Origin of the sequence: Micromonospora sp. NPDC005553 (genome assembly GCF_042871765.1) — a bacterium.
In the GTDB taxonomy this organism is placed as follows: Bacteria; Actinomycetota; Actinomycetes; order Mycobacteriales; family Micromonosporaceae; genus Micromonospora.
Map to the genome: position 1 here is coordinate 1,156,492 of NZ_JBIAJD010000001.1, position 57,671 is coordinate 1,214,162.

A 57,671-nucleotide genomic window follows, 5' to 3' on the forward strand; every position below is an offset into this window, starting at 1 on the left:
GCGTGTGGCTCGCCGCCCCACGCGTCGGGTTTGTCTTTGTCTGGGGGGGGTTGTGTGGGGGGTTTTTTGGTGGGGGCCGGGGGTGGGGGGGGGCCCCCCCCCCCCCCCTCGGCCGCGGTCAACCAGTCAGGAGATGCAGAACGGCGCCGGCTCGGTGAGGCCGAGGTCCTTGCAGTCATAGCCGCTGCCCTCGCCGTAGTACTTCCAGCCCGTGCCGGTCACGAAGTGGAACAGGTAGACGCCGTCGCCGGCCTTCGGGCCCTGCGGATCAGCTCCCGCCCAGTCCTTGACGCACTCGACACCGCCGAACGTCCAGCCCTTCGGAAGCTCGACAAGGGCCTCCAGGGTCTTCGCCGAAGGGCATGCGGCAGTCGTGGCCGCGCTGTTCGCCGGCTTCCTCGTCGTCGTCACCGGCTCCGAGATGCAGAACGGCGCAGGCTCGCTGAGGCCGAGATCCTTGCAGTCATAGCCGCTGCCCTGGTCGTAGTACTTCCAGCCCGTGCCGCTCGCGTAGCGGAACAGATAGACGCCGTCACCGGCGGTCGGACCCTGCGGGTCGGCCGCCGCCCAGTCCTTGACGCACTTCACCGTCGTGAGAGACGAGCCCTTCGGCAGCTCGACCAGCGTCTGGAGGGTCGCAGCCGAGGGACAGTCGGCGGCCGTGGTAGCCACGGCGGGCGATGCACTGGGGGTGCCAGCGGCGACAGCAGCCGACGTCGACGCAGAGGCGGTCGGGCCAGGACCAGACGCCGGCGTGGAGCCACAGGCGGTCTGTGCAAGTAGGACAGCGGCAACGGGCAGCAGCAGGAGAGGACGTGCAGACATTTCCAGGCCCCTATGGATCGTGGCGATCGTCGCTTACATCCGGGTACATGCGATCCACCGCCCGCAGGTTGCCGTCACCCAGGAAGATTCTCAGAATCTTTGGGCGACTCCGCGCCCAACGCCGCCTTTACGCTTGGCGGGCCGGTGATTCCGGCAGATTACTGTCCGTAACGTCGATGTGGTGCTCAGTGATGAGTGCGAGAAACCAGCTGACCCAACGGGCTCGACGACAGATCATCTGCTACGGTAACCACGTTGCAGTTTTGATTTCCGTAGACGTTTTTCAGCGCCTGATGGGTCATCTGAACCCGCCCAGGCGCTTTTTCGTTTTTCGTGTCGTTTCGACGCGGGTGATCAACGCGGCGGCGTAAGGGTCCGCACAGTGCGGTCTCTAACAGCCTGCGAGGAGCAGACATGACTACAGGTACCGTGAAGTGGTTCAACGCCGACAAGGGCTTCGGCTTCATCAGCCCGGACGACGGTGGCGCTGACGTCTTCGCCCACTTCTCCGCGATCTCGGCGAGCGGCTTCCGCAGCCTCGACGAGAACCAGAAGGTGGAGTTCGACATCACCCAGGGCCAGAAGGGCCCGCAGGCGGAGAACATCCGCCCGCTCTGATCCACACTCTGCGAACGGCGGCCCGACTGATTCAGCGGGCCGCCGTTTGGCGTTTCATGCGTCCACCACGGCGTCTCACCATGGCCCGAGGGACGGCAAGGTACGTCTGCGCGATCCGCCAGGAGTCAGCATCACGTCACCGGAGGACATCATCTTCACCGTCAACGCCCTCGCCGCGCCGTCCGCCACCGAACCGCTCGTGCGCACCACGATCGAACGGCGGGACCTGGGCCCGCACGATGTTCTCATCGAAATCCGCTACGCCGGCATCTGCCACTCTGACATCCACACAGTGCGCGGCGACTGGGGCAGCGTTCCCTACCCACTCACCGTCGGCCACGAAATCGTCGGCCGAATCACCGAGGTCGGCGCCGACGTCACCCGTCACGCGGTCGGCGACCGCGCCGGTGTCGGCTGCATGGTCAACTCGTGTCGCGAGTGCGAGAACTGCCGCACCGGTAACGAGCAGTACTGCCTCAAGGGCAACACCCAGACGTACGCGAGCGTCGACCGCGACGGCACCGTCACCCAGGGCGGTTATTCGACCCATGTGGTCGTGAACGAGGACTTCGTGCTGCGGGTGCCGGAGAGCATCCCGTACGAGGCGGCCTCGCCGATGCTGTGCGCGGGCATCACCACGTACTCTCCGCTGGCGCACTGGAATGCCGGTCCCGGCAGGAAGGTCGCCGTGGTGGGCCTGGGCGGTCTGGGCCACATGGCTGTCAAGATCGCCGCAGCGATGGGCGCCGAGGTGACAGTGCTGTCCCAGACGCTGGGCAAGAAGGACGACGGCCTGCGCTTCGGAGCCGAGCACTACTACGCCACCAAGGATCCGGCGACGTTCGAGGTGCTCAAGAACAGCTTCGACCTGATCATCAACACGGTCAGCGCACCGATCGACATGGCCAGCTACCTCGGTCTGCTGCGTCTGGACGGCACTCTTGTCAGCGTGGGTGCCCCGCCGGAGCCGCTTCCGGTGCCCGTCTTCGCGTTGTTCGGCAGTCGACGGTCGTTCGCCGGCTCCAGCATCGGCAGCATCGCCGAGACGCAGGAGATGCTGGACTTCTGCGCCGAGCGCGGCATCGCTCCCGAGGTCGAGGTCATCGGCGCCGAGGCGGTCAACGACGCGTACGAGCGGGTGCTCGCCTCGGACGTGCGGTACCGGTTCGTCATCGACATCGACACCCTGCGCTGAGCGTCTCCGCGATTGCCAGGGTCCGCTAATCGGTGGGCTCTGGCGCGCGGCCGGGCCGGAGTGCGCGGTGGCCGGCGGTGAGCCGTTGGGCCGCCGAGGCGCAGGGCGCGCGTCGGCGGCCCACCGTCTCAGCCGTTGTCGATCAGACTGGCGATCTCGTTGTAGATGAGGTGCGCCTTCGCGCCCTGGTTCGACGGACAACCACCGAGGTGGTGCAGGGCGATCACCTGGTGGCTGGCGTTCAGCACGGGTGAACCCGAGTTGCCGCCGGAGGTGTCACAGCTGTAGCTGATGTTCCAGGTGTTGTAGTTCGCGTTCCGGACGGCGCAGGTCGCGCCGTTCTGGGTGTCCTCGAAGATCGACAGCCGCTTCGCAGTGCCGTCGCCGTGGCCGGGGACGTAGATCCGGGTGCCGTTGCTGGTGGCGGTAGTTGCCAGGTACAGCGTGCCGAATCCCTGGATGGTGGCGAAGTTGTTGACCGAGAACAGGGCGTAGTCCAGCTGGCTGGAGCCGCCGCTGCTCACCCGGTAGAGGGTGGCACCGCTGACCTTGGTGCCGGCACCGGGGTTCGCGCCGCCGCAGGTGGCGCACTGGTAGTTGAACTGCATCTCGCTGCCGCTCACGGCGGACTGCGTCGAGAAGCAGTGCTTGTTCGTCAGCATCCGGTTGGTGTTGCCGACCCGCCAGGTGGTGCACAGTCCACCGCCGCTGATCAGCAGCCGCGCCACCGCCCTGCCGCGGGCGTACTCGGTGGGGTGGCTGTTCTGGTAGCAGACCACGTCCCGGCGGGCGTCGGTGCTGCACACGGACTGGGTGGAGAAGTTGTGCGCCTTGATCTCCGTGCGGTCGTACCCGCGCCAGAACCGGTCAATGGTTGCGGCGTTGCCACGTGCGGGGCGGCTGCTGTGCAGTGTCACGACGGCGGTGTCGCCCTCCACCGACATCGCCCAGAAGCCCGGCTGCCCGTCGGTGGTGTAGTCCGAACCGGTCGCCCGGTTCAGGTCGCGGTCGTACCGGTAGCTCTCCTTGCCGTCGCGGCTCGACACGGTGACGTAGTCGCCGTCGGCCAGTCGCAGTGAGCTGAAGTGCACCTTGACGTAGGTGGCACCGGGATGCTGGATGATCTGTGTCCCGCCGCTGGGGGCGTAGGACAGAGAGCTGCTCACGGTGCGGAGTTCACCGATCGTCGTCACGCCCTCTGCCGAGAACTGGTTCGATTCCGGTGCCCGCTCGGATCCTGGCGCGAGAGGGGCAACCGAGTAGGCCTCGGCGGCGGGTACCGACAGGAGGCTCAGCCCAAGTGTGCAGGCAGCGAGCACGACCGCCCCCGTTCGCAGGCGGCGCAGGGCAAGTTTCATCCGTCGCTCCTTCTCAGGAATCAGCACCGAGACGTGCCTTCGGCCTTCCTACCTGAGTTCACTCAAGACATGTAATCCCATCTATGTCATAACTGCCGTCCGCGCTGGCCGAGGTCGGACGGAGGCCGGTGCGGCCACTACCATGCGAGCGTGGCTCGCGTTGCCCAGGTCCGCAGGCCGTACCCGCTGCTCGTCGCCGCGGCGGTCGGCCTGCTCCTGTCACTCGGCCGCCGCCGGCAGTCCGCCTGACCCCCCCGCCCCCCGATGAACGGATCCGCGCGGCATCGGACACGACGGACTGATCTATGCCGGCTCGCGCACGCCACCGGCGTTTCCACCGTCGTCCGGCATCGGTTCGGCCGGGGCTTCTGGCAATTCGTCCGGCGCGCCGGGCAGAAGGATCCCCGCGTCGTCGGGCACCGGTTCGCGCGGGTCGATGGGCGGATACTGTTCCGGGTCGAGATCGGGTCCAGTCATCAGGCGAGTATCCGTCGTTTTCCGCGCTGCCGCTCGTCGGGCCGGGCGGCAGGATCGGCCCGTCAGTCCTCGATGGGCGTTCGGCGGGCACCGACGGGCCAGAGGATCGTGGTCGGGACGCCGTGTTGCCGCGCCCAGTCGATGGTCCGATCCGTCGACGCGGGGTGGCGGCCAGGTTTGCCGTCCCACACCGCCACGAGTCGCTGCACCCGTCGGACCAACTCACGGTTGGCAACCACGTAGGCGGCGGTGTCCGAGCGGTCGTGACCGGTGTGGACGACCGCTGCCGCCCGGTCGAGCAGCTCGTCGAAGGCCAGCCGGTTCTCCGGCCTGATCACCGCGACCCGGTAGTCGCGGGCCGGCAGGACCACCTCGTAGGTGCCGCCCAGATCGAGGATCGTACGCGCGAAGACCTGGTCCGCGCCGGCCGCCAGGCAGGTCACGCCGTGCACGGGCCGCTCGCTGATCCGGCCCAACTCCACGCGGAGCGCGTCGGCGACGAGCAGTTCGGTGTCGCGGGTCAGGTTGATGTGCCCGGTCACGCCGACGCGGACCGGGCCGAGGTCAGGCGGCATCCCTCGGGCCTCCGCGCTGCGCGGGCACCGGGGGCGCCAGCCGGATCAGCTCGAACCCGTTGTCGGACAGCACATCGGGCAGGGCCCGGATCCCCTCACGATTCTGCTCCTGCACGTCGGACGGCAGCTCCTCCCACGGCCGCAGGGCGGGATGCCGCCGCTGAACGTCATCGCGAGGGTCACCGTACGTCCAGCCGTCCCCGCGCCGTTCCCGGCACCACCGGTCGTGCTCCAGGCGGGCGAGTTCCTCGATCCTGTCGTCGATGGCCTGCCCGGCGGCCGAGGCGTCACCGGTGCCACCGTGGCGGGGGGCCACGACGCAACCGAGGTCCAACAGTTTGGCGGCGATGTCCTGCACATGGGCCCGGTTGGCCCGCCGCAACGACTCGGGTAGTCGTGACCAGTTCACCATCGCCGGGGCATCGCCGAGCCGTACCCCGGCGCGTTGCTGAGCCTGGACGTACCGCTCGTGGATCAGCCGGGCCAGCCGCTCGGTGAGGTCCTCGGCGATCAGCCGGGCGTCGCAGGCGTGGGTGAGCACCGGGTAGAGGCGGAGCTTGCCGTGCACCTCGTCGAGCAGATCGTGACGGGGGTCGCCGTGGAAGGCCGCGGCGAGCGCCGCCTGCCGGTAGACCGGCACGAACACGGCACTCTCGGTGCCCTGCCACAGGGCGGGCGTGTCCAGCACGAACCGCAGCCCGCTGATCTCGTCCGGCGCGCAGACGTAGATGCGGTCGTAGCGGTCGCGGCCGAGACCGACGACACGGTCGAGATCCAGGTCGTACGCGGTCAACTGGCACACGGTGGCCAGGAACGGGTACCGCGACGACGCAAGAGCGATCTCGGTCCCGGCATCCGGTGCCACGACGTCCACCCGCAGGGGTGGCACGTCCTGGCCCGGGGGGGTGTCGGCTCGGGATGCGCGCCAGTGCCGGGCGGTCTCCACCAGGAGAGCCCGGCGGAAGGCGCCGGTGCCCGCGATGACGATCCTGGTTGGTCGGTCTCCCCCGCTGGGCAGCGGGTGGTGCCGGTTCAGCGCGCGGGCGGCGACGTCGTCGACGTGGAAGTAGTCCAGCCGCAGCCGGCTGGACCCGGCGGCACCGAGTCGTCGGGCCTGCAGGGACAGACACATCTCCGAGTCGTGCACCAGGATGTAGACCCGAGGTGGTTGCCGTCGGTCCTGGATGAGCCGGTTGACGGTGTTGGCGATCGCGTGGTTGCGGTCGTCGTCCTCGCTGCAGGCGTAGATGGTGTGGGCTCGGGGCAGGCCGGCGCCGCGTAACACCTCGGGGCTGGTCGGGTCGCCGACCACGCCGAGGTACCGGCGCCGTCGGTACTCCAGCGGCCCGAACGGTTCGGAGCGCACCACCACCACACGTTCACCGTCGGCGAAGAGTCGGTCGGCGAGCATGCGGGCGAACTGGGAGTCCCCGCAGACCAGGACGTGACCACGTGCCCGCCGGGCGCGCAGGCGACGACTCTCGGCGGCCAGCAGCAGCCGGCTGGCCTCGGCGACGGCGAGAAGCGTGAACAGCGGGGCCGCGAACCGGGCGACCTGCAACTGCCACGGGTAGGGGCCGGCGTCCTGGAATGGTTCGGCGCCGAAGACGAAGAGTTGCAGGTCGTAGTAGAGCAGGTCGTACGGATCGTTGGCGACGTCCGGTCGGGCCTGCAGCAGGCGCTCGAAGCCGACATAGCCGAGGACGAGAGCGGCCAGCCCGATCACTCCGAAGAGGACTCGCAGACTCCAGCCGGTCGGGCGGGACGAGCCGGCGACCGGATCCGTCATGAGCTCATGGTATTTGACGAGGTCGATCGGATCGTCGCTCGACGCGCACCCACGCACACCTACGGCTCCGGATCGATCACGGAAAGTCGTCGGGTTGGGTGTCGGCCAGCGTGGCCAGCAGTTGCCCGGCCAGCCGCCGCACCGCGCCGTCATCCTCCTGATACGCGAGCCGGACGAGCATCTCCCGGGTCCGGGTGTCCCTGTCGTAGTGCCGGGTCAACGCGAGCAGCGCGGTCCGGCGGATCTCCCAGTCATCGTCGTCAGCCAGCCGCAGCAGCAGGTCCCGTACCCCCGTGCGGCCGGCCAGGCTGGCGCCCAGCTGCTCGACGGCCCGGCGGCGAACCTCCAGGGCCGGATCGTCGCGGACCAACCCGACCAGCAGCACCTGAACCTCCGGGTCGGCGCCGAAGTGCTCGCCGAGCGCGGCGGCGATGCGGGCGCGGATCGCCGGGTTCTGGTCCGACAGGCGGCGCATGAGTCGCAGCGTCACCGCCATGGACGCCGACCCCTGCTCGGTCAGACAGCGCACGGCCGCGTCGAACACTGTCGGGTCGGTGTCGGACTCGACGCATTCCAGCAGCACGTCGGTCACCAGTTCCGGGCTCCCGTACGCGCAGAGGGTCTGCACGGCGGCCAACCGGATGCCGACGTAGCTGTCCCGGCGTGCCCGCCGGCACAGTGTCTCCATCAGGCCCGGGGCCTCGCCGTGGCGGGCGAGCGCCTGTGCGGCGGCGCACAACACGTTCGGGTCGGGGTCCCGACTGACCTGCTCGGCAAGGCACTCCCGCACCTCAAGATCCGGTGGGTCGGCGAGACGGGCCAGGCTACGGGTGACCCGCAGCCGGACGATCGGGTCCCGCTCCTGGGAGGCGCGGCTGATGAGCAGATCTCGGGTCGCGTGACCGAACAACGGTCGCCCGGTGAGCAGGTCGACCGCGGCGAGCCGAACGCTCGCGGTCGGATCGCGTCGAGCGCTCTCCAGCAGCAGTTCCCCGGTGCGGTGGTCGGGGTAGGCCTCGGCCAACGCGCGCACCGCGGCGAGGCGTACCGTCGCGTCCTCGTCGACGCGAGCCGAGCGGGCAACCACGGTCCACCCCGTGTCGTCGGCGCGGTCCCGGTCGATCAGAGCGGTGACCGCGGCGGCCCGCACGGAGGACTCCTCGTCCTGCTCGATCTGATCGATCAGCCGGGCCCGGCAGCGCCCCTCGGGGTCGGGTACGAGCGCCAACCGCTGCACGGCGACCGCGCGGACCCGCGCCGACGTGTCCGAGCAGGCCAGCTTCAGCAGCAGCTCGGTGCTCTCCGGGTCGGGTCGCTCGGGCAGCAGCTCGGTCAGGACGCAGCGTCGGACCTCGTCCGGGGAATCGCCGGTGACCCGCTGCAACGCCGTGGTTCGTGCGGTCTCGGCGTACTCCGGCAGAACCAGCAGACCCTTCAGCGCGCACTGCACCACACCGGGGTCGGCGTCGGTGGCCAGCAGTCGCTGCATCGTCTCGGGTGCGTCCGGCAGGTCGGCGCAACGTGCGGTGAGCACTCCGGCGGCGGCTCGCCGCACCGCGACGGCAGTGTCCCCGGTGGCTCTGGCCAGCACCTGACGGACGTCGTCGGAGAGTTCGGACCGGGCGCCGAGGGACTGCACGGCCAGCGCCCGCACCGCGAGGTCGGGGGAACTGGCGAAATCGCGCAGCACGTCCACGAGGTCGGGGTCGGCACCGAAGTGGGCGACCAGTGCGCGTACGGCGGCCTGCCGTACCGCGGTGGAGACCTCGGCCTGCGCCTGGGCGACCAGGAGGTCCCGGCATCGGCGACTGCTGCCACCGGTGGCCTCGAGGCGGCCGGCGGCCTCGGCCAGCCCGGCGACCAGGGTGAGGTGGGCCTGACGCTCGCGGCCCTGTCCCAGCTCCCGGACGAGCAGGTCCTCCATCTGCTCCTCGGCGGTGGACAGCACCGCCGCGATCCGGGTGGCGAAGGGAGAGCCGGATCGCCAACTGGTCCGGACACCACGGCGGCGGTACCAGTGCAGGAAGATCTCCCGGCCGGGCCAACTCGGGCCGAGCGCCCGGATCGAGGACAGCAGCTCCTGCTCGGTGAGATCCACCAGGTTCGGGTCGTCGGCGGAGATGCCATGCTCGATGAGACGCACGACCTGCCGCAGCACCGCGTCGCCCGCGTCGGCCAGCTCGGCGGGCTGCGGCGCCTCAGCCACGCACTGCGCCGCCAGCACCAGGTTCCACGGCGGTCCGGTCAGGTTCAGCGGCGGCCACGGTTGGGTGGCCTCGGTGGCGAGCAGGGTGACCAGCTCGTTGGCGGTCTGGGCGGGGAGGGCGCTGGCGACCAGTCGAAGCACCTCGCGCCACGACGGATCGGCCCAGTGCTCGCGAAACAGTGAACGCAGACGATCGAGGCCCCAGGTGGTCGGATCATGCTCGCATCTGTCCACGATCTCCTCTGCACAGAAGAACTCCAGGAACGCTCGGTGCACGAACCCGAACAGTCGTAGCCCGTAACGTTCCAGGATGAAGCTTCGCTGCCGCAATTTGTCGATCATTGAGTAGGCCATGGCGAGCGCCCGCTCATTCTCGAAGCCGTAGAACGCGACGAGGTGGTCACGAAAGATGCGCGCCAGTTCGTCGGACTCAATGTAGTTTCCGGCGGGGCCGGACTCGCGGAACTGCATCCAATACGCCAGGTGACGCAGCAGCCGACGCTTCGCCTGCAGGTCCAGCGACGGTACGTCGCCGTGGCTCTCGCGCAGTTGCTTTGTCACATCCCACTCGGAGATCAGAACGTCGGTCACGTGCGCGTAGAGCCGGCGTCGGTTGCGGGGCAGCGGGTGACCCCGCCCGACGATCGCCATGAGCATCAGCAGCAGGGGGTTGCCGGCGATCTCGCGCATCGCTCGAGAACTGCCCACCACGTCGAGGATCTGCCGCCGCTGCCGCTCTGCCTCAGCGGCCGGCGTGGGCATCACGTAGCGGTACCAGTTGCCGAGGAACCTCGCGATCTGCTCGTCGTCGAGATCCTCCAGCGTGAAGTGGTCGAAGCCGGCGTTGGCAAAGGTGTGCCGCTGGTAGCCGGCCGCCCGCGAGGTGACCACTGTCAGCACTCCCGGGTACTCGTTGGCGAAAGTGGCGATCTGCGCGGCCACCTCTTCCCGCTGGGCCGGGTCGAACACCTCGTCCAGGCCGTCGAACAGGAACAGTGCCTGACCGCCCTGGCGCAGGTACGCCTCCAGCACGTCCTGGTCGATGCCGGCCAGCCCCTGCTGGTGGCGGTGGCCGACGTAGTCGAGCAAGCCGTCACACCGGCCGTCCCCATGATGGGTGGCGTACGAGCGGAGCTCGATCAGGACGGGTAGGTACCGGTCCAGCGCACTCAGTCGAGGCTCGACGCAGACCTCGGCCAGCGTCAGCGCCAGGTACCGCGCGGCTGCGGACTTGCCGGAGCCGGGGTCGCCGAGCAGCACGATCGTGCGCCGCCCCGGGTCGGACACCACATCGAACAACGACAGCTCGTCCTTGGCCGCGTACTCCTCCCAGAGCCGCTCCACCTCCTCCGGGTTGACCACCCCGGGCAGCCCGCCGACGTCGTCGCCCGGCGTGGACCCGGCCCATCGCCACCACGCCAGGGGCATCTCCGGTCGCGCGTCCTCGTGGACGCGGGGCTCCACGAACACCTTGGGCAGCCCGACGGTGAGGTAACCGATGGTGGGACGCGGTGAGACCGCGTCCACCGAGACGGTGTGGTATCTCAGCGACAACTGCTTGTAGTACTGGTTGCGGACGGCCGTCGGCAGGTGGGTGTCCGGGTCGGCGGGCTCGCGCGCCGGGGACCTGCCACTGCGTACGTCGGCCAGTGCGGCGGTCACCTTGGCGGTGAGGTCGTCCACGCCGGAGAAGAAGGCGCAGAGGTGACGCTCCTTGAGCTCACGGCGCAAGGCGACGATCTGCTGCCAGTCGGCGTCCCGGTCGATCATGTCGACCGGCCAGGGCTTGTCTTCTGCCAGCAGGAAGACCAGGCACGGCTTTCCCGCCGCGAGCGCCTCCCGGTATTCCAACTCGGTGATCGAGGACTCCTGGCCGGGCGGCCGGAACCCGTACCGCCAGGCGAACAGCCCCACGTAGAGGTCGCATCGACGCACGTCGGCGAGGCAGCGTTCCAGCGGCGGACGGATGTCGGCGCCGTACGCCTCCATGGCCACGTCGTCGATCTCCAGACGGCGAGCCACGGCGTGCACGGCAGCGCGGTATTCCAGCAGGTCCTTTTGTGTGGCCGAAATGTAGACCTTCATGAACGGCAAACTCCAGGGAGTGGCTGGCGACCGCACCATCGAAAATATCAGCAGTTGTCACGTCCGTCCGACCCGCGAACACTCCGAATGCCCGACGCACATGGGATTCCCGCTCATCCCGGGCCTATGATGACCGTCAACAGATACGGATCCGGGCGGTCGAAACTCGTACCCGCGGAGTCTCGGTTGTCCGACGCGGATCCGTGTCAGTGCCGGTCGCGAGGGGTGTACGTCAATCAGCATGAGCCGCATACCGCGCGATGAACGCGGGTCGGTGGCAGCGTTGCGGAGGAAGCCATGCTCACTGTCGGTGAGGTGCACACCAGCCTTCTGCAACACAGCACGGCGTTGGCCCAGGAACAGAGCGCCGAGATGCTCAGCCTGATCGAAGGCGAGGCCGTGCTGACCTCCCGGCGTCCATCGCTGTACGCGGTGTCACCCGATGTCCGCACCGGTGTCGACTGCTGGCTCCCGAGCGCCAGAGGGCGCCAGTTACGTGGGGTGGGAGCCGTGGTCACCCGGGCCATCGTCACCGGCGGCCGGATGGTGCAGGCATCCTCGGTCATCCACGTCGTCGCCGGCGAGCGCCGCCAGCCGTGGTCGCACTATCTGGCCAACCCCGGCGTCCTGGAGACGGTCGGCAAGCTGGACGTCGCCGACCTGAGCGCGGGCTTCCTGCACGGCAACAACGCCGACGTGCTGAACCTGGAGGCGATCACCGGCAGGGTTCTCGACGGTGTGCAGATGTCCGACCTGCTGGACCGGCGCCCGCCACTGCGCACCGCCCGCACACGGCTGCGCTGGACCGCGCAGGCCGACGCGCGCCCGGACCGGGACGTCTCGGCGGTGGTGACCGTGGACTCGCCCACCCTGCGTACGGTCGAACTCGTGCTCGACCCGCAGGACGTGCCGGCCGCCGTGGCCGGGCTCTGCGAAGATCTCGCGTTGCACGACTGGCTGCTGACCATGCTGTCCTCGCTGGTGGAGTCCGCGGTCACCCGATCGGCCTCTGGGCAGGAGCACGTCGAGCGGCTGCGGCCGGTGCTGGAGCACCTGCTGCACCTGTGGCTGCCCGGCGCGCGGGTGCACCCGCGGCTGCGGCCGATCTGGGAGCAGTTGGAACAGGTACCCGGCTTCAGCCGCCAGTGGAACTCGTCGGTCAACTGGATCCGGGATCAGATCAGCGTGAGCAACATGGCTCTGCTGCGCGACCTGGCCGGCCGGGTGGCCGTCGACGAGCCGTGCGGGAGCTGAGCACGTTCAGTCGCTGATGAACACGTAGCTCAGCCGGTCGACCAACTCGCTGGGCAGGAGCAGGCCCTCACCGCCGGCCCGTTTGGCGACCTGCTGCGCGACCGTCGGCGGCACCGCCACCTGACCGAGGATGGTCCGTACGGCCAGCTCCACCGGCAGGTACTGGGTGCCCATCAGGGTCAGCGTGCGATACGCGCAGAACGGCGCGGCCGCCGGGTTCAGCTGGACGATCGCCGGCAGTTCGTCCCAGTCCGTCGGCAGCTCGCCGGCGAGCCGGCACGGCTGCGTCATCGTCTCGCCGCGATGCCGTAGCACGCCGAGTCGGGTCATCTGCCAGACCGAGGCGAGCAGGGCGCAGGCCCACACCCGGGCGTCCGGCTCGTCGGACCAGAGCTCGATGTCGACGAAGATGGAGTGCCGGGGATCACCGGACTGCAACGGCGGAGCCCACGGGCGTGGCAGCGTCATCGCCGGCGCGTCGACGTGCCCGGGGGACCGCTTACCGTTGGACAGCCAGCCCGACTCGTTCAGCGGTGGACGACTCCCGGTGGTGTGCCGAGGTGGTTCGACCACCAGCGTGTCGACCACCAGCCGGGCCAGCTCGGCACCGTCGTGCCGGGCGAAGCTGGACTCCCGGGCCACGTAGTCCAGGACCAGGCCGTGCTCCGCCGCGGCGCTCTGCACCTGCGGTATCACCTCGCGGGGGGTACCGAAGCGGTGGAAGTAGTCGTCCATCATGAAGCAGGTGCTGATCCGCGGCTCCCGGTGGGCGGGCAGCCCTCGTCGGGCCAGAGCCGGGATCGCGGCAGACCAGTCCGCGATCCGCTCGAACTTGCGTTTCAGCTCGTCACACCCGTCGCCGAAGTCCTCCGCGTAGAAGTGCCCCAGCTCCACGGACAAATGCGAGTACGCCACGCTCTCTGTCCGACGCACCGCAGCTGCCTCCTGGAACCTGACATCCATGCCGATCACGCGGTGTCCCATGCCGTCTCGTCGAAAAGCTTCTCAGTCAGGTCAACGAAGGCGTCCACCGTCTTGACGTTGGCAATTTTGGATTGCACGTCGTGATCGGAGATGAGCTGCTCCCGCCACTGCAGCAGAGGATCCAGCGGCACCGCGCCGAGCAGCGTCGTACGCCCGACACCTCGGCGTCGGGCCAGCTCCGACAGCTCCGCGTCGCACTTGCGCAGGAACGCCTGCTGGGCGAGGCCGAGGTGGCCGACTTCCGGGCCACGTGAGTCGATCACCGCCGTACGGATGAAGCGCAGCGATTCCCGTAGCCTGTCCGGCTCGTGGCCGTACTCCTTGCCCATGGCCACGATCCCACCCGCCTCGAACGCCAGGTCCGCCGCTGCGGTGACGTGCTGGGGAGTCCACCGGTGGAAGACCAACCAGCGCACGGCGACCTTGCGCAGGGTCGAGGTCGCCGTGGCGGCCAGCGCGATCTGGCTGGCGTACGACCGGCCGGCACTGAGGTCCACCAGGGTCAGGTCGAACTCCTCCTCCAGGCGGAGGAAGAGCTCGGCGCAGCGTTTGGCGATGTCGTTGGTGAAACCGAACTCGCTACCGTTGCGTTGGCCCGGCAGGAGCACCAACGGACCGGACCCGATGGGCCTCTGACGCAGACTGGCACGTTCGGAGGTGCCCCACACGTCCAACTGCTCCGGAGACGGAATCTCACCGCGGAGATACCGGTGCAGGCCGCCACCGTTGGGACCGGCGCCCTCCACGCCGTTGACGGCCTGCGGAATCTGGAAGGTGATGCCGGCGGTCGGCGAGCCGAAGTCGTAATCCAGATAGCAGGTGGGGCGACCGGACAACGCGCTGCGGTAGGCGATGTTCGCCGCGGTCACCGACCGCCCGGTGCCGCCCTTGTGCGACGTGACGAAGACCAGCATTCAGATCCCCTCGCTGGCCTTCTGCTGCCCGGTGGCGATGTCGTTGAGCAGCAACAGGAGTGTGTTCACCAGAGCGGCCGCCGTGCCGGGACGCTCGTCGACCAGCAGCTGCGCGCGGCCCAGGCTGGCTCGGATGCTGCGCATGCTGCGCTGCATCGCCTCACCGTCGAAGGTGCCGCGCATCAACTCCCGGTCGAACAGGTATTCCGCCTCGTCGATGAGATCCTGCGCGTAGTCGGCCAGCCGGCCGGCCCGTGGGAACGGCCGCTCCCACAGCAGCTGACCGGAGGTGACCAGAGCCTGCACCACCCGCTCGGTCAGATACCAGGAGGGTGCGTCCGGCTTCGGCGCCAGGCCGGGAAAAGCACCACCGGCGTGGTCCCACAGCCCCTGGTGCCGGCCATCCGGGATGCGCCGCAGCAGCAGGTGGTCCCACACCTCGTCGGCCAGCTCGAGCAGTTCACTGCGCCGTCGGGCATTGCTCAGCAGACCGGCGACGGTGGCCGCCCGCTGCAGCAGCACCACGGAGAACTCGTTCACGTTCCACGTCATGATCGGCTTTGAGGTGTCGTCGTTCAGGGTCACCCGCTTGCCTGGCGCGTGCACGAACAGTGCCGGCTCGCCGGGCGACGCCCGCCGGGTGATCCGCGCCCGCTGCGCCAGCTCCACCAGCACCGAGGCGATCCGCCCCAGTTCCTCGTCACCGCCGCGCCCGACGGCGATCAGACCCTTCACCGCCAGCGACGTGGCCTGGAGGGTGTAGTAGTCGGTCCGGTCGCCGTCGGTCGTCCGCCAGGGGATGTCCTCGATGGGCCACCGCCGTCGGTTGCCGAAGGTTGCCACCGTCGCCCAGTACGTCCGGGTGAGCTCCCAGCGCAGTTGCAGCGCCCGGGACAGCCGCTGCTGCTCCTCGTTGAGCAACCCGAGCAGCCGGGTGCGTTCGGAGTTCAGGTCCTCGATGGCGTCCATCGCGATCACAGTGAAGTAGAGGTAGGGAGCGTTCTCCGCGGAGCCCTCACGCTGCCGGCCGATCGGCTCGGTGGTCGGAACCTCCTCAGCACCGGAGATGATCCCCCACGACCAGCCGCACTCGAACAGCATCTCGCTGTTGTCCAGGTCCTCGGTCACCCGGCCCGACCCGATGATCACGCTACGCAGGCTCGCCATCGTGTCCCGCAACTGCTCGCGCAGCGCCGCCACCAGCTCGCGGCGCGGCAGCTCGTCCTGGTTGACCATGTCGCACAGACGAATGCCGTACTCGTCGGTGGAGGTGAAGACGAAGGTGCTGAAGCTGCGCAGCAGGCCGACCATCGCCGCCGTGAGGCGCACGCTCGCCATCGCCTCCAGTTCGTCCAGTTGCGCCAACAGGTCGCGCCGCTGGGTGGAGCTCCGGTAGACCTTGACGAAACCGATCGTCGCCAGCGTGAGTGTGACCGACACCGCGAACGAGTCCACGATCTCCCGCGAACGCTGCTCGTCGGTGAGCTCCGGACCACCCTCGAGCGAGGTGAGGTAGCTGCCCCCGCCGAAGATCGGAGTGCCGGCGTCGTCGGTGTACCGCCGGAAATAGTCGATCATCACGCTGACCAGCCGGCGGGGGATTTCGATCGCGCCGCCGATCGGGCTGAGCGCCTCGATCACCTCTTCGTCGGCGCGGTCCGGGTCGTCCAGCGACAACACCGGGACCTTTGCCGCGGGGAGCAGCAGGGTCAGCAGTTGCTCCGCGTCGCCGATCGAGTTGCTGCCACTTCGGCCACCCCAGTGCCATTCACCGTTCGCCCAGCAACTGCGAACCGTAGCCCGCCAGATGTCGAGGATCTCCTGGCGCGGCTGCATCCGCATGACCCACCGCCGTCTGTTGTAGTCGTCGACTCGAAACCTCTGGTATTGCCGTGCCCACGATGGCGTACAGCATCATGGTAGCGGGCCAGTCGAGTGCCACTTGAAAGGCTTCGATGGCCGCGTGTTGACACTCCGGTCGATGGGGCGCGACGGATTGCCGCGCCGCCACGATGCGCCGACAGCACGACATCGGCGCATCGCACGGGCACGCCTCGGCGCTATCCGCGAGTACGGCCGGTGGCCAGCAGCATGCTCAAATACCCGTCCCGCAGCGGCGGCTTGGGCCGCACCTCGTGGACGTCCAGGTCGTACGCGCCCGCCGCGATGCTGGCCACCACGTCGGCGCGCTGCAGTGCCACCGCCGGAAACATCCGCGGACCGACGCTGTAGCCGAGGGACCCGAGCATGACCGTCACGGCGAAGGGCGACCCGGGCCGCAGCGCGTCCAGGAACCGACCGATCGCGTGCTCGGCCTCGGCGCGGTCGGCCGAGATGGAGCAGGCCACGAAGAACATCGTGCCGGCGCTCCACACATGCCTCGGCAGGGTGAAAACGCTGGCCCGCACCACCCTGCCCACCTGCGCCAGGCGCCGACGCGGGTCCGCCAGTGCCGCGTACGCCGGGTGCTCCGCACACACCTGCCAGTACGGGTCCCAGAGCTGGTCGTAGCTGTCGACCTGTGTGCGCAGCCAGTTCACATTCGCCGCCGACCATTCACACAGGTCGACGGCCTTCGCGAACGGCAGAAGCGACAGGGCCGGGTACAGATTCGCTCCCGATCCCACGTCGACGCACCGCGCGTCGGAGAGCTTCGCCTCGGCGAAGAAGTCTCGGATGCGGCAGAGTATTTCCCGATCGTCGGACCGCAGATCCGCGTAGTTGTGCCGGACATATGCCTGCGGGTCGAAGCTGTCCCACTCGACGTCGGAATTGACCGGCCTCGGTGACTGAATCGGCGAGCGTGGCGTCGACTCGCCGCAACCGCCCCCAGTCGCCGGGGTCAACGCCATGGACTGGCCTCCATCGGGTCGGCGGATCACATTGGTCGCTGAAGCGGCGCTCGGTGTTGTCCATTATCTATCGAAGGTGGCGTTGGCCCACAAGTGCAGGAACTTCACCGTCCGCCGAGATTGACGACGACGGGACGCTGGCCGGCTGCCCCACGTACTGCGAACTAGGTAATTCTTGCTGATGTGGGGCGGTTGCCGTCTTGGCACGATGGCTGCCAGCGGGTGTGGATCCAGCGGCTCTCCCATGCCCCGGCGAACCGGTCGTCAGAGACCGCAGAAGGGCTTCATGATGAACAACATTACGGACGACGGCGAGGCCGGCGTTGACGTGTCAGCGCCGGTGGTCAGCCGGCACAGTGTCACGGTGACCGCCTCGGCGGACGCCGTCTGGCGGATCCTCACGGACATTGACGCATGGACGACCTGGCTGCCGGAGATCCCGTACGCACGCCTGGAGACACCCGGTCCGCTCGCGCCGGGCTCCGTGTTCCGCTGGTCCGCAGCCGGCATGGAGATCGAGTCGACGATCGTTCAGGCACGACCGCAGGAACGCCTCGTGTGGCGGGGATACGGTGACGGGCCGAACGGCGTCCTCGGCGTTCACGTCTGGGCGCTCACTCCGGCCGGCGACGGCGTGGAGGTGTCGACCGAGGAGTCCTTCGCCGGCCCGCCCGTCGATGCCGACCCTGCCCAGTTCCAAGGGGGCCTCGACGCGACCCTCGCCCGGTGGCTGGATCGACTCAAGCGCACCGCCGAGGCGGCGACCGCCTCATGAAGAACCGTATGGTTGCCGTCGCGACGGCAGTGGTCGTGGCCGGCGTCATGGGCGCCGCAGGTGCACCGGCTCAGGCCGAGGCCAGGCACGATGGCAGCTCCGACCGCGCGGCGCTGCGGTGCGCGGGAAAGACCGTCGACACCGCGGCGAAGATCCGCTACCGGACGGAGACGACGATCGACGCCCCGCTACGCGCCGTCTGGAAGATCCAGACCGACGTCGAGAGCTGGCCGTCATGGCAGAAGCCGGTCCTCTCCAGCAAGCGGCTCGATCGTGGTCCACTGCGTCCCGGTTCGTCGTTCCGATGGACGACGCCGGTGCCCGAGACCGCGTTGAACCCCGCCACGACCCTCGTCGTCACGTCCACCGTCCGGCAGCTCCAGCACCAGAGGTGCCTTCGGTGGGACGGCCCGGCGATCGGTGCCGGGCTGCGCATCGACGAGGGCGTTCACGTGTGGACGTTCACCGAGATCGACGGCCGGGTTCTCGTGCGTACCGAGGAGACGTGGCGCGGTGAGCAGGTGGAGCAGGACGCCGAATTCTCCACCGTGGCTCTCGGCGAGGGCCTGAAGACGTGGTTGACGGAGCTGAAGACCCGGGCCGAACGGGAGTGTGAGCGGGCCCGCCGCTGACGCGGCTCACGGCCCCGCCGGTCTCGTGCCGGCGGGGCCGTTCGCCGCCCGATCGACCCGGACCCGTCAGCGCAGGAGTTCGCGCAGCTGCCGGCGTGAGGTGATGCCCAGCTTGCGGTAGAGGTTGCGCAGGTGGGCGTCGATCGTTCGCGGGCTGACGAACAGCAGCGCGGCGACCTCCTTGGTGCCCGCGCCCGAGGCGACCTTGCGGGCGACGAGCAGCTCCCGCGCGGTCAACCCCGCCAGCGGATCGGCGTGGTCGGCCAGGGTCGGCTCGCCGATGGCATCCAGTTCGCGGGCGGCGCGGGCGGCGAAACCACGCGCGCCGATGGTGGAGAGCAGGTCGTGTGCGGCACGCAGCTCCACCCGCGCCTCGGCGCGGCGGCCGACCCGCCGCAGCCACTGCCCGTGGAGCAGGCGGGCTCGCGCGTAGTGGACCCGCATTCTGCTCCCGGCGAACCGGCTGATCGCCTCGCGGTAGCGGTCCTGCGCGCCGAGCCCCGGTTCCAGCAGCGCACACGCCAACAGATGCGCACCCGTCGTCCACGCGTTCGGATTGACCCGTGCGACGGCCCCGATCCACTCCGCTGATTCCTTGGCCGCTTCGGGACGTCCCACGTACGCTGCGGCTTCGACCAGCTCGTGGTGGAATGCGGTGACCGCGTACGCGCCACGCCGATGCTGGTCCTGCACGAGCAGCAACGCGTTCAGCGCGGCCTCGTGGTCGCCGCTGCCGTTGCACAGCACGCCGTTCGCGTAGGGCAGCGCTGTGGGGTTCACCCCTTCCCAGCCGCGCAGCTTCTCCTGAACCTCCCGGAACCGGTCGACGTCTCCGCTCCATGCGGCGAGCATCAGGTCGGACCCGACGAGGTTGAACGTCCCTGCGGCCTCGTCGACAGCACGCGCCTCGGTGACGCAGACCTGCGCGTCGGCGAAGCGACCCATGATTGTCCGTGCGACCGCCTGGAAGCGCAGCGCATGGGGAAGGATCGCGTAGGCGCCCTGCGCCCTGGCGAGTTCCACCTGGCGGTCGACGATCTCCTCCATGGCGTCGCTGTCACCGAGGTCAACGCTCAACGCGCAGGCACGCTCCATCCACCACGGATCCGCGTCGGGTGTGCGGGCGTACTCCCGGTAGGCGTCGACACTGCGGCGCATCAGGGGCATCGCCTCCTCCACCGGGCGGAGGTTCTGCTCGACCAACGCGTGCAGCAGCAGGTCGACCGGACGTGGCGGCTGACGATGTGGCACCCGTTCCCGGATCTGCAGGGCGAGCCGCCGTAGCCTGCCGGGGTCGTCGACGCTGAACATGAGCGACGCGAAGGCTTCCAGGTAGGTCTCGCGAACGTCATCGGGCCCCACGCCGTCGGCGGCGTCGACGAGGGCGATCGTCGCCGGGATGCTGCGTGTCACGTGATAGTCGATCGTCGCGCGCAGCAGTCGCGCGGCGCAGTGGTCGGCCGACTCTGGCTGGCGACGCTCGGCCTCGTTCACGAGCTCCCGGGCAGCAGAAGGCGCCCCCGAACTCAACCGTGCCCGGGCCGCGGCCATCAGGCGGCGTGCCTGCTCCGACCGGCCCGGTGTCAGTCGGGCCCCGGTCTCGAGGAACGCGGCCACGGCCGCGAATCCGCCCCGGCGTTGTGCCCGGCCGGCCGAACGCTCCAGTTCTGCCGCTGCTCCCTCGTCCGGGCCGGTGATCGCGTTCGCCCGGTGCCAGGCGCGCCGGTCGGGATCGACGTCGACGTCCGTACCGGCGGCGAGCGCAGCGTGCGCCTGCCGTCGCGGCTCGGCACCGGCCGACCGGTACACAGCGGAACGCGCCAACGGATGCTGGAAGTGCACCCGGGGCCCGATCACCAACAGGCCGCTGTCCTCGGCCGCGGCCAGGTTCGCGGCGTCCAGCCCCTGGATCGCCATGGCGCGCCGCAGCAGAACGAGATCGCCCGTCGGCTCCGCCGCGGCCAGCGCCAGAACCGAGCGCGTGGGTGCGGGCAGTCGCAGGAACCGCTTCGCGAACCGGTGCTCCACCGCGCCGTGGCCGCCGCCCCCGGGTAGTCCGAACGGCCCGGCGTCGCGGGCGATCTCCACCAGGGCGAGAGGGTTGCCGGCCGCTTCGGCGAGGATCCGCTGCAGGATCGCCGCCTCGTGGCCGAACGGCGCCCGATATCGCAGCAGGGTGAGGGCCTCCGAGTCGGTGAGCCCGGTGAGAGGGAGAGCGGGTAGGCGACCGAGTTCCGGCACCGCGGCGGCGTCGCGGGCGGCGAACACCATGGCGACCCGCTCCGCCGCCACGCGCGCCGCGACGAAGGCCAGCACCTGCCGCGAGCCGGCGTCGGTCCACTGCACGTCGTCGACAACGCAGAACACCGGTCGACGACGGCCTACGGCACTGAGCAGACCCAGGACTGCCACGCCGACCAGCATCGGGGTCGGCGTGACCCCGGCGCGCAGCCCGAACACCGCCTCGAGCGCGCTGCGCTGCGGCGCGGGGAGCGCAGCGCGGCGGTCGAGCACGGGCGCGCACATCTGGTGCAGGGCCGAGTAGGGCAGCTCGCTCTCGAACTCGATACCACCGGCCCGTAGCACCTGCCATCCGTCGAGCCGTGAAGCGGCCACCCCGAGGAGCGTCGACTTGCCGATCCCCGCGTCACCGAGAACGAGCATCGCCCCGCCACGGCCGCGCGCCGCGGGGTCCGTCACCGAGGCGATCTCGCCCAACTCAGGCTCTCGAGCGACGAAAAATCCTGACCTGATAGCTGCCATCAACTTCCGCATGTCGCCGGACGAATGGTCGATCGATGGTATCCACGGGAGCCCCGGTCGAGCCGATCGTCGCCAGGGCTGGAGTCGGTGCTCCTACGAGCGCAACTCGAACAGTTCCAACTGGATGCCGTCGGGGTCTCGTAGATAGAGGATCTTCGTCCCGGCCAGCGGGCCCGATTCGACGCCGTCCCCATCCTGGAGCACGACCGGGTCGGCGTTGACGTGCACGCCCCGCTCCACCAGGGCACGGTGCGCCGCGTCGAGGTCGTCGACCTCGAAACACAGGTGCATCACCCCGACGTCGCAGTTGCGCCCGGTGAAGGGCCTCGGCTGCGGGCTGTCGTACTGGATGAGTTCCAGAAGAACGTTGTCACCGGCCAGTGCGAACGATGCCCGCATCGACGCGTTCTCGACCTCGACGACGGCACCGATCGCCGGGTTCGCCGCCGAGATCGTCACGCCGGTCGGCGCGATGCCGAGAACGTCCTCGTACCACCTCACCGACCGCGCCAGATCGCTGACCGGCACTCCGATGTGATGCATCCTGGTCACTTTGCTCATGATCCCCATCCTCGACGGCGGTACCACCACTGTGGAAGGCACGGATCTTCCGCGTACCGCTGGTACCACCCAGCCATTGGCACCAATGGCGGATCATGGTGTTCATGAATGACCTCGGCGCGGCGCTGCGGGCCTGGCGGGACCGCACGGACCCGGCCGCGGTCGGCCTCACGAGCGCATCACCTCGCCGCGTCGTCGGGCTACGACGCGGAGAGCTGGCAGCACTGGCCGGCATCTCCCCCGAGTACGTGGCACGCCTCGAGCAGGGCCGGGCCGCCACACCATCCGCGCAGGTGTGCACCTCCCTGGCCCGCGCGCTACGACTTTCCGACGACGAGGAGGCGCACCTTATGCGCCTCGCCGGGTTCGCCGCGGCCCCCGACCGGATACCCCACCTGATCCCCAGCAGCCTGCACCGCGTCATCGACCACCTCGGCGACACCCCCGCGGCCGTCTACGACGCCGCGTGGCGGCTGCTGCACTGGAACCGGCTGTTCGCGGCCGTCTTCGGCGACCCCGCGGGCGCCAGCGGCGACGATCGCAACGCCCTGATCGTCCAGTTCGAATCCCGCAACCCCCGGGTGCGGCAGACCGACACCGAGCGCGCCTACTTTGAGCAGTCGTTGGTAGCCGATCTGCGCGCCACCAGCGCCCGCTATCCGAACGACCCCGACGTGGCCGCACTGATCTCGCGGATGGCCGGTAACGACAGGTTCCGCCACCTCTGGGCCCTCCGCGCGGTGGCCAGTCACGAGAGCGCGCACAAGACCGCCGTGCACCCGGACGTGGGCGCCATCCCACTCGACGCCAACGTCCTGACCACTCAGAACACCGACCTGCGCCTCGTGGTCCTCACGCCTCGGCCCGACACCGGCGCTCGCGAGAAGCTGGACCAACTGGGTTGACGCATATGTCGACCATCTGCTTATGTTGATGACATGACTAAGCCCTCCGCGGCTATGCGGGAACCCACGTACTTCATCCTCGCCGCGTTGCAGGACGAGCCGTTGCACGGCTACGCCATCGTCAAGCGCGCGCAGGAGTTGTCCGACGGGCGAGTGCGGTTGACGACCGGCACGCTGTACGCCGCGCTGGACCGGCTCGCCGGCGAGCAGATGGTGCGGGTGGCGGAAGAGGCGGTGGTCAACGGTCGCGCCCGTCGCACCTATGAGCTGACCGAGCGCGGGCTGTCGGCACTGCGCGAGGAGGCGGCTCGGATGGCCGCTGCGGCCCGGGTCGTTCGAGACCGTTCCGTACGGTCGACGGCCGCGACGGCTCGGACGGCGCCGGCATGACCGGCCTGGAGCGCCGCTACCGGTGGCTGCTGCGCGCGTACCCTCGGGCGTACCGGCAGTACCGCGCCGACGAGATGCTGGAAACGCTGCTGGTCGCGGGCGAGACGGACCGGAGGCACCCGAGGCTCCGGGAGTCCCTCGCACTCGTGGTGGGAGGTCTGCGGGTCCGCTCCGGTGTGGACCAGCTCCGCTCCCGGGACACCTTGCGACACTCCGCGCTGCGATCGACCGTGCTGTCCCTGCTCGTGTGCGGCGTTGCCCTGACGGCCCTGCCCCTCACGTGGCGCCTGTGGCTGCTGTTGCCGGGTAATTCGGCCAGCTTTCTGTATGAGCGAAGCTCGGTCACGCCCGCATTGCTGCTTCTCGCGCTGACCGCCGCAGTGTGGGCTCGCTACCGCCTCGCCCTTCCCCTGACCATTGGCGCCTTCGGCTGGGAAATCTGGCATTCCATAGCGAACGACCTGAGGTACGCCGTAGAGCCATGGGCAAGGTACGACTCTGCCTTGGGGCTCCGGACCGGCCTCTACCTGATCATGCAAATTTCCACGTGGATATGCCTGTTGGCCGTGTTGACAATGGTGCCGCTCCTTCGAGCTCGCCAACCACGGGCCACGCGACAATGGACCTGGCTTATCAGCGCCACGACAACCATGGCGATCATGACGCCCAACCCACTCAATGGCTGGGCAGACGGATTGACCCTACCGGTCATCATGGCCGCCGGGCTGGTGGCGGCCCTCGTGGGCGCGGTACTAGATGTGCGGGTGTCGATCGCGGCCAGCGCGGTCCTTCTGGCGCTGATGCTGCCGATGCTGGCCTATCAGCCGACCAATTGGACGCTCTACGGTTGGGACTGGAACCCGCGAAACGTGCTCCTCGAGGTCGTGGTCGGGATTTTCGCCATCAACGTCGCGGTCAGCAGAATGGCCGCCCGCCGGCAAGTCACCCTGTGACAGTGCTCCGCGACGTTGCTGAGGTGCGGGACATCCGCTCGGTCCGGACTGGGTGCGAGTCTGAACGCGTGACTTCCCGATCGACGCACATGTCCATATGAGCCTGGTAGCGGCGTTCGTACCGATCTGGATCCTCACCGCGGTCGGTTACGGGGCCTGTCGTTGGGGCCTGCTGGGCGATGCGGCGGCGTCGGTGCTCGGCCGATTCGTGTTCCACCTTGCGATGCCAGCCGCCCTGTTCCTCGCCCTGTCCCGAATGCCGCTGTCCGGGTTGGCCGGCCGCCCGCTGCTCGCCTTCGGGATAAGCACCGCCACTGTCATCGGGCTCGGGTGGGTCGGCGCGAGTTGGCTGTTCGGTCGCACGCCCGGCGAACGGCCGATCTGGGGCATGGCCTCCGGGTACGTGAACTCGGCGAACCTCGGCATCCCGATCGCCACGCAGGTTCTCGGCAACGTGTCGTTCCTGGCAGAGGTGGTGCTGCTGCAGGTGCTGGTGGTGACACCCGTGATCCTGGTCGCCCTGGACCGGCACGGCGACCCGGCCGGGCGGGTACGGGTCGCCCGTATCGCCTCCCTGCCGGTACGCAACCCGGTGATCCTGGCGTCGCTGCTCGGTGTCGCGTTCTCGGCTACCGGCCTGCATCTACCGTCGGCGGCCGGCGCGTCGCTCACCCTGCTGTCGGGTGCCGCGGTTCCGGCCGCCCTGGTCGCGCTCGGCGCGTCGCTGCACCGCACGGCGCTGTCGCAGGCCGAGCCAGCCGAGCCGGGCGAGCTGGCCGTGATCACCGCTTTGAAGCTCGTCGCGCAGCCGGTCATCGCGTACGCGGCCGGGCTGGCCCTGCACCTGTCCGCGCCGCAGTTGCTCGCCGTGGTGGTGTGCGCCGGCCTGCCGACGGCGCAGAACACGTTCATCTACGGTCAGGAGTACGGCGTCGGCGAGGCGGTGGCCAACCGAGCGGTGGTGGTGACCACGACGCTGTCGCTGGCAACGCTGACCGCGGCGGCGACCCTGCTCGGGTAGGCCGGTCAGCTGACTCGTCCAGAGCCATCCACCACTGGGAAGGACGGCCACAGCAACCAACAACCCGACACCTAACGTGCCCTCACCGTGTCTCTAGGTCATCATACTCATGTGACGACTGTCGACTCTCATCAACCACCAGCGCCCATTGCCGTCGCGCCCTCCTCACTACCGCCTGTGGTGGAAGCTAACCTCCTGCTCAGCGGAGCTAATTCCCCACTCCACACTGGCCCGACTGGCTAATCCGGAGGGAATCGGTGGCATCCACAGGCAGTGAGCGACGGCACCGGCCGAGCCTACAGATGGTGGCCGCCTTGGCCGGGATTATCGTGAGCGTCGTCGCCGCCGCGCTCGTGCTAATCGGAGATAACAGCCAACAGTCGCCGTACCCTGGTCCCTACCCAACTTCTGGTGAGCCATCCTCGAAGCCGTCCCCTGGTACCAGCGTCAGGCCGTCCGAGCAGTTCGAGTACCAGATCAAGCTGCAGAACAGTCGACGAGCACTGTTTCAGGGCAATCTGTTCATCACAGCCGACCAAGAGGTCGAGGTAACCAGGTCATTCATGGTCAGGGTTGCTCTCTGCGGTCCGCAAGCCACCACGAAAGCGTGGTGTAGCACGGAGGTGAGGCCGTCGGGCGTCGGGCTGCAATCGGAATCGCGGTCCGCGAAGGTCCTGCTCGGGGGCCGCGTTCAGGTGCACCTGGCATCCCCCGACGATCGCCTGCAGGTTCGCCGCAATGATCGCGACCAGGACAATGTGCCTCAGCCGTTGACCGATCCCGGCGACGCCGCTTTGTGGGTCTGGGTTGCGCAGGCGTCGACGCCTGACACGTACACGATGTGGTTGACGATTCGCGTGTTGGACGGCAAGAACGACGAGCCGTTGGTGCCAGACGAGATCATCCCCATTCAGCTCACCGCGCGTCGTGTCCCGACCAGCACGCAGCCGAGCAGTGAAGATGCCAGTCGCGGCCCGGCCGTTGACGAATCAGCCCTACCAGGCTCGCAGGCCACAAGTCAGGCGGCCGTTCAGCCTGCTCAGGGCGACGCCGGGCAGTCCACCTTCGACCGGGTCGTAACGGTCCTGGCGCAGGTGGTTGTCCCGATCATCGTGGCGCTTATCGGAGCCGGACTGCTGGCGAACCGCATACGTCGCCGCGGCCCTCCCGGCGGCGGTTCCGCATCGGCGGTCCAGCCGCCCACTGCCTCCCCCTGAGCACCCCGCCGTTGACCGCCGGCCACGACCAGTGACACAGCGTCACCGGTATCCGTGACGTGGTTGCACTGACGGGTGGCCGCGAACGCTGCTGTTATGGGTGCATGTCCACGACACCCGTCATCGACGTCGACCCGCTGAACCTCACACACGGCGATTTTCGCGCTGTGAGTGATCGTTCCTCCAAGGTGCGAATGGGCGTTCCGCTCCAGCAGAGCGAATTCTCGCCCCTTCTACGTCCTCGGCGGAGCCGTTCTCGCGGACCTCACCCTCGGCGGTCGACTGATCGCGGCGGATCGAGGTCGGGTGATGAGCGTGGAGGGTCACCCACCATCGGATGACCAACGCAGAGATCCGAGAAAGGAGACAGGAGTGACCTCCCCGCCTTCCGCGCCGGATACCGATCTGGAGCCGACCCGTCCTTCGCGACGGCGGTGGCTCTGGATCGTCTCCGGCACCCTCGCCATCGTCGCGGCCGCCGTCAGCCTCGGCGTCGCCGCACTTCAGCTCGGCCTGCCGTGGCAACTGGGCGAGAACGACCGGAACCACGTCTACGAAGGCGCTGCCGGTTCGCAGCGCTACCAGGTCCACCTTCCGCCCCAGCACGACGGGACGGCCCGGCTCCCGGTCGTCATGGCCATCCACGGCTGCGCGATGACCGGCTACGGGTGGAACTCCATGAAGTCCACGACGCAGCTCAACAGCCTGGCCGACCGGGAGGGCTTCATCGTCGTCTACCCCACGCAACTGATCTCCCGCAACGTCATCGCCTGCTGGAACTCCGCCGACCCACGGCATCAGCAACGGCACACCGGCGAACCCGCGCTGTTGGCTGGTGTCGCCCGCGAGGTGGTCCAGGAGTACGACGCGGATCCGGCGCGCGTGCACGTAGCTGGTGCCTCGTCGGGCGCGGGGACGGCGGTCATCCTCGGCGTGACCTACCCCGACGTCTTCGCCACGGTGACCTCGGTCGCCGGCGGCGAGTACGGACTCAACCAGGTCGACCCGGACGACCCGGACGCCACCCCGCCCCTGGACACGGCGCGTCAGGGCTGGGCACAGATGGGCGACCGGGCCCGACGGGTGCCGCTGCTGGTCATACAGGGCGAGCAGGACGAGGTCGTGCCGCCCCTGGTCGGCACCCGACTCGTCGCCCACTGGATCGCGGTGAACGACCTCGTCGACGACGGGCTGCCCAACGACAGCCTCGACCCGACCACGAAGACCGCGTCCGTGCCGGGCGCCGCCGACCGGCACGCGTACACGCGGACGACGATCACCGCGCCGGACGGCTCGTCGATCGTCGAGGCGTACCACGTCCAGGACATGGGGCACGCCTGGCCGGGCCCCGACGGTGACGGCAGGTACACCGATCACGCGGGCCCGGACGCCAGCGCGATCATGTGGGAGTTCGCCGAGCGCAACCCGATGTCGTGAGGACCGCGTCGCCGGGTATCGGTCGTTCCGTGGACAGGTCGACCGGCCGCACCTGCTGTGGTCACGGTGCGCCGATACGACCTCGACGGAAAGAGAGCACGAATGAAGAGATCCGAGCGGTGGATCGAGTGAGATCGTGGCTGCGCGGCAACAGCCGCACGGCCGCGCGCAAACCTGTGTCCGCTGTGGACGTTGTTGTCGGCGGGGCCGTGACCCACAAGCGAAGGGTTTGACGACCATGGCGCACATCGATCTCGGGTTGGACGAGAAGCAGTTTCCCGGCATCTCCGGACCGATGCGGTACCGGCCGGAGACGGCGAAGCCACTCAACGAACTGGCCGAGGTGCTGCTGCGTGCCCCTCACTCGCTTCCCGCCGGTGAGCGCGAACTGATCGCCGCGTACGTGTCCGGGCGTAACGACTGCAACTTCTGCTGCGCGTCGCACTCCGCATTCGCCGCAGCGCAACTCGACGAGGGTTACTCCCTCGTCGACCAGGTGCGCGCGGACCTGGACACCGCCCCGATCTCCGCCAAACTGCGGGCACTGCTGCGCATCGCCGGTGCGGTACAGATCAGTGGTCGCGAGGTCACCACCGAACTCGTCGACGACGCCCGCGCCGAGGGCGCCACCGACCTGGAGATCCACGACACCGTCCTGATCGCCGCCGCGTTCTGCATGTTCAACCGCTACGTCGACGGGCTCGGCACCTTCGCGCCCGAGGGCCGGGACGCCTACGCCGAGACCGCACGTCGGATCGTCGAGGTTGGTTACGGGGCTGCGGTCAGCGGGCCGCCAGCCGCCTGAGCACAGACACGGGTGACCACACCCCGATCCCTCTGCGATGGTCGACGGACAGGCCCGGCCATGCCCGGCACCTGTGACGCTGGAGGGATCGATGAACCTCGCACGCCGGCTGCTCCCCGCGACGAAGCAGCTCCGAGCAGACATGGTTGACCGGCTGGGCGCGCTCGTCGCGCTCGAGTCGGCACCGGGCTCGCTGCCCCACCTCGAGTCCTGTGCCGACCTGCTCGCCCGTTGGGGCGAGGAGGCGCTCGGCCGGCCCGCCTGTCGGGTCGTGATCGACGGTCTGCCGCACCTGCTGTGGCCGGCCGCCGATCAGCGCGTGCTGCTCCTGGGCCACTTCGACACGGTCTTCCCGGTCGGCACGATCCGGTCCAGGCCCTTCACCGTACGCAGGGACGTGGCGACCGGACCTGGCGTCTGCGACATGAAGGCCGGGATCGTGCAGATGTTCACGGCACTGCGACTGATCGAGGACACCTCGTCCGTCGGCGTGCTGCTCACCTGCGACGAGGAGACCGGGTCCGTCACGTCACGGCCACTGATCGAACGCGAGGCACGGCGTTCGGGTGCCGTTCTCGTCTGCGAGGCGGCCACCCCGGACGGGCAGGTGAAGGTGGCCAGGAAGGGCGGTTCGGTCTACCGCGTCATCGTCGAGGGTCGCGCCGCCCACGCGGGCGTCGAACCGCAGCGCGGAGTGAACGCCACAGTCGAGGTCGCCCACCAGGTTCTCACGTTGGGTGCGCTCGGCGCGATGGACAGCGGCGGCACCTCCGTCACACCGACCCTGCTCTCCGCTGGCACCACGACGAACACGGTGCCGGAGCGCGCCAGTCTGGCCGTTGACGTGCGGGCCTGGACCAGAGACGAGCTGGAACGCGTCGATCACGCCATCCGCGCTCTGGTGCCGTTCCTGCCGGAGGCGACGCTGGCCGTACAGGGCGGGATCAACCGTTACCCGATGTCCGAAGAGCTCGCGCGACCACTGCTGAAGTTGGCCCAGTCGGTCGCCCGTCAGCTCGGCATCCCGGGCCTCGTCGGCGCGTACGCGGCCGGCGCGTCCGACGGCAACTTCACCGCCGCGTTGGGCGTACCGACCCTGGACGGCCTGGGCGCGGTCGGCGGCGGGGCGCACGCCGCCGACGAGTATGTCTGCCTCGACCGGATGCCCGAACGGACGGCGCTCCTGGCCGGGCTCGTCGAGGTTCTGTCCACATCAGAGCGTCTCGGATCTTGACCCACCGACGTGATCCCGTAACGTAACGTGCTCACCGCCGGCACACGACCGGCAGCGAGAGGTCGGCGTCGGGATGACTACGGGACAGCGTGCGGGATCATCCATTCCCCTGCTCGGCGTCGAGGAGGAGTTCCTCGTCGTCGACGTCGACCGGGGCGAGCTCGTGCCGGAGGCGGCCATCGTCGTCGACCGCGCGCGCCCGGCCCTCGGCACCCGGGTGGGTGGTGAGATCACCAAGTTTCAGGTGGAGACGCGAACCGAGCCGTGCCGGAGCGTCGAGGAGATCGGCGCGCAGCTCGCCGAGGGCCGCGCCGCCGTCCAGGCCGCAGCCCTGTCGGCGGGTCTGCGGGTGATCGCCAGCGGCTCGCCGGTGCTGGGCCGTGCCGTGCCGCCGCCCCTCACCGAAGGGCCTCGCCAGGACCGGGGCACCGCGACCTACCGTGGGCTGCACGACGAGCTCGCGATCTGCGCCGTGCACGTCCACGTGGAGCAGCCCGACCGGGACCGGGCGGTGCTGATCGGCAACCATCTGCGCCAGCACCTGCCGGTGCTGCTCGCCCTCACGGCCAACTCGCCGTACTGGCCCGAACGCGACACCGGGTACGCCAGTTGGCGCAGCGTCACGTGGGGGCGCTGGCCGGTGGCCGGCCCGCCGCCGTTCCTGACCTCGGCGCAGCAGTACGACGACCACGTGGACATGCTGCTCGAGGCGGGCGCGCTGGTCGACCACGGCACCATCTTCTGGGATCTCCGGCTGTCCACCAACCACCCCACCCTTGAGGTACGGGTGGCCGACGTACCCGTCAGCGCCGTCGAATCCGCGGCGCTCGCGGCCCTGGTGCGGGCTCTGGTGGTCGTCTCCGGGGAGGCCGTCGACCGGGGCGACGAGGGGCCGGAACTGGTCCCCGAGCTGATGCGACTGGCGTACTGGCGAGCCGCCCGCGACGGGATGGGCGGCCACGGCGTCGACGCCGCCACGGGCCGGCTGCTGCCCGCTACGGCCCTCGCCGAACGGCTGGTCGCGCTCGCCCGACCGGCGCTGGACGAGGCGGGTGACCGCCACCGGGTGGAGGCATGGCTGAGGTCGCTCACCGTGGACGGCGACGGGGCGACCCGCCAACGGGCCGCCGCGGCGCTCCGTGGACGCCTGACCGACGTGGTCGACGACATCGCCACCCGGACCGCGCCCGACGTGCCGACCCGCGAAGACAGCACACCTGCGTAACGACATGCCGTCAGGCCTCCGAGATGCTGAACGAACCGGATGCCGGCGGCAGGTGACCCTCCCGCAGAAACCGGCACGCCGGATCAGGGGAGGTTCCAGGTGCACGACACAGACCTGCTTTCCAAGGTCCCCATCCAGTTCGAGCGTCGATCCCCCGCGGACATGGTGCGGGAGGCGGAGGCGTTCGCCGACCGCATGGCGCGGCGCCGTTCCGTGCGCGACTTCGCCAGCGACCCCGTGCCCGACGGGGTCGTGGAGGCGGCGATCCGGGCCGCGTCGACCGCACCCAGTGGGGCCAATGTGCAGCCGTGGCGGTTCGTCGTGCTGACCGACCCGGTCCGCAAGCGCCGGCTACGCGAGGCGGCCGAGGCCGAGGAACGCGCGTTCTACGACCGCCGCGCCTCGCAGGAGTGGCTCGGTGCGATCGCCGGGCTCGGCACCGACTGGCGGAAACCGTTCCTGGAGACCGCACCGGCCGTCATCGTCGTGTTCGAGGTGCACCAGGGGCCGAACACCCCGAAGCCGTACTACGTCAAGGAGTCCGTCGGCATGGCGGTCGGCCTGCTGATCACCGCGCTGCACCATGCCGGCCTGGTCACACTGACCCACACGCCCAGCCCGATGCGATTTCTCAACGAGGTGTGTGAGCGTCCGCCCGAGGAGCGCCCGTACGTGGTGATGCCCGTCGGGTATCCCACGCCGGACGCCCACGTCCCCGACCTTTCCCGCAAACCCCTCGACGAGGTCATGATCCGCTGGTGAGGTCCCTGGTCAGGAAATCGACCAGGGGCTCGACGTGCCGGTCCGTCCGCCGCCACTCGGCCAGCAGATCCTCCAGCAGGTGCTGCTCGGCGAGCAGTTCGGTACCGCGGTACCGCCGGATCACCGGGTGGATGAAGGCGCTCTCCCTGGCCCGGTCGGGGGTCGGATGCCGCTCGATGGCGAAGACGTCGCCGTAGTCGTCGCGGCCCCACCGGAGCGCGAGCGTGTACCACTGCGTGGCAGCCCCGAAGCGCTCCACGGCGTAGTCCTCCGGCAGGTCCTCGTAGTGATGGAAGTCGCCGCTGGCGTCGTCGCGGACGAAGACGTCACAGAGGTATTCGAACTGGGTCCACAGCGCCGAGGACCAGTTGACGCGGTCGAGCATCAGCTTGGTCAGCGACGCGGCGTCGGCCGGCATCGTCGCGTACGACAACGGGACGTCGTCGTACCGCTCACGGAGGATCCGGGTGAACGTACGGAGGTTGTACCGGAAGCCGTCGATGAAGGGTGACGACGCGTGCTTGACGTCCCGGGCCTGGGCGATGGTGCCGGCGAAGTACAGACCGTCGACGTTGCTCGACTGCCAGTCGGGGCGGATCCCGGGCATGCGGCCGTCCCGCACCATGTCGGGTCGGGACGTCTCGTCGAACATCGTGGTGTTCATCCGGAAGCCGGTGCACCTCAGCACCGTGTGGTAGTCGAGGACGGCGGTCTCCCCCTGGGCGTGGGTGTACGTGATCGACACCTGGAACCGCCCGTCGACCGGTCGAATCTCGTCGATCGTGCAGTCGAGCACCGCGTGCAGCGTCTTGAACTGGTAGCTGTCGAGGATCGCGCCGTACTGACCACGGACGTCCCCGGGGTGTTTGGTGTTCCACGCCAGTCGCAGGGGTTGCCGGCTGGCGAGGTGCACCATCGACGCGTGGCCGAGGATGGCCGACGCGGTCTCGAACGCGGAGTTGCCCTTACCGATGATCAGGACCCGCTGATCGTCGTACGCCGAGGGGTCGATGACCATGTCCTCGTACCCGATGGCGTGCTCGATGCCCGGGATGGCCGGGACGAACGGCTGGCCCCAGCCGGTCGCGACGACCAGGCAGCGCGCGCGCACCTCACCCTGGTCGGTGCGCACTGTGAAGCCGTCGCCCGTACGCGTGATCTGCTCGACCGTCGTGCCGTACCGGATGTTGAGCTTGTGCACACGTTGGAACTCGGCGAGGTAGCGCACCAGGTCATCGGCCGGCGGCAGGTATTCCTCGCTGAATTTCGGAAACATCAGGTCCGGATCGTCGTTGAGCAGCGAATTCCAGTCCCAGCGCAGGCGAATCTCCGGATCAGTGCTGTCGGTGTGCACCTTGTTCAGCGAGATGAGCCTGCGATGGCGTGGGAACCGCCGGAAGAACCCGCCCGGCGCGTCTCCGCTTTCGAGTGTCAGGTAGTCGGCACCGTGCTGCTGTAGGTAGTAGCTCAGTTGAACGCCGGCGGGACCCGCCCCGACGATGACGTACCTGTGCTCGTTGCTGACCATCCTGCGGCCCCTTCGATGGAGAGACGAATCCATCGACCTTGGAATGAATGTCGGCGTGTGTCAATGCTGCCGCCTCCAGACCGGTGGGCCAACAACCCATAACACCGCAACCCGCGCATTGCCTGTCTACGCCAATGGGGACGACGCAGCACGCCCGCTCGGCGCCGCCACGAATTTGCGCACTTGAATTCCGATCATGTCATGCGCTGTAGTGGACCGGCACGAGTCCGAAACGATCAGAGGAGCGGTGACGTGCGGTACGCCGACAGCCCGACAATCGAGTGTGACCTGCATGTGGCGGCCGACCCCGCCCGGGTGTGGGAGCTGGTGACGGACATCGAACTGCCCGCGCGGTTCAGCCCGGAGTTACGGCGCGTGCGGTGGCTGGACGACTGCGAAGGGCCGACGCTGGGTGCCCGGTTCGAAGGCGAGAACCACCACCCCCTGCTGGGTGAGTGGCAGACCGTCTCGCACGTGGTGCGCCTCGACGCGCCGCGTGTGTTCGGTTGGGTGGTGGTCGACGAGGCCGGCCGGTTCGGCGGCGGCCCGGCCGACCCGGAGCGTCCGGGTTCGGCCTGGCAGTTCCGGCTCGTCGAGGAGGCGGGTGGATGTCGACTGACCCACTCGGTCCGCATCGGGCCGGGCCGCACCGGTCTGAGCCTCATCATCGACCGCGCACCGGAGCAGGAGGAGGTCATCATCGGACGCCGCGTGGCCGCCCTACGGGAGGCCATGCTCACCACTTTGGAAGGCATCAAGGCCCTCGCCGAAACGCCCGCCGACGACGGTCGCTGACGACGGTCAGGCCACCCGGGGCACGTCGGCGACCGGGGTGCTGTGCGGCACCTCCAGGTCGAACAGCTGACGCAGTGCCGCTGTGTAACGCTCGCCGTCCGGCTCACCGGCGAGCTGACGGACGCGTACCGAGGGGGGATGCAGCAGTTGTTGGACCACCCGGCTGACGGTGCGGGCCACCTCGGCCCGCTGCGCCTCGCTGAGGTCAGGTCGGCGCTGGGCCAGCCGGTGCAGCTCCGCGCTGACCGTCCGGTCGGCCCGGCGGCGCAGCGCGGCCACGGTCAGCCCGGCGTCCGCCCCGCGGAGCCGGCCGGCCAGCGCGTCGCGCTCGGTGGCCACGATCCGTTCTGCCGCATCCCGGTCCCGGCGCTCGACACCGTCGCGCGCCACCGCGCCGAGTCCGCCGATGTCGACGACCACCACGCCGTCGAGCCGGGCGACCGCCGGGTGCACGTCCCGGGGCATCGCCAGGTCCAGTACGAACAGCGGCACGTCCGGGCCGCGGGTCAGCCGGCGACGTAGCGCCGGCGCGACCAGCTCAGCGGTGAGCACCGGGTCCGGTGCGGTCGTCGCGGTCACCACGACGTCGGCGGCGGCGAGAGCCGGCACCAGGTCCGCCGCGGGCACGGGCCGCACGCCGTACGCCGAGACGAGCCGGCGGATGCCCTCGGCACCGCGGCCGACGACCGCGATCGGTCCGGCGCCGGCGCGGGACAGCGCGGCGACGGCGATCCCGCCCATCGCCCCGGCACCGACCACCAGGGCGGGTCGGCCGGCGAGGCCACCGGGCAGGTGTCCCGCCGGCACGTCGAGGGCGGCGGTCACCGTGCTGGCGCCGCAGCGCCCGATGTCGGTCTCGGCCCGGACCCGTCGGCCGACCCGCAGCGCGTGCTGGACCAGCTCGTGGGTCAGCCGGCCGGCACTCCCGTACGAGACCGCGGCCCGGTACGCGGCCCGCACCTGCCCGAGGATCTGCGCCTCGCCGACCACCATCGAGTCCAGGCCGGCGGTGACGGTGAAGGTGTGCGCCACGGCGGCGTCGTCGTAATGGGCGTACAGGTGGCGGGCCAGCACGTCGGTCGACGCGTCGGCGTGCGTCGCGAGCGCCGCGCCGATCTCGCGCAGCCCGGCGTGGAAGCCGCTGACCGCCGCCCACACCTCCACCCGGTTGCAGGTGGACAGCACCACCGCCTCCTCGACCGCCGGCCGGTCGAGCAGCGTGCGCAGCAGCCCTGGCAGCTCGGCGGATCCGACCGCGAGCCGTTCCAGTACGTCGACCGGAGTGCTCCGGTACGAGGCGCCGACGACGAGCAGGTTCATGGTGCACCTCCACGAAAGCGGCCGGTCCTGGCCACCGGTGGACCCACGACGAGCGGGCCGACCGGTGACCGGGACCGGCGGACGGTCAACGGGCGACCGGTAGCGCCACCGCCGCGGGCGGCGGTGCGGGTGTCAGGTTCTCCTCGGGCCGGTTGCGCTGCATCAGCCACCGGCCCCACCAGAACAGCCCACGGGCGAGGCAGACCAGTGTCACGGCGAAGAACAGCGTGTAGACCACGTTGAACACCATCAGCAGGCCGTAGACCATGCCGACGCTGGAACCGAACATGAATTGCATCCGGGGTGCCGCCGGGGTGGTGCCCGGGTCGGTGATCATGTAGTTGGTGAACAGGACGAAGGCCACCCCGGTCATCGGGACGAGCGCGGCGACCAGCGACACGTCCCAGATGAAGTGCCGGAGCACCGCCTGGATCACGAACGCGCCCAGCCAGCCGACGATCAGCGGCACCTTCTTGGTCAGCATGGCGTTGATCACCGTGCCCGCCGTCACGATGATCACCGGGATCAGAATGCTGATGACCCCGGGCACGTTCTCCGTGAAGTGGTACGGCGGGGCGATGTTGACCCAGGAGAACACCAGCAGCGTGATGGTGATGCCGAAGTTGGACGGGTTCATGAAGTGCCGCATCCGGCCCTTGATCGGCGCTTGGAGCACCGCCTTCTGACCGACCGCCACGACCACCGCGAACGCGATGGGCCAGAAGTTGTCGTTGGCGTACAGCAACATGTTCGCGGCCAACGCGGTGATGTGCGCCGGCAGCAGGAAGGTGTAGACCCCCCACGCCCCGTTGCCGGTGAAGGCCGCCGGCCGCTTCAGCGCCCGCGCCGAGACCATCTCAACGATCATCTCGGTGCCGTATCCGACCGCCAGGGCCAGGATCGGCCACAGCCAGGGCTGCTCGAAACCGAGCACTGTGTAACCCAGGATGTTGAAGACCGTCATCGACATGGCGAAGTTGCGCAGCGCCATGTAGCGCGGGTCCTTGCTGTCGACCCGCGGTACGGCGGGCCGGTCCGTTGTGGGCGTCGGCTGCGGTGCCGTCGCGGACGGCGTGACCGGGGTGGCGAGGGACAGCTCCCTGGTCGCCTCGGGTTGCTTGACGTCCGTCATCGCTTGGTCAACTCCTCGGCTCGACTGGTCAGCATGAAGTCGTGCCACCCGGCGGTCAGGTCGAGCGTCTGCATGTGAGTGGCACCGGTGAGGTCGCGCCAGCACAGCTCGGCCTTGACCGGCCGGTCCCCGGCTGCGCCGAGGCCGAAGAACACGTCGAAGCTGCGCTTGCCGGAGTGGCCCCCGCCCCCGTCGAGCTGGGCGAGTTGGGTGCGGCCGTCGGCGGTGGTGACCCGCACCTGCGCGCCGTACGCCGGTGAGGAACCGTCGCCGGACAGCGTCGGCCGGGTCAGCCGCAGCCCCAGGAAGTTGCCGTTCCCGGGCTTCTCGTTGCGGTAGTAGGCCGGCGGACCCCACTGGCGGGCCACGGCGAAGTCCTGGCCCCCGTCGCCGTTGGTGTCGGCCACCGCCACACCCCGGGTGGGGATGGGTAGGGCCAGACCGAGTTCCTTGCTGATGTTGGCGTACCGGCCGTTGTCCTCGCGTACCCAGAACGCGAGCTCGTTGTCGCCGGCGAGGTCGTCACCGGGTTCGGCCTTGGGCCACATGTCCGGGTCGGAGAGCAGCAGGTCGTTGCTGATCGCCAACTCCTGCAACCAGTTGAACCGGTTGATGGTGCCCTTCACGAAGCCGGTGGCCTGGACGACAGCCAACCGTCCGCTGTTGTCGAAGTCGGCCATCTTGGCATCCCAGCCCCAACCGATCCAGGCCATGTTCTTGGCGGCGGCCTGATTGCGGAACGGCGCCTCGCCCCTGCTCAGCATCTTCCGGGCCTGCTCCGGAGTCGAGGCCGTGTTCTGCCAGAGGAAGTTGCTCTCCTCCAGACCCCAGGACTCGGTGATGTTGCTGACGAACGCGTCGAACCGCCCGCGCCCCTCCAGGTCGGCGAAGTCGATGGACATGCCCTTGAACGAGTCGTGTCCGAGCACGAGTGACTTCGGGGTGATCGGGTCACGATTTCCCTCCACCAGGTCGAACCGGATCTGGCCGGGCCTGGACCGGTTGTGGAAGAGCCGGTCCTGTCCGAAGTCGTTGGCCAGGTACAGCTCCGGAAGCAGATCGCCGTCCAGGTCCGCGGAGCTGGCGCCGAGGGTCCAGCCGGTGAAGAATTCCGGATCGCCGGCCACCTGCCTCTCGTAGCTCACCGAGGGTGAGTCACCGGTGGTAGCGCCGGTCCACCGCAGGAGGTACGCGCCACCGGCGTTGTGCGCGTGCGACATCGAGTGGTTCATCTGCACGTGCGGCAGGCCCTGCGGGTCGAGGACCTGGCTGTCCGGGAAGTAGTTGAAGATCCCGATGTCCGGGCGGCCGTCACCGTCGAAGTCGGCCACCGCGACGGCATTGGTGTTCCACAAAGGACCGCGGTAGAGGGTGCCAATGGTCTGCTGTGGGATCAGCTCGACCGGGTGGTACGCCGCCAGGCTCAGCGAGGTCACCCCGGGGCGCTGAAGGAACAGCACCGGCGTGCGGCCCCAGTAGTAGACGAGCAGATCCATCCGGCCGTCGAGGTTGAAGTCGCCGGGGGTGCAGCCCATCGGGGCGATCGCCGGACCCATCGGCAGCGGGGCCGGATCCAGCACGAACGGTGCGTACGTGGCACCACTGTCCGGGGCCGGGGTGACAATCGCCGCGTCGCTGCGGGTGTCGACAAGGCACAGGTCGTTCGCACCACCCTGACCGTCCAGGTCGTTGAGCGCCACTGCGGCGCCAACCGACGAGATCCAGGACCGGATGTGCTCGTACCGGGGGTTCACCTGGCGCACGGTGCGCTCCGGCAGGCCGGGCGGCAACGCGATCGGGCGTTCGGTGAACGCGTATCGGGAGGCCAGCGCGCTGCGCTCCTCGGCAGACGCCGAGGGCAGCCGGGCCACCGAGAACAGCCCGGCGACCAGCACCAGGACGAACACGGGTGGGATGAGTCGGCGCAGGATGCCTACGGATTGCGGTGGCAAGTGTCCCCCTCGGGTAGACGGCGCCGGGACATTCGGGTCGGCCGGCAGCGGGCGGTGCGGTCGGACGCGGCGTCTCGGTACGAACCATCGCCATGCTTTCGTCCGGCGCGGCGCGGTGTCTTCTCAGGAATTGCTCTCGAAGCTGTTTACGGCGAAGCGCGCACGGATGAAGAAACGTTTTTCGAAAGCGGTGAGTGCCACTACTCACGACGGTTGTGACTCGGAAGAAAAATGCCCCGGAAACAGTCGTGGACCGCGCCGTCCCCACCCGGAGGACCGGGCGGGGACGGCGGCGGAGCACTGTCAGTCGGGCAGGTCGACGCTCATGTGCAGGCCGCCACGCACCCGCAGTGACAGCATCGGCTCGGGCACCACCGGACGACCCGCCGGACGGGTCAGGCGCAGATCCCGCACCAGCAACGCGGTGGCGAAGGTGGCCTCCATCAGACCCAGGTGATTGCCCACGCAGAACCGGGGCCCCGCGCCGAACGGGATGTACGCGTACCGGGGTCGGTCGACGGAGCGGGCCGGGTCGAACCGCTCCGGGTCGAACCGCTCCGGGTCGTCCCAGAACCGCGGGTTCCGGTGCAGGGTGTACGTGCAGATGAGCACGTCCGCGCCGGCGGGGACGTGGTACCCGCCCACCTCGTCCTCGGCCAGGGCCTTGCGCGGCAGCAGCCACACCGGCGGGTAGAGGCGCATCACCTCCTCCAGCACCATCGAGGTGTAGCGCAGCCGGCCCAGGTCGTCCATGGTGGGCAACCGGTCACCGAGCACCGAGACCACCTCGGCGCGCAGCCGTTCGCGTACCTCGGGGTGCCGGTCGAGCAGGTACAGGGTCCAGCTCAGTGTGCTGGCGGTCGTCTCGTGGCCGGCGAGCAGCAGGGTGACCAGCTCGTCGCGGAGTCGGGCGCGCCCGATGCGCGGATCCCGCTCCCGGCCGGCGGAGGCGATCAGCCGGGACAGCACATCCGCCCGGTCGTCGTCGGCACTGCCGCGCTCAGCCACCAACTGGTCGACGATGCCCTCCAGCCGCCGCCGGGACTGCCGGAACCGCAGCTGCCGGGGCAGCGGGAGCACCGGTGGCACCGCGCTCAACGTCGCCAGTTCGAACATCGCCTGGTCCTGTACGGCGGCGAAGTCACCGCCGATGGTCGGGAACCGGCCCAGGTCGGTGTCGAGCAGAGTGCGGCCCAGCACCCCCAGCGTCAGCGAGGTCATCTCGTCCGACATGTCGACGACGTCGCCGGCCCGTCGTCGGAGGCGCTCGACCAGGGCCGCGGCCTCCTCCGCCACCTGACCGGCCTGGGCGGCGATCCGCCGGCTCTGGAACGCCGGCTGAATCACCTTGCGCTGCTTGCGCCACAACTCACCCTCGCTGGTGAGCAACCCGTCGCCGAGCGCCCGCCGGGCGTGCACCAACCCGATGCCCTTGTGGTAGTTGGCGGCGTTGTCGGCCAGCACGTGCTTGGCGTGGTCCGGGTGGTTGAAGAAGTACAGGCTCTTCGGGCCGACGGGCAGGCGCGCCGCGTCGCCGTACCGTTGCGCGGCCGAGGTCATCATTCCCAGCCGGTCGCGATTCATCACCAGCAGCATGCGTAGCGCCGCGAGGCGCGGCGGACCGGGCGGCGTCCGGCGGGCCCGCGTCGCGACGCTCACGTCGTGGCCCCGCTGTGCGCACGCTCCAACTGGCGGAACTGACCGTCGACGAAGACCAGCGCATCGTCGGCGTTGCGGTCCAGCGCCACCAGCCGGCCGATGAAGATGCTGTGGTCCCCGCCGTCGTACGCCTGCCACAACTCGCACTCGAAGTGCGCGATCGCGCCGACCAGCAGCGGCGAGCCGGTCCGGCTGCCGGGCTGCCACTCGGCGAACTCGAACTGCTCCCGGCCCAGCGGCCGACGCCGGTCGGCGAAGTAGCGGGCCACCGGCTCCTGCGCCGCGGCGAGCACCGAGACCCCGAACTGCCCGGCCTCGGTCAGTGCGCCGTGCATCATCGCGTCCCGGCCGACACAGACCAGGGCCAGCGGCGGATCCAGGGAGACCGCGGTGAATGAGTTGGCCGTCATGCCGTGCGGGGTCGGGCCGCCTACGGTGACCACCGTGACGCCGGTGGCGAAGGCGGCGAGTGCCCAGCGGAGTGTCTTCGAGTCGGTCACCAGGCCGGTGGGTTGGGGATGAGCTGTCACAGTGACTCCTGGGGTCGCCGGTCAGGCCCGTACGCCCGCGGCGTACGGCTTGAGCGCGGCCTCCAACGCCTCGGGCACCCGGGTGGGGACGGTGCGGGTGTTGGGGCCGCGCATGCACGCCACGCGCTGCGAGCCGCGGGCGACGAGGAGTTCGCCGCCGCCGGCGTCCAGCCGGACGTAGTCGAAGCCGAACTCGACCTGGGTCTGCGCCAGCTCACGCAGGTGCATCCGGACGGCCAGCTCGTCGAAGGCGGTGATTTCGGCGAAGAACTCGCAATCGACCCGCAGTGTGAACAGCTTGAGATCCGCCCGGAGGTCGGCCAGGACCGCCGGCGCCTTCTCCTTGAGGAACATCTCCCGGCACCGCCCCTGCCACCGCAGGTAGTTGACGTAGTAGACGTTGCCGACGAGGTTGGTCTCTTCGAACCCGACCGTGTGCCGGTACTCGAACCAGCGCTCCACCGTCGTCACCTCCCCTCGGTAAGGATCGCGAACACCACCGGCTCGTCGACGCCGCGTACCGCGGTGACGAAGGCCGCCACCCGCAGCTCGCCGGCCCCGAACACCGTCCAGCCGGGGCGCGGCGAGGGCAGCAGGGTCAGCGGTCCGCCGGGCTGGCCGCCGGACTTCTGCACACACTCCAGCGCCGTCCAGACCCGCGTCGCGGCCGTGTCGGCGTCCTCACCGGTGTCCGCGGCAACGAGCCGGGCCAGGCCGGCGTGCTCGCCGAGCAGGCCGTCCCACACCGTGTCGTCGCGGTGGAGCACCGTTTCGACGTCGCAACCGAGGGCCCCGGTCGCGGTCACCGCCAGGGTCAGCCGCGCGCCGTGCGCCACGGACAGCGTCCGCCCGCCCGCGATCTCCGGGCGGCCGTCGGGGCGGTAGGTCACCTCGACCGGCTCGCCGGTCGAACGCCGCGCCGCGATGCGCGACCGGGCCCGCCGCACGGCCAGGTGCCCGCCCGGCTGGTCGACCGGCTCGGTCGGGCCGTCCGGCTCGACAGCCACGGCCACCTGCGCGCCGAGGACGTCGCCCAGCGCCCGCTCCAGATACGGCCCGAGTAGCGGCGCCACCCAGGGGCCGCGACCGTCCTGCTTGCGCACGGCACGCAGTCGCAGGCCCTCCCAGCGCTCCACGACCTCGCCGGCCGTGGTCCGCAGGACGACGTCGTAGACGTAGGTGTCGCCGTCGCGGCTGCGCTCGGTGGCGCAGTAGCGCAACTCACCCCGGCCGGTCAGCTTCTCCCCCGCCGGGTGGATCCGCTCCACCCCGGTCGGCAGCAGCGTGGCGTCCGGCACGCACACCTGGTTGCCGTGCATCAGCGCGTCCCGCACACCGGGGTCACCGAGCAGCAGGCGGTCTGGCACGAACCGGGCGAACCAGTCGACGTCGTCGAGTGCCTCCACCTCGACGTCGACGTGGCGGGCGGCGGCCCGCCGGTAGCGGCGCAGCCGCTGGAACCGGTCACCCTGGAACAGCACGTCGCCGTACAGATCGTCGGCCGGTGACATCGGCACCGGGGCGATCTCGTCGCAGACCTGGTCGGGCGGGCCGTCGGGGGCCACCGTGTCGGTGAAGCGCATCGTCGCGGTGAAGTGATCGGCGGCGAAGCCCGTCTCCTCGCTGCGGATGGCGACCTGGACGGTGTCGTCGTCGGTCACCGTCGCGGCCACCCGGATCCGGCTGCGGCCGTACGGCGGGACGATGATCGGCCGGAGGAACTCGGCCCGCTCGATGACCGGCACCCGCCCGTCGCCGGTGACCGCACCGGCCACCTGGGCCATCGCCTCCATGCCGAACACCGCCGGGAAGAGCAGGTTGCCGTCGAGGAGGTGGTCGGCCAGGTAGAGGTCGGTACCGACGTTGAGGTCGACCTCGGTGACCAGCTCCACGCCGTGGTACCGGATCAACGGCCGTTCCACGAACCGCAGCAGCGGCAGCTCCGGCAGGTCGTAGCGGACCGTGTCGATGCCCTCGGTGCGGCCGCTGATCACCACAGTGCCGGGCGCGTCCGGGTCGGCCAGCAGCCGGCGCAGGATCGCGATGCCCTGGTCCGGCGTGACCGGGGTGACCCCGTCGCGGGTGAGGGACTCGATCACGGAGAGCCGTTCGCCCATGCCGACACCCGACCAGACCGACCACTCGAGGCAGACAGCCCGGCATCCCGGATGCCGTCGGCCGAACTCCTCGGTGGTCTCGGCCAGCCAGTCGTTGGCGGTGGCGTAGTGCGCCTCGCCGCGCAGCCCGGCGCGGCCGATGATGCTGCCCAGGGTCACCAGCAGCTTGAGCCGGTCCGGCTCGACCGCTTCCAGGGTGGCCCGCAGGCCGTCGATCTTCGGCGCGAGCGTGGCCCGGAAGTCCGCCAGGTCCAGTCTGGCCAGCGAGGCGGGCTCGTTACGGCCGGCACCGTGCAGGACCGCGGTGACCGGGCCGAGCTGCGCGGTGAGTTCGGCGACGGCACGACGTACCTGGTCGGCGTCGGTGATGTCGGCGCGGGCGTAGCGGACCGTCACCCCGGCCTCGGCGATCCGGGCCAGGTTGGCCGCCAGCTCGGTGTCGGCCGCCGGGTCGGAACGGCCGAGCAGGGCCAGGCTCGCCCCGCTGTCGGTGGCCATGGCGAGCGCGCACTCGGCGGTGATGCCCTTGCCGCCGCCGGTGACCAGCAGCACGTCGTCCGCGCCGAGCGCGGGACGGGGCCGGGCGGCACGCACCGGCATGGCGCGCAGCGTCGGCACCCGGCGTACGCCGGAGGTGTCGTAGTGCACCTCGCGGTAGTCGGCGGTGCCCGCCACCTCGGTCACCACCCGGTCCACCACGGCCGCGTCGTCGGAAAGGTGGACGATGGTGACCCGGGCGCGGGGCGCCTCCAGGCGGAGGGTCTTGGCCAGGCCGGCCGCGCCGCGACCGTGCTGGACCAGCACGTATCGCGTGCCAGGGGCACCGCCGAGTACCTCCTGGGCCCCGGTCAGCGCCAGGTCGAGCGCCTCCTCCGGGCAGGGGTCGGGCAGGCAGACCAGCACCCCGTCGCCGAGGTTCGCCCGCTGCAGGGCGGTGGCCAACCGGTCGGCCCACTGGTGTCCGGGCGCGGCGTGCACCCGCCACCGGCCGGTCTCCTCGGGAGCCACCCGCGCGGGCGCGGGCAGCTCGTCCAGGTCCAGCCGCCAGGGCCGGGCCCAGGCGGCGGCTCCGGCCACCGACGGCTCGGTCACCGACCCGGCCTGCCCCGCCGTACCGGCCAACTCGTCCAACGCCTCGGCCAGCTCGCGGACGGTGGCCGTGGCGAAGTTGGTGGGCAGCGCCGCGGTCGGCACACCCATCCGCTGGGCGAGGTCGTTGACCACCTGGCCGACGGTGATCGAGCTGAGGTGCAGGTCGTCCAGGAGGTGGCTGTCCGGCTGCACCGTCTCCAGCGGCAGTTCCGCCCGCTCGGCGGCCAACTGGCGCAGCTGTTCCTCGGCGGACTCGCCGAGCAGGTCCGCGACCGTCGGCTCGGCGGTTTGGGCGGCTGGCGTGAGCGCCGCCGCGGCGGTGGCCTCCGGCAGCCGTAGCGGCGGCGCCTGCTCACACGGGCTGGCCAGGAAGGAGAACCGCTGGCCGATCTGGAGCGGCCGGATCAGCCGGCCGTGGAACAGCCCGCTGTCCACCGGTGCCGCACCAACCACGTACGCCGCGCCGACCACCTTGAGCAGACTGGCGATCGACTCCTCGTCGGTGTCCAGGGCGACCGCTGGTACGTCGGTGGTCCGGGACGCCAGCCCGGTCAGCACCCGGCCCGGCCCGACCTCGACGAACAGGTCGACATCCTTCGCGGCGAGGGTGACCGCCAGGGTGAACAGCACCGGATCGGTGATCTGGCGGCTCAGCAGGGCGGGCACGTCGGTGTCGGCCGGCAGCACGTCGCCGGTGACAGTGGAGACCAGCCGCCGGTCCAGCGGCCGGAACGGCTCGTCGGCCAGCGCCGCACCGAACGCCGAGGCGGCCGGGGCCACCAGCGGCGAGTGGAACGCGTGCGAGACGGACAGGACGGAGGCGTTCAGCCCCGCGTCCGACGCCCTCCGGCACGCAGCCCTGACCGCGTCCTCGGCACCGGCGATCACGGTGTGGTCGGGGCTGTTGTAGCCGGCGATCACCACCGGCAGGTCGGCGATCAGCGGGTGGACGGCCTCCGGCGCGGCACCGAGGCTGGCCATGGTGCCGGACGCGCTGTGCCGGGCCATGGTCTGGCCCCGCACGGCGGCGATACGCAGCAGGCCCGCCTCGTCGATCGCGCCGGCCCAGTGCAGCGCGGAGATCTCGCCCAGGCTGTGACCGACCGCCACGGCGGCCTCGATGCCGAGCGTGGTCAACGCCCGCAGGCCCGCGGCGGAGCCGGTGACGATGCGCGGCTGGGCCACCTCGGTGGCCACCACGTCGCCGCCGGTGGGCAGGTTCGCCCGCTGGTACACCTCCTCCGCCTCGGCGAACCGGCGACGCAGCGCGCCGCCGCTGACGCCTCGTCCGGAGCCCTGGCCGGGAAAGAGGAAACCGATCCGTCCCGGCCCGCTGACGTGGCCGACCAGGCAGCGGCCGTCGGCGGAGAGCATCCGGGTCTCCCCGGCCTCCACCGAGTCGCGTACCTTGCGCAGCCGCCGCTCGGCGTCCTCGGGCGAGGAGACGACAACGGCCGCCCGGAAGGGCTGCTCGCGCAGCTCACCGTGCAGGGTCGCGGCCAGGTCGGCGAGCTGGGCGTACGCCAGGGACGGCACGAACTCGATCAGCTGGTCCAGCCGCTGCACCAGGTCATTCGGGGTGGGTGCGTCGACCACCAGCAGTTCGGCGTCCTGGAGGCCGGTGGCCAGCGCGCGTGTACGGGTGTCCAACGTCGACCTGCGCCGTGATCGGGAGTTGTCCAGGACGATGTGGGTGTTGATGCCGCCGAACCCCATCGCGGTGATCCCGGCGCGAACCGGTGTGTCCGCGGGCCAGGCCTCCGCCCGGCGCAGTGCCCGCAGCGCGGGGGTGCCCTCGCTGATCAGCGCGTGCGGGTCCACGCAGCCGATGGCGGGCGGCAGCACCTCCTGGTGCACCGCCATCGCCGCCTTGATCAGGCCGGCCACTCCGGCGGCTGCCTTGGTGTGACCGATCATTCCCTTCACCGAGCCGATCGCGGCCGGCGGCGCCGTCGGGTCCGCCTCGGCGCGGGCGAGCGACAGCGCCTCCAACTCGGTCGCGTCGCCGACCTTGGTGCCGGTGCCGTGGCCCTCGAACAGCCCGATGGTCTCGATGCCGAAGCCCGTGCGCTCGTACGCGCGGCGCAGCGCCAGCTGGTAGCCGTTGATCTCGGGTCGGGTGATGCCGCCCTTGCCGTCGGAGGAGATGCCCCAGCCTGCGATCGAGGCGTAGATGCGGTGCCCTCCGGCGCGGGCCTCGTCCTCCCGCATCAGCACCACCATGCCGCAGCCCTCGCCCGGCCAGAAGCCGTTGGAGGAGCGGTCGTAGACCCGCATCTCGCCGGTGGCCAGCGCACCGGTCTTGGCGAAGCCGATGATCTCGAACGGGTCGATGGAGAGGTCGACGCCGCCGGCGACCGCGACGTCCACGTCGCCGTCGATCAGCGTCTTGCAGGCGGTGGCCACCGACAGCAGCGACGAGGAGCAGGCACCGTCGACTGTGTATCCGCCACCGTTGAAGTCGAAGTGGTTGCAGATCCGCCCGGCGATGGTGTTCGACAGGGCACCGGCCAGGGTGTCCTCGTCGATCTCCGGGAACGGACTCTTGAAGGTGGCCTCGAAGCCGTCCAGGAAGGTGGCGAGCTGGTCGTCGTCCCAGTCCTGCTCCTTGAGCGCCGCGCCGACCATCCGCCGCACGTACGGCCAGCGGAGGCGGAGCTGATTCGCGCGGGAGAACTCACCGGTGAGGCTGTTGCCGATGACCACGCCGGTCCGCTCCCGGGGCAGCCCTTCGGCCATCGGGAAGCCGGCGTCGGCCAGCGCGGCGGCGGCGACGTCCAGCGCCAGCCAGTGGGTGAGGTCCGTGGAGCGGAAGGTGCTGCCGGCGATCTTGTAGGCCACCCGGTCGAACTCGTACCCCTCGATGACCGCCGCGTTGCGCGAGTAGAACTTGTCCGGGGTCTTCGGATCGGCGTCCCAGTAGTCGTCCAGCTTCAACCGCACGTCGGGCAGCCGCCGGAAGGCCCGCCGGCCAGCCAGTGCGTTCTCCCACAACTCCCGCGGAGACGTGGCGTCGGGATAGCGGCACGCCATGCCCACCACAGCGATTCTTGTCATACTGACTACGCCCTTCCTCAAACGCCCGGCGCAGCACGGAACAATTCGCGCACGGTCTTCGGTGAATGAAGCAAATCAACTATTCCGAATCGGCACGAGCGCGTTCCTGATCCGTTGCCGCCACACTTCGTACGCGGGGAAGCCGTTCGCCGGGGCCACCCCGATCCGGGTGTCGTCGGTGACCGCCGAAGCGTCCCGTGTCGACAACCCGCACAGCACCCGGGTGGCCACCTCGTTGTGCGGCACCGTCAGGCCGGCGCGCACCCGGGCCCCGGCCGCGAAGGCCGACCCCTGGGCCAGGTCGCCCCGGTACGACCCGGACAGCTCGCGCAGCCGCTGCAGCCCCGCCTCGTCAGCGCCGCCGGCATAGGTGGCGGCCAGCCCGGCACCGGCCCACAGGTCCGCCCGACGCCGCTCCGGGAACCCGGCGAACAGGCGGGCCAGCCGGTCCGGATCGGCCCCGACCACGAACCAGGAGGCCCGGCCGACGCCCTGGTCGATGGCCCGCACCGCGTACCTGCCCGGGTCGTCGCCGGGCCAGGGAAAGGTTTCCTCGCGGTAGCGCTGCTCGACGTAGCGTCCGGTGCGGAAGTACGCCTGGTGGAAGCCGTAGCCGTCCAGCACCAGCCAGCGCAGCAGCGGGTCCGGCGCGTACAGCCGGGACCAGAGGAACCGGGGCAGCCGGGCCATCGCCCAGCCCACCCCGACGTACGCCATGTAGACGTGCGGGTCGCCGGGGCCGGCGAGGAACTCGGCCACCCGCCCGCCCCGCCCGGGCAGCGCGTCGCGGATGCTCAGGCCCATGGCCGCGCCTTCGTAGGCGAAGCCGCGCCAGGTGGGCGCCAACCGCTCCAGCGGGGCCACGACGTCGGCCACGACGCGGGCCTCCGCGGCCTCGCCGAAGCCGGCGAGGAAGGACCCGCCGACGGTCTCCAAGCGCTCACGCGTCGCCTCGTCAGTGACGTGGAAGCCCCGGACGTCACACCTCGTCTGGGAGATGTCCGGAGTCAGGACACGCCGTCGCAGCCTTCGCCAAGCTCTCATCAGCACCCCCAGGGCAATAGATATGTCGCCAATATTCGCAGCCCGGGCGAGGACATTCTTCTTCTTTGTTGCGGCGCTTTGCACCGACCTCGGGCAGGCAGGGGCCGCGCCCGGAAAATGGGCGCCAGAACGGGTAGCGGGAATCGCTACGACACGCGCGTCGCGGGCACCGGGAAATGAGCGCGGATGCGGCGGCGCCACACTTCGTAGTCCGGTTCGGCGTCGTCGGCGAGGCTGTCGACCGCGACGTCGTCGGCCAGGGCGGCGGCAGCCTCGACCGACATGCCGGCCAGTGCCGTCAGCGCGACCTCGGTGTGCGCCGGCTGGAAACCGGAGAAGTGCCGGGCCTTCGCCGCGAAGACCGCGCCCTGCGCCAGGTGCGCGTGGTCCTCTCCGGCGGCGTCCACCAGCGAGCGCAGGCTGCCGAGGTCGGCGCCGCCGGCGAACGTGGCCGCCAGGCCGACACCGCTCCACAGGTCCGCCTGCCGGGCGGGCGCGAACCGCCGCACCGCCGCGGCGACGTCCGCCGCGCCGGCCCCGTGGATGAACCAGAGCGCCCGGCCGATGCCCTGGTCGACGGCGCGCGGGAAGTAGTCCGCCCGCCCCTGCCAGGGGTACGCGGGCAGCAGCTCCTGCCGGGTCACCCACCGCTCGGTCTCGAAGTACGCCCGGTCGAAGCCGTAACCGTCGACGGCCAGCCAGCTCATCGTCGGGTAGTAGGGGGTGCCGGTCAGATCCGGCAGCACACCCTTCCACAGTGGGCGCGGCAGGCGGGCCATGGCGAACCCGATGCCGATGTAGGTCAGGAAGGTGTGCGGCCGGCCCGGACCGGAGAGCAACTCCCGGGCTCGGTGACGGCGTGGCCCCGGCATCGCGTCGATGACGGTGAGCGCCATCGCCGCACCCTCGTACGCGAAGCCGCGCATCTCCGGTTCGACCAGTTCCAGACGACGCTCCAGCTCCCACTGGTCGCGCATGTCGATGCCCCACTCGAACCCGCAGATCACCGCCTGCGGAATCGCCTCGAGGCGGCGGGTCACCGGGCCGGGCGTCACGGGGAAGCCGCGGCGGGCGAAGGTCGTCTCCGCCAGTGACGGCGTCAGGACCAGCCGCCGTATCGAACCCACTGTCGTCGGCATCGTCGTCCTCCCTCACGGCCCGGCGACGTGCCGCGGCCGGCGTACCCATCGTCGTACGCCGGCCGCATCTCGCGCGCCTTCGTTCATGCGCTCCCGGTCACCGTCAGCGTCGCGCCGCCCGGACCCGGGGCCGGCGTAGCAGCACGACGGCCACGACCACGACCAGCAGCAGGTCCAGCACGAGGAGGCCCACGCTGAGCGGGTCGTCGGCACCGTGCTGGTGCCCACCGGGCCCGACCGAGGGGGCGTCGGCGGCCACCGAAACGGGCGGTCCGCCAGCGGCCACGGTGAACCGGGTCGTGCCACTCAGTTGCCGTCCGTCGGTCAACAGCACGTGGTACGCGGCCAGATACGCCCCGGCGGTCTGAACGCGGACGGGCAGCACCAACCGCTGCTCCTCCAGCCTCGCCGGACCGGCGGCTATCGACCGGCTCTGACCGGCCGGCGCGACGGCCAGATGGAACTCCCTGGCCCGCACCGTGCCCTCGAAGGTGACCACCACCTCGGCCGGTGGACCGGCCACTGTCGCGCCGTCCGCCGGCGTCACCGCGGCGACCCGGGCGGTCGGATTGTCGGTGAGTGCGGCCAGCGCCACCACCGCGCAGACCACTGCGGCGAGGAGGTACCCGAACCAGCGGGACCCGGACCCCGAACGCGCGGCTTCCGGCGCCGTCACGGCGTGCTGGGCGCCACGGTCAGCCGTGGGGCGCAGCTGCAGGTCATCAGCTCGGACTCGGCCCGGTTGGGCCGTAGGTGCAGGATGATCGCGATCACCATCGGCAGGAACACCACGGTGTTGTAGAACAGGTGGAGCTCGACCCGGGGCAGGACCAGCTGCAACATGCTGGTGGGAACCGAACGGCCGAAGAAGAACGTGCCGGTCTGAGCCTGTACGAAGAGCATCAGGTGCTCGATGTGGTGCCAGAACTGGATCCCGAAGGCGATCATCCACCAGGTGCGTGACCGGCCCACGAAACCGCCGCGCAGCAGCCACAGGCCGACCAGCATCACCAGCGCGTACGCGTAGTGCAGCCATTCGGAGGTGACCAGCCAGGGGAAGTACAGGCCGAGCACTCCGCGCGCCTGCGGCACGGGCCAGCCCAGCGCCCAGATCTGGAACGCCTGCGTGAGGTGCTCGGCCCAGTGCGCCAGCACCACGACCATGAACAGGTTCAGCGCGGTACGGTGGTGGGCACCGTTCCACCAGTTGGTCGGGCCGACCCTCCCGGTTCGCGCCGCGTCAACACTCATCCTGGCCTCCAGTCGCCGTAGCGGTCGCCGCCCGAGCCCTACGGACGGCATCCCCTCCCACCCTTCCGGGTCGCGGCGCATCGTTGTTCTTCCACAATGCTCAGTTCGCGCCGGACCGGATGCGGGACGGTGGTCAGCCGTGGCGCTCAGGCGGCGGCCCGGTCACCGGGTCGGCCACCTGCCGGGCGCCGACCAGGCAAGCCGCCGACCAGGCGGCCCAGGCCGCGGCGTCGACCAGCGACCGGTCTTCCGGGTGGTGGCGGCGGAACTCCTGGACCATCTCCTCGTCGACCTGGTACGAGGCGACCGCGGTGAGCAGCGCCAACCGCGCGGCGGCCCGGTCCGCCGGTGCCAGGTCGGCGATCAGCCGCTCGCACCAGTCGGTGCTGATTCCGGTCTCCCTTCCCCGCCACTCCGAGAGATGCGCGGTGACCAGGTCGCGTACCTCCAGGGAGAGCGCGCGCTCACCGGCGGCGCGGAAGACCTGGTCGGCCCGGCCCACCGCGGCGGCCACCGCCGGCCGGGGCGCCGCCCAGGCGGTGGCCGCGCGCAGCGGCGCGGCGGGCAGCAGGCCAGCGGCCCGGCCCGGCTCGCGCGGCTCCCGCAGGGTGGGACGCAGGACCCGGCTGATCCCCTGTTTGAGTCGGCGACGGGACCACGGAGCCAGGCCCGGCGGCAGCAGGAAGTTCGCCAGGAACACGTTCACCATGCGGGTCAGGTAATGAAAGGCGACGACCACCCCGATCAGTTCCGCGCGGTCCGCCGGGGACAGCCCGGCAGGCGGCGGCGCGGCGTCGTCGGACTGGTGTGCGGTACGCGCCCACGCCGCCGCGACGCGCAGCTCCGGCTCGGTGATGTCCTGCATCCGGTCGCCGGCGACCGCCTCGGCGGCGTGCTCGCCGGACAGGTCGTACATGCCGACGGTGTGCATGTCCGCGCAGTACGGGCAGGTGTTGGCCACCGACACCGCCGCGGCGACAGCCTCCTTGGTGGCCCGGTCCACCGGCCCCACCGTGACCAGGGGTTCCCGGGTCAGCGCCCAGTACGCGGCCAGCACGTCCGGTGCCGGAGAGTGCATCAACGCCGGCGGCACCACGAGTCGCATCTCGTCGGCCACCTGCGCGTACACCTCGGCGACCAGCCCGTTGGCCGACCCTGGCGAAACCGGGGACACGTACCTGACCTGCCGACGCACCATTGAGGACGCTACCCGCCCGGCGACCATCTCCGTCCTCCATCCGTCGTCGTGTTCCCGGTCAGTATCAGCGGGCGGCGGTCGCTTGGAGTGGGGCCGACCGGTCCAGCGCACGACCGGAGAAGCCCGGGGTTTTTCTCCAGATTCAGAGGGTTCCGTGCGAGCGCAACGACGAAGATGCGGCCCCTGTCGTGCTGCCGTCACGATGTGGGAAAGCGATCCGTGAGCGGTGTCCGGTGGGTCACCGCCGCGGGTCCGGCACGACGGCCACGGCACTGACCGGCCCGGCGGGCACCTCCTCCGGTCGCGCGTCCGCCAGGCGGACGACCCGTACCGGCGCGCCGACCACGGACAGGAGGCGATGCGGTGCAGCCCGACGAATCCGAGCGCAATCCGGATCGGACCCTCGTGCTAGAGGCGTTCGCGGACACCATCATTCCCGGCGAGAAACGGTTTCCCGGGGACCGCAGCGTGGCCGGGGTGTCAGCCGGCGGTGGTGCGGTGGCGGCCGGTGCGGTCGAGCTTCTCGAGAACCCGGCCGGCGGTCTGGCCGAAGGGCTGGACTCCCTGGTGTTCTCCCTCAACGACCACGCACGGGAGTACGCGGCCGACCACGACCTGACGCTGGACCCGACGGTGCCGCCGTTCGTGGCGCTGGCGTTCGACCACCGCACCGCCCTGGTCGCCGACCTCACCAAACCGGATCACCCGGAAAAGCAGATGTGGGTGGGCCTGGCCCTGTTCAGCAACATGGCCTTCGACAGCGCCGCCCACCTCAGCACGCCCGCCGCGCTGGCCGCCGGCCACCCAGGGCTGCTCACCATCGGCTACGAACAGCCGCAGGCCGACGGCATCTGGCGGTTCGAGTCCTTCTCCTACGGCCGGCAACTGGCCGACCTCCACCCCGACACGACGGCGACGGGCAGCCCCGCATGACCAGCATCGAATCGACAGACGTTCTCATCATCGGCAGCGGCTTCGGCGGGGCCATCCCCGCGTACCACCTCGCTGCGGGCGGTGCCCGCGTGACCGTCCTGGAGCGCGGCCCGTGGCTGCGCGGCGAGGAGTTCGACCACGACTTCCTGCTCGGCTCGTCGTACACCCGGGTCTTCGACTTCGTGGTGGGCGACGGCATGAGCGTGCTCGGCGGCAACTGTGTCGGCGGCGGAAGCGTTGTCTACTTCGCCACCATGCCGCGCGCGCCGCGCTTCGTCTTCGAGCGACGCGGCAGCATCGGCCGCCGGATGTGGCCCAGCTCGATCAGCCGGGACGCCCTCGAACCCTGGTACGACCGGGTCGCCGAGGCCCTGCCGATCACCCGGCAGACCTGGGACAAGATCCCGTACGCCGGTGGCCTGTTCGGCGCGGCCTGTCGGCACGCCGGGCGCACCGCCAACCCGGCGCCGTCCGCCGTCGACGTGGACATGTGCACCAACTGCAACTGGATGATGTCCGGCTGCCGGTTCGACGCCAAGCGCTCACTGCTGCTGAACTACCTGCCGGCGGCGCTCGCCCACGGCGCGGAGATCCGGCCGCTGCACGAGGTGCAGCAGATCTCCCGTAACGACGACGGCGGCTACCGGGTGCACTACCGGATCGTGGACGGCGAGGACTACCGGATCCTGCACGACGAAGGTGCGATCGACGCGAAGCTCGTCATCGTCGCGGCGGGTGCCGGTGCCACACCGGTGATCCTGCAACGGTCGGAGCCCGGGCTGGGCACCATGCCGCACGCGGTGGGGCGCTACTTCTCCGGCAACGGGGAGCGACTGAACACCGCCGTCTTCGACGAGGACCGGGTCCGAGACGTGCTCGGGCTTTCCCGACCGGACGGGCGGGCCTACGAGGCGTACCAGATCGGGCGCGGCCCGACGGTGGCCAGCTGGGACCGGCTCGACGGCAACCTGCCCGAGTTCGAGCGCTACTCGTTGGAGCAGCTCTACTTCCCGCCGGGGCTGGGCACCATCCTGGCGCAGGCGCCCGACGCCAGCGGCCCGACCTGGTTCGGGGTGGACAAGAAGGAGATGCTGCGCCGCTGGAAGTCCTGGCTGACGATCTTCATCATGTCCGAGGACGACAACGAGGGCGTCTTCGGGCCGCCGCCGGAGACCGGCAACGCGCACCGCTTCTCCCAGCAGATGCTGGGGCACGGTCCGCTGAGCTACCGGCCCACCGCGAACACCCGGCGGGGCTGGTCGCTGGCCGACGCCGACATCAAGGACATCCTGGAACGCGACGGGCTGGCCCGGGTCGAGCCGTGGACGAACGACCTGGTCGGCGCGTACACGGTGCACCCGTTGGCGTCCTGCCGGATCGGCGACGACCCGGCCACCTCGGCGCTGGACGACCGGCACGAGCTGCGCGGACACCCCGGAATCTTCGTCACCGACGGATCGGCGGTCCCCGGTGCGCTCACGGTGAACCCGGCGTTCACGATCGCCGCCCTTGCCGAACGCGCCATGCCGGGCATCATTCGGGCCGCGCAGGAGCGGGGGGTCTCCGTCACCTACGGGGCGCCGTCGCCGGACGGCGAGACCGCCGGCCGCCGGGCGGTGTTCGCCCGCTGAACAGTCGGGCGTCGGCCGGCCAGGCGCCGGCCGGCGCCTGTTCTTCCAAGGGAGAATCGGTGCGAAAGCTCATCGCGAGGGTCGCTCGACGCGCCACGGCGTTGCAACTCCGGCACGTCGCGCCAGTCCCGCCGAGCCGGGCCGACGGCCCGGTGGCGGCCGTGTACCAGCAGATCGAACGGGACTTCGGGATGCTCGCACCGCCGGTGGCGCTGCACGCGGCCTCTCCGGTCGTGCTCGCCGCGGCCTGGACCATGCTGCGCGAGGCGCTGCTGGCGTCCGGGCAGACGGGCCGGGAGGCCCGGGAGGTGGTTGCCGCCGGGGTTTCCCAGGCCAACCGTTGCCCGTACTGCGTGGACGTGCACGGTGGCACCCTCGCCGGTCTGCTGAGCGGCCCGGACGCCGCCGCCATGCTGACCGGGCAGTTGGCCGACCTGCGGGACCCGCAGCTGCGTGAGCTGGCCCGCTGGGCCGTCCACGGCGGGCCGCCGCCGTTCCCGCCCGAGCACGGTCCCGAACTCGTCGGCGTCGCTGTGGTGTTTCACTACCTGAACCGGATGGTCAACGTCTTCCTGCCGGACTCGCCCCTGCCGCCGGTGCCCGGCCCGGTCGCGGCGGTGCTGCGGCGGGGTGCGGCCCGGATCCTGGCCGGGCTGGCCGGCAGGACCGTGGTCCCGGGCGAGTCCCCGGGCCTGCTGCCTCCGGCGACGGTGCCGCCGGACCTGTCCTGGACCGGCGACCGGCCGCACCTGGTGGCGGCGTTCGCCCGGTCCGCAGCGGTGGTCGACGCGGCAGGCGAACGCAGTGTCCCGGCACCGGTACGCCGGCTGTTGACGGCGCAACTCCCTCGCCTTGGCGCGCCCCCGTCCGTCCTGGACGCGCGCCCGGCCGCCCTGCGACTCCGTTGGCTCGACGAGTGCGTCGCGGGCCTGCCGGAGTCGGACCGCCCGGCGGGGCGTCTGGCGTTGCTGGTGGCGTTCGCCTCCTACCGGGTCACCGCCGCCGACGTCGACCGGGTACGCGCCCAGGGGTACGACGACCGCGGTCTCGTCGAACTGGCCGCCTGGTCGAGCCTCACCGCCGCCCGTCACCTGGGCGCGCGCGCCCTTCGCGTGGCGCCGGCCCCGACGGCGGGCTGGAGCCGGCGCACCATCGGTTGATCCTGCAGGGCGTACGGCCCGCCCGACGGCTCCTGGATGTCGCTGGCCGCGGCTTCAGGTGGCAACGACGAGGCCCGTCTCGTACGCCTCCCTGAGCAGTAGGACGCGCCCCTCGGGTGTGTCTCACACGGTTGTCCCACGGACGGGATGGTCGATCGGGGTCGGTCAGGCAACCCTCGCCCCCATCCTGGTAGGGACCGTGCCGAGTGGCATGAGGCGGTGCGGCCGACGGGATTCCACTGCCGCTCCTCCTATTGTTCACCGGGCCGGACGACGGTCTTTGGAATCCGCCCCGACTGATTATCCGGGCCCGATCGAAACCAGCGCGACGAGCGGCTGATCCACCTACCCGGCACCCGATTGAGAATTGACGAATATCGGCCACGCGACCCCGGCCCGAGAAATTCAGGTAGCAATTCTTTTTAATAGAAAAACAAATACTGGCATTCCGGAAAACTCCGACTATGCATTGCAATAGATCCGACCAGAAGCGTGAGCAAATAATCTTACCTTCCGCTCGTCGCTCCGGTCAATAATCTTTTTCAGTCAACAAAGCGCCAGATTCACTGAAGGTAGCCAGACCGCCGGGTACATGATCGACAATTACCGACGTTTCGCGTCAAACCGCAGCCCAGGGGCACCGTATGCGTTACCAGTTTCCACATTGGCCACTCTCGGCAACCCCCGTGGAAAGTGGGTCGCACCGCTATCCGCATGGATGACTGTCGAGCTTCATATGAGTGTCAGAAGCACTGCTCAAGGCGTTCCTCTCTTCACGATTGCGGTCTATTGCCCTCGATGATCAGCAGTATTGTCAATCGCTCTGGGCTGGGCTAGCCTCGACCGGAAGCGGTGCCCATCGGGGCGGCGGGAGTGAGGCAGCAGGGCATACCGGCGCAATCATATGCATCACTACGGCGCTCGATGGGACCGAAACCGCGATGCTTTACACGACAATTATTACCACCTAGTACGAAAAATCGCCGGACAGGTCAGGGGGAGGCATCATGGAGGAATCGACCAAGCAGGCCGTGAATCGCGCGATCAGCACCATGCGAGAGAATCTCGGCGAGCAGCTCACCGTCGACGACATGGCCAGGGCTGCCATGTTCAGCAAGTTCCACTTCACCAGGATCTTCCAGCGGACCACCGGGGTCTCCCCGGGCCGCTTCCTGTCCGCGCTGCGTCTGCAACGCGCCAAACAGCTGCTGATCTCCACCACACTCAACGTCGCCGACATCAGCCTCCGGGTGGGCTACAACAGCGTCGGCACCTTCAGCTCGCGGTTCACCCGCAGCGTCGGCATGTCGCCGACCACCTACCGGCGCCGCGCCGGCTACGCCCCGCAGATCGCGACCGATCCGGAACCGGCCCCGCTCTCCGAAGCCCGGGTACACGGCCGCATCCCCTCGCAGCCGGGCCGACCGAACGGGCCGGTCTTCGTCGGCCTCTTCACGGACCGCATCCCCGAGGGTCGTCCGGTGCGGTGCGCGGTGCTACCCGACGGCGGCTACTTCCACTTCGACACGGTGCCGCCGGGCACCTGGTACCTGCTCGCTCAAGCCGTCGACACCAACGCGGGCGGGCGTCCCGACGAGGCGAACCGACCGATCGCGGTGGCCTCGGAGGGGCCGCTGACGGTCTCATGGAACTCCGACATCCGGGTGGACCTCGACCTACAGCCGATCCAGAGCATCGATCCGCCCGTGCTACTGGCCCTGATGGACAGCCGAAAGCTCGCGTTGGCCCGGGTCGCGGCGGAACAACAGGCCGCCGAGACGCCCCTGAGCGCCGCGCCCGTAATGATCACGAAGCTCCGCGAGTCCGACCGTACCGCTGCCTGACTGCCTGACTGCTTGACTGCCTGACTACTCGACCGCCGGTCCCACCCGGGCCACAGCCGCGACGCGGCGACGGCCCGAACGCTTCCGCCACGAGCGTGCCATGGGATCGCCATCAATCTCCACCCGTTCCACATGGGAGAATCGCACCGCGGGGCTGTGTTGACCAGCTGGGGGAACTCGATGCGCATCTCTGACCTGAGCCGCTACACCGGCGTGCCCGTCGCAACAATCAAGTTCTATCTTCGTGAGGGTCTCGTCCCACCGGGCCGACTGACTGGCCGCAACCAGGCGCAGTACGGCGAGGCGCACCGACGGCGCCTGCTCTTCATCCGGGCGATGACCGGCATCGGCCAGCTTGAGCTGTCCACAGTGATGGAACTGCTCACGGCCATCGAGGACGACGACCTCCCACTTCCCGGGCTGTACCGGACCGCCAACCGGGTGGTGTACCCGGACCTCGACAAATCCAAGGCCGTC

The 57,671-nt window shown here is 70.0% G+C and carries 46 protein-coding genes (1 of these 46 running past the window's edge); 21 read left to right on the forward strand and 25 right to left on the reverse strand.

Annotation, left to right across the window (positions count from 1 at the left end):
- Window positions 1-126: 126 nt before the first annotated feature.
- Window positions 127-672, reverse strand: coding sequence for a hypothetical protein (locus ACFYPG_RS05250; protein ID WP_355008764.1), 546 nt, complete (start codon window positions 670-672; stop codon window positions 127-129).
- Window positions 673-1,239: 567 nt separating this feature from the next.
- Between ACFYPG_RS05250 and ACFYPG_RS05255 the strand changes: the two genes are divergently transcribed.
- Window positions 1,240-1,443, forward strand: coding sequence for a cold-shock protein (locus ACFYPG_RS05255; RefSeq protein WP_013283833.1), 204 nt, complete (start codon window positions 1,240-1,242; stop codon window positions 1,441-1,443).
- A 151-nt stretch (window positions 1,444-1,594) separates the two neighbouring features.
- Window positions 1,595-2,638, forward strand: coding sequence for an NAD(P)-dependent alcohol dehydrogenase (locus ACFYPG_RS05260; protein ID WP_387350892.1), 1,044 nt, complete (start codon window positions 1,595-1,597; stop codon window positions 2,636-2,638).
- Between the two features lie 128 nt (window positions 2,639-2,766).
- Here the strand turns inward: ACFYPG_RS05260 and ACFYPG_RS05265 are convergent, their stop codons facing one another.
- From ACFYPG_RS05265 to ACFYPG_RS05285, 5 genes are all read right to left on the reverse strand, one after another.
- The gene (locus ACFYPG_RS05265) at window positions 2,767-3,804 is read right to left on the reverse strand and encodes a trypsin-like serine peptidase (RefSeq protein WP_387350423.1); all 1,038 of its coding nucleotides are present in this window, start codon (window positions 3,802-3,804) and stop codon (window positions 2,767-2,769) included.
- A gap of 495 nt (window positions 3,805-4,299) precedes the next feature.
- A complete protein-coding gene (locus ACFYPG_RS05270) occupies window positions 4,300-4,473 on the reverse strand; it encodes a hypothetical protein (protein WP_355008762.1) in 174 nt (57 codons plus the stop codon).
- A gap of 62 nt (window positions 4,474-4,535) precedes the next feature.
- Window positions 4,536-5,048: a hypothetical protein gene (locus tag ACFYPG_RS05275; protein WP_355008761.1), complete on the reverse strand. Its 513-nt coding sequence runs from the start codon at window positions 5,046-5,048 to the stop codon at window positions 4,536-4,538.
- On the reverse strand, window positions 5,038-6,837 hold the full coding sequence (locus ACFYPG_RS05280; protein WP_355008760.1) for a RyR domain-containing protein: 1,800 nt from the start codon (window positions 6,835-6,837) through the stop codon (window positions 5,038-5,040). Before ACFYPG_RS05280 ends, ACFYPG_RS05275 begins: the two co-directional genes overlap by 11 nt.
- A 76-nt stretch (window positions 6,838-6,913) precedes the next feature.
- Window positions 6,914-11,128: a HEAT repeat domain-containing protein gene (locus ACFYPG_RS05285; RefSeq protein WP_387350425.1), complete on the reverse strand. Its 4,215-nt coding sequence runs from the start codon at window positions 11,126-11,128 to the stop codon at window positions 6,914-6,916.
- A gap of 297 nt (window positions 11,129-11,425) precedes the next feature.
- Here ACFYPG_RS05285 and ACFYPG_RS05290 point away from each other — a divergent pair, with 297 nt between their 5' ends.
- Window positions 11,426-12,382: an SCO2521 family protein gene (locus tag ACFYPG_RS05290; protein ID WP_355008758.1), complete on the forward strand. Its 957-nt coding sequence runs from the start codon at window positions 11,426-11,428 to the stop codon at window positions 12,380-12,382.
- Between the two features lie 6 nt (window positions 12,383-12,388).
- Here ACFYPG_RS05290 and ACFYPG_RS05295 read toward each other — a convergent pair whose 3' ends face one another.
- The 4 genes from ACFYPG_RS05295 to ACFYPG_RS05310 all read right to left on the reverse strand — a co-directional run bounded on the left by ACFYPG_RS05295 (window position 12,389) and on the right by ACFYPG_RS05310 (window position 17,132).
- Window positions 12,389-13,366: an SCO2522 family protein gene (locus tag ACFYPG_RS05295; RefSeq protein WP_387350427.1), complete on the reverse strand. Its 978-nt coding sequence runs from the start codon at window positions 13,364-13,366 to the stop codon at window positions 12,389-12,391.
- Window positions 13,351-14,280, reverse strand: coding sequence for an SCO2523 family variant P-loop protein (locus tag ACFYPG_RS05300; RefSeq protein WP_350853374.1), 930 nt, complete (start codon window positions 14,278-14,280; stop codon window positions 13,351-13,353). Before ACFYPG_RS05300 ends, ACFYPG_RS05295 begins: the two co-directional genes overlap by 16 nt.
- On the reverse strand, window positions 14,281-16,122 hold the full coding sequence (locus ACFYPG_RS05305) for an SCO2524 family protein (protein WP_387350429.1): 1,842 nt from the start codon (window positions 16,120-16,122) through the stop codon (window positions 14,281-14,283).
- Between the two features lie 218 nt (window positions 16,123-16,340).
- The gene (locus tag ACFYPG_RS05310; RefSeq protein ID WP_355008755.1) at window positions 16,341-17,132 is read right to left on the reverse strand and encodes an SCO2525 family SAM-dependent methyltransferase; all 792 of its coding nucleotides are present in this window, start codon (window positions 17,130-17,132) and stop codon (window positions 16,341-16,343) included.
- Between the two features lie 286 nt (window positions 17,133-17,418).
- Here ACFYPG_RS05310 and ACFYPG_RS05315 point away from each other — a divergent pair, with 286 nt between their 5' ends.
- A complete protein-coding gene (locus ACFYPG_RS05315) occupies window positions 17,419-17,907 on the forward strand; it encodes an SRPBCC family protein (RefSeq protein ID WP_387350432.1) in 489 nt (162 codons plus the stop codon).
- On the forward strand, window positions 17,904-18,539 hold the full coding sequence (locus ACFYPG_RS05320) for an SRPBCC family protein (protein WP_387350434.1): 636 nt from the start codon (window positions 17,904-17,906) through the stop codon (window positions 18,537-18,539). Before ACFYPG_RS05315 ends, ACFYPG_RS05320 begins: the two co-directional genes overlap by 4 nt.
- A 66-nt stretch (window positions 18,540-18,605) precedes the next feature.
- Here the strand turns inward: ACFYPG_RS05320 and ACFYPG_RS05325 are convergent, their stop codons facing one another.
- Together ACFYPG_RS05325 and ACFYPG_RS05330 are read right to left on the reverse strand one after the other, a co-directional pair.
- Window positions 18,606-21,314 (reverse strand): AAA family ATPase, encoded by a 2,709-nt coding sequence (locus ACFYPG_RS05325; protein WP_387350436.1) that lies wholly within the window; start codon window positions 21,312-21,314, stop codon window positions 18,606-18,608.
- An 81-nt stretch (window positions 21,315-21,395) separates the two neighbouring features.
- The gene (locus tag ACFYPG_RS05330; protein WP_355008751.1) at window positions 21,396-21,863 is read right to left on the reverse strand and encodes a VOC family protein; all 468 of its coding nucleotides are present in this window, start codon (window positions 21,861-21,863) and stop codon (window positions 21,396-21,398) included.
- A 104-nt stretch (window positions 21,864-21,967) separates the two neighbouring features.
- Here ACFYPG_RS05330 and ACFYPG_RS05335 point away from each other — a divergent pair, with 104 nt between their 5' ends.
- The 10 genes from ACFYPG_RS05335 to ACFYPG_RS05380 all read left to right on the forward strand — a co-directional run bounded on the left by ACFYPG_RS05335 (window position 21,968) and on the right by ACFYPG_RS05380 (window position 31,812).
- Complete coding sequence (locus ACFYPG_RS05335) at window positions 21,968-22,768, forward strand: helix-turn-helix transcriptional regulator (RefSeq protein WP_387350439.1); 801 nt, start codon at window positions 21,968-21,970, stop codon at window positions 22,766-22,768.
- Window positions 22,769-22,801: 33 nt separating this feature from the next.
- Complete coding sequence (locus ACFYPG_RS05340) at window positions 22,802-23,158, forward strand: PadR family transcriptional regulator (protein ID WP_387350440.1); 357 nt, start codon at window positions 22,802-22,804, stop codon at window positions 23,156-23,158.
- Window positions 23,155-24,111 carry a hypothetical protein gene (locus ACFYPG_RS05345; protein WP_387350442.1) on the forward strand — a complete coding sequence of 319 codons (957 nt, stop codon included), beginning with the start codon at window positions 23,155-23,157 and terminating at the stop codon, window positions 24,109-24,111. Before ACFYPG_RS05340 ends, ACFYPG_RS05345 begins: the two co-directional genes overlap by 4 nt.
- Window positions 24,112-24,208: 97 nt before the next feature.
- Window positions 24,209-25,132 (forward strand): AEC family transporter, encoded by a 924-nt coding sequence (locus ACFYPG_RS05350; protein WP_387350444.1) that lies wholly within the window; start codon window positions 24,209-24,211, stop codon window positions 25,130-25,132.
- Between the two features lie 329 nt (window positions 25,133-25,461).
- The gene (locus tag ACFYPG_RS05355; protein WP_387350446.1) at window positions 25,462-26,349 is read left to right on the forward strand and encodes a hypothetical protein; all 888 of its coding nucleotides are present in this window, start codon (window positions 25,462-25,464) and stop codon (window positions 26,347-26,349) included.
- 372 nt (window positions 26,350-26,721) lie between these two features.
- Window positions 26,722-27,786, forward strand: coding sequence for an alpha/beta hydrolase family esterase (locus tag ACFYPG_RS05360; protein WP_387350448.1), 1,065 nt, complete (start codon window positions 26,722-26,724; stop codon window positions 27,784-27,786).
- Between the two features lie 238 nt (window positions 27,787-28,024).
- A complete protein-coding gene (locus ACFYPG_RS05365) occupies window positions 28,025-28,591 on the forward strand; it encodes a carboxymuconolactone decarboxylase family protein (protein ID WP_355008744.1) in 567 nt (188 codons plus the stop codon).
- A gap of 91 nt (window positions 28,592-28,682) precedes the next feature.
- Window positions 28,683-29,825, forward strand: a complete 1,143-nt coding sequence (locus tag ACFYPG_RS05370) for a M20/M25/M40 family metallo-hydrolase (protein WP_387350450.1) — start codon at window positions 28,683-28,685, stop codon at window positions 29,823-29,825.
- Window positions 29,826-29,898: 73 nt separating this feature from the next.
- Entirely contained in the window at window positions 29,899-31,050 is a 1,152-nt protein-coding gene (locus ACFYPG_RS05375; RefSeq protein WP_387350451.1) for a glutamate--cysteine ligase, read from the forward strand.
- 162 nt (window positions 31,051-31,212) lie between these two features.
- Window positions 31,213-31,812 (forward strand): nitroreductase family protein, encoded by a 600-nt coding sequence (locus ACFYPG_RS05380; RefSeq protein WP_387350894.1) that lies wholly within the window; start codon window positions 31,213-31,215, stop codon window positions 31,810-31,812.
- Here ACFYPG_RS05380 and ACFYPG_RS05385 read toward each other — a convergent pair.
- Window positions 31,796-33,340 (reverse strand): NAD(P)-binding domain-containing protein, encoded by a 1,545-nt coding sequence (locus tag ACFYPG_RS05385; protein WP_387350452.1) that lies wholly within the window; start codon window positions 33,338-33,340, stop codon window positions 31,796-31,798. The two genes, ACFYPG_RS05380 and ACFYPG_RS05385, sit on opposite strands and share 17 nt — an antisense overlap.
- Before the next feature lie 252 nt (window positions 33,341-33,592).
- On the opposite strand from ACFYPG_RS05385, the gene ACFYPG_RS05390 reads away from it, so the two are divergent.
- Window positions 33,593-34,135 carry an SRPBCC family protein gene (locus tag ACFYPG_RS05390; protein WP_387350453.1) on the forward strand — a complete coding sequence of 181 codons (543 nt, stop codon included), beginning with the start codon at window positions 33,593-33,595 and terminating at the stop codon, window positions 34,133-34,135.
- A gap of 6 nt (window positions 34,136-34,141) precedes the next feature.
- On the opposite strand, the gene ACFYPG_RS05395 is transcribed toward ACFYPG_RS05390, so the two are convergent.
- The 12 genes from ACFYPG_RS05395 to ACFYPG_RS05450 form a co-directional block, all read right to left on the reverse strand.
- On the reverse strand, window positions 34,142-35,455 hold the full coding sequence (locus tag ACFYPG_RS05395) for a glutamyl-tRNA reductase (protein ID WP_387350454.1): 1,314 nt from the start codon (window positions 35,453-35,455) through the stop codon (window positions 34,142-34,144).
- An 85-nt stretch (window positions 35,456-35,540) separates the two neighbouring features.
- Window positions 35,541-36,587, reverse strand: coding sequence for an enediyne biosynthesis protein (locus ACFYPG_RS05400; RefSeq protein ID WP_355008738.1), 1,047 nt, complete (start codon window positions 36,585-36,587; stop codon window positions 35,541-35,543).
- On the reverse strand, window positions 36,584-38,539 hold the full coding sequence (locus ACFYPG_RS05405; protein WP_387350455.1) for a CRTAC1 family protein: 1,956 nt from the start codon (window positions 38,537-38,539) through the stop codon (window positions 36,584-36,586). Before ACFYPG_RS05405 ends, ACFYPG_RS05400 begins: the two co-directional genes overlap by 4 nt.
- Window positions 38,540-38,842: 303 nt before the next feature.
- Window positions 38,843-40,198, reverse strand: coding sequence for a cytochrome P450 (locus ACFYPG_RS05410; RefSeq protein WP_387350456.1), 1,356 nt, complete (start codon window positions 40,196-40,198; stop codon window positions 38,843-38,845).
- Complete coding sequence (locus ACFYPG_RS05415) at window positions 40,195-40,728, reverse strand: flavin reductase family protein (RefSeq protein WP_387350457.1); 534 nt, start codon at window positions 40,726-40,728, stop codon at window positions 40,195-40,197. The genes ACFYPG_RS05410 and ACFYPG_RS05415 overlap by 4 nt, the downstream gene beginning before the upstream one ends.
- Window positions 40,729-40,749: 21 nt before the next feature.
- Complete coding sequence (locus tag ACFYPG_RS05420) at window positions 40,750-41,190, reverse strand: acyl-CoA thioesterase (RefSeq protein ID WP_355008770.1); 441 nt, start codon at window positions 41,188-41,190, stop codon at window positions 40,750-40,752.
- Between the two features lie 5 nt (window positions 41,191-41,195).
- The gene (locus ACFYPG_RS05425) at window positions 41,196-46,994 is read right to left on the reverse strand and encodes an SDR family NAD(P)-dependent oxidoreductase (protein WP_387350458.1); all 5,799 of its coding nucleotides are present in this window, start codon (window positions 46,992-46,994) and stop codon (window positions 41,196-41,198) included.
- A 75-nt stretch (window positions 46,995-47,069) separates the two neighbouring features.
- Window positions 47,070-48,038 (reverse strand): DUF1702 family protein, encoded by a 969-nt coding sequence (locus ACFYPG_RS05430; RefSeq protein ID WP_355008734.1) that lies wholly within the window; start codon window positions 48,036-48,038, stop codon window positions 47,070-47,072.
- Between the two features lie 146 nt (window positions 48,039-48,184).
- Window positions 48,185-49,177, reverse strand: a complete 993-nt coding sequence (locus tag ACFYPG_RS05435; RefSeq protein ID WP_355008733.1) for a DUF1702 family protein — start codon at window positions 49,175-49,177, stop codon at window positions 48,185-48,187.
- A gap of 103 nt (window positions 49,178-49,280) precedes the next feature.
- Window positions 49,281-49,853, reverse strand: coding sequence for a copper resistance CopC family protein (locus ACFYPG_RS05440; RefSeq protein ID WP_387350459.1), 573 nt, complete (start codon window positions 49,851-49,853; stop codon window positions 49,281-49,283).
- Window positions 49,850-50,428 carry a hypothetical protein gene (locus ACFYPG_RS05445; RefSeq protein WP_387350461.1) on the reverse strand — a complete coding sequence of 193 codons (579 nt, stop codon included), beginning with the start codon at window positions 50,426-50,428 and terminating at the stop codon, window positions 49,850-49,852. Before ACFYPG_RS05445 ends, ACFYPG_RS05440 begins: the two co-directional genes overlap by 4 nt.
- Before the next feature lie 133 nt (window positions 50,429-50,561).
- A complete protein-coding gene (locus ACFYPG_RS05450; protein WP_387350463.1) occupies window positions 50,562-51,626 on the reverse strand; it encodes a carboxymuconolactone decarboxylase family protein in 1,065 nt (354 codons plus the stop codon).
- Between the two features lie 363 nt (window positions 51,627-51,989).
- Here ACFYPG_RS05450 and ACFYPG_RS05455 point away from each other — a divergent pair, with 363 nt between their 5' ends.
- The 5 genes from ACFYPG_RS05455 to ACFYPG_RS05475 form a co-directional block, all read left to right on the forward strand.
- Complete coding sequence (locus tag ACFYPG_RS05455; protein WP_387350465.1) at window positions 51,990-52,559, forward strand: DUF5987 family protein; 570 nt, start codon at window positions 51,990-51,992, stop codon at window positions 52,557-52,559.
- Complete coding sequence (locus tag ACFYPG_RS05460) at window positions 52,556-54,190, forward strand: GMC family oxidoreductase N-terminal domain-containing protein (RefSeq protein ID WP_387350467.1); 1,635 nt, start codon at window positions 52,556-52,558, stop codon at window positions 54,188-54,190. Before ACFYPG_RS05455 ends, ACFYPG_RS05460 begins: the two co-directional genes overlap by 4 nt.
- A gap of 59 nt (window positions 54,191-54,249) precedes the next feature.
- Window positions 54,250-55,350: a carboxymuconolactone decarboxylase family protein gene (locus ACFYPG_RS05465; protein WP_355008727.1), complete on the forward strand. Its 1,101-nt coding sequence runs from the start codon at window positions 54,250-54,252 to the stop codon at window positions 55,348-55,350.
- Window positions 55,351-56,357: 1,007 nt separating this feature from the next.
- Window positions 56,358-57,194: an AraC family transcriptional regulator gene (locus tag ACFYPG_RS05470; RefSeq protein ID WP_355008726.1), complete on the forward strand. Its 837-nt coding sequence runs from the start codon at window positions 56,358-56,360 to the stop codon at window positions 57,192-57,194.
- Window positions 57,195-57,374: 180 nt separating this feature from the next.
- Window positions 57,375-57,671 carry the 5' portion of a MerR family transcriptional regulator gene (locus tag ACFYPG_RS05475; protein WP_387350470.1) on the forward strand. Its footprint extends 474 nt past the window's final position, so only the first 297 of its 771 coding nucleotides appear in the window; it begins with the start codon at window positions 57,375-57,377; its stop codon lies off the right edge, out of view.

Excerpts from the sequence above, each read along its gene's own strand:
- ACFYPG_RS05335 (WP_387350439.1), top strand. The coding sequence starts at position 21,968 with ATGAATGACCTCGGCGCGGCGCTGCGGGCCTGGCGGGACCGCACGGAC.
- ACFYPG_RS05395 (WP_387350454.1), bottom strand. The coding sequence starts at position 35,455 with ATGAACCTGCTCGTCGTCGGCGCCTCGTACCGGAGCACTCCGGTCGAC.
- ACFYPG_RS05270 (WP_355008762.1), bottom strand. The coding sequence starts at position 4,473 with ATGACTGGACCCGATCTCGACCCGGAACAGTATCCGCCCATCGACCCG.
- ACFYPG_RS05280 (WP_355008760.1), bottom strand. The coding sequence starts at position 6,837 with ATGACGGATCCGGTCGCCGGCTCGTCCCGCCCGACCGGCTGGAGTCTG.
- ACFYPG_RS05325 (WP_387350436.1), bottom strand. The coding sequence starts at position 21,314 with ATGCGGAAGTTGATGGCAGCTATCAGGTCAGGATTTTTCGTCGCTCGA.
- ACFYPG_RS05400 (WP_355008738.1), bottom strand. The coding sequence starts at position 36,587 with ATGACGGACGTCAAGCAACCCGAGGCGACCAGGGAGCTGTCCCTCGCC.
- ACFYPG_RS05340 (WP_387350440.1), top strand. The coding sequence starts at position 22,802 with ATGACTAAGCCCTCCGCGGCTATGCGGGAACCCACGTACTTCATCCTC.
- ACFYPG_RS05445 (WP_387350461.1), bottom strand. The coding sequence starts at position 50,428 with ATGAGTGTTGACGCGGCGCGAACCGGGAGGGTCGGCCCGACCAACTGG.
- ACFYPG_RS05255 (WP_013283833.1), top strand. The coding sequence starts at position 1,240 with ATGACTACAGGTACCGTGAAGTGGTTCAACGCCGACAAGGGCTTCGGC.
- ACFYPG_RS05430 (WP_355008734.1), bottom strand. The coding sequence starts at position 48,038 with ATGAGAGCTTGGCGAAGGCTGCGACGGCGTGTCCTGACTCCGGACATC.
- ACFYPG_RS05285 (WP_387350425.1), bottom strand. The coding sequence starts at position 11,128 with ATGAAGGTCTACATTTCGGCCACACAAAAGGACCTGCTGGAATACCGC.
- ACFYPG_RS05315 (WP_387350432.1), top strand. The coding sequence starts at position 17,419 with ATGATGAACAACATTACGGACGACGGCGAGGCCGGCGTTGACGTGTCA.
- ACFYPG_RS05305 (WP_387350429.1), bottom strand. The coding sequence starts at position 16,122 with ATGCGGATGCAGCCGCGCCAGGAGATCCTCGACATCTGGCGGGCTACG.
- ACFYPG_RS05380 (WP_387350894.1), top strand. The coding sequence starts at position 31,213 with ATGGTGCGGGAGGCGGAGGCGTTCGCCGACCGCATGGCGCGGCGCCGT.
- ACFYPG_RS05375 (WP_387350451.1), top strand. The coding sequence starts at position 29,899 with ATGACTACGGGACAGCGTGCGGGATCATCCATTCCCCTGCTCGGCGTC.
- ACFYPG_RS05320 (WP_387350434.1), top strand. The coding sequence starts at position 17,904 with ATGAAGAACCGTATGGTTGCCGTCGCGACGGCAGTGGTCGTGGCCGGC.
- ACFYPG_RS05385 (WP_387350452.1), bottom strand. The coding sequence starts at position 33,340 with ATGGTCAGCAACGAGCACAGGTACGTCATCGTCGGGGCGGGTCCCGCC.
- ACFYPG_RS05345 (WP_387350442.1), top strand. The coding sequence starts at position 23,155 with ATGACCGGCCTGGAGCGCCGCTACCGGTGGCTGCTGCGCGCGTACCCT.
- ACFYPG_RS05470 (WP_355008726.1), top strand. The coding sequence starts at position 56,358 with ATGGAGGAATCGACCAAGCAGGCCGTGAATCGCGCGATCAGCACCATG.
- ACFYPG_RS05275 (WP_355008761.1), bottom strand. The coding sequence starts at position 5,048 with ATGCCGCCTGACCTCGGCCCGGTCCGCGTCGGCGTGACCGGGCACATC.
- ACFYPG_RS05290 (WP_355008758.1), top strand. The coding sequence starts at position 11,426 with ATGCTCACTGTCGGTGAGGTGCACACCAGCCTTCTGCAACACAGCACG.
- ACFYPG_RS05460 (WP_387350467.1), top strand. The coding sequence starts at position 52,556 with ATGACCAGCATCGAATCGACAGACGTTCTCATCATCGGCAGCGGCTTC.
- ACFYPG_RS05350 (WP_387350444.1), top strand. The coding sequence starts at position 24,209 with ATGAGCCTGGTAGCGGCGTTCGTACCGATCTGGATCCTCACCGCGGTC.
- ACFYPG_RS05435 (WP_355008733.1), bottom strand. The coding sequence starts at position 49,177 with ATGCCGACGACAGTGGGTTCGATACGGCGGCTGGTCCTGACGCCGTCA.
- ACFYPG_RS05450 (WP_387350463.1), bottom strand. The coding sequence starts at position 51,626 with ATGGTGCGTCGGCAGGTCAGGTACGTGTCCCCGGTTTCGCCAGGGTCG.
- ACFYPG_RS05365 (WP_355008744.1), top strand. The coding sequence starts at position 28,025 with ATGGCGCACATCGATCTCGGGTTGGACGAGAAGCAGTTTCCCGGCATC.
- ACFYPG_RS05295 (WP_387350427.1), bottom strand. The coding sequence starts at position 13,366 with ATGGGACACCGCGTGATCGGCATGGATGTCAGGTTCCAGGAGGCAGCT.
- ACFYPG_RS05425 (WP_387350458.1), bottom strand. The coding sequence starts at position 46,994 with ATGACAAGAATCGCTGTGGTGGGCATGGCGTGCCGCTATCCCGACGCC.
- ACFYPG_RS05370 (WP_387350450.1), top strand. The coding sequence starts at position 28,683 with ATGAACCTCGCACGCCGGCTGCTCCCCGCGACGAAGCAGCTCCGAGCA.
- ACFYPG_RS05300 (WP_350853374.1), bottom strand. The coding sequence starts at position 14,280 with ATGCTGGTCTTCGTCACGTCGCACAAGGGCGGCACCGGGCGGTCGGTG.
- ACFYPG_RS05330 (WP_355008751.1), bottom strand. The coding sequence starts at position 21,863 with ATGAGCAAAGTGACCAGGATGCATCACATCGGAGTGCCGGTCAGCGAT.
- ACFYPG_RS05310 (WP_355008755.1), bottom strand. The coding sequence starts at position 17,132 with ATGGCGTTGACCCCGGCGACTGGGGGCGGTTGCGGCGAGTCGACGCCA.